The sequence below is a fragment of the Pantoea sp. Fr-CA_6 genome (assembly GCF_024520895.1).
Lineage (GTDB): Bacteria > Pseudomonadota > Gammaproteobacteria > Enterobacterales > Enterobacteriaceae > Pantoea > Pantoea agglomerans.
On record NZ_JALNPO010000008.1, the window covers coordinates 118,558 to 176,228 of the forward strand.

Sequence of the window (57,671 nt, forward strand, 5' to 3'; positions counted from 1 at the left end):
AGAAAGTATAGACCCGTCAGGCGGGTTAGACCTCATTAGTGAGGCCAGCGTTAAGTGTAAAAATGTGAGCTGACGGGCAGAGTCAGGAGGCGGTTTTGCGGCGGCGCTTTTTCTCAGGCAGTAACTGCGTCACCTGGCTTTCAACCCAGCCATCATCAAGACGGGTACGGAGCAGGTCGCCGCTCTGGAGCTGTGCGGTTTTCTTCACCACCTGTCCGGCAGTGTCGGTGGTCACGCTAAAACCGCGCGCCAGCGTCGCCAGCGGGCTGACGCCTTCCAGCTGCGCCACCAACTGACCAAAGTGCTGTTTGCTGGTGCTCAGCTGTTTTGTCATGCTCTGCTGCAGGCGGTAGTGCCAGCTTTGCAGCTGTTTTTGCGCATCGAACAGCCGCTGCTGAGGCTGCTGGGCATTGAGTCGATGCGACAGGCGATCCTGCTGACGCGTGGCGTGACGCAGGCGGGTTTCCATCGCTTCTCCCAGTCGCTGCTGCAGGCGGAACAGGGCGGTCTGCTGACGGGCCAGACGCAGCTGCGGATGCTGCTGTTGCAGACGATGCTCAAGGCGGGAGTAAAGCCGCTGCTGACGTGCCAGGTAGTAATCCATCGCCATCTCCAGCCGCTGTTGCTGTGACTGCAACTGACGCAGTAACTCCAGCTGGTTACGGCTGACAATTTCAGCCGCGGCGGAAGGGGTGGGTGCACGTAAATCGGCAACGAAGTCGGCAATGGTGACATCGGTTTCATGACCCACCGCGCTGACGATGGGAATGCGGCTGGCAAAAATGGCGCGCGCCACGCGTTCATCGTTAAAGCCCCACAAATCTTCCAGCGAACCGCCGCCGCGTCCGACAATTAAGACGTCGCACTCGTTGCGCAGGTTGGCGATTTCAATTGCGCGGACGATAGCCGCTGGCGCATCGACGCCCTGAACTACGGTCGGGTAGATGACCACGGGCAGGGAGGGATCACGGCGATGCAGCACGCGTAACACATCGTGCAGCGCCGCGCCGGTGGAAGAGGTGATTACCCCGACCTGACGCGCCGGTTCCGGCAGCGGTTGCTTATGCTGCGGATCAAACAGTCCTTCGGTGGCCAGTTTTGCTTTCAGCAGTTCAAACTGCTGCTGCAGCAAGCCTTCACCCGCCGGATGCATACTTTCGGCAATCAGCTGATAGTCACCGCGTGGCTCATAGAGAGTGATGTTGGCGCGAACCAGCACCTGCTGACCATGCTGCGGACGAAAGGTAACGCGTCGGTTACTGTTGCGGAACATAGCACAGCGAACCTGAGCGCCATCATCTTTCAGCGTGAAGTACCAGTGACCGGATGCCGGTTGCGTGAAGTTGGAGATCTCGGCGCTGATCCAGACCAAACCCATCTCTTTCTCCAGCAGCTGACGCACTGTCGTATTGAGACGGCTGACGGTAAAAATATTGGCGATGGGTGGCAGCGACATGTGACGAAGATCAAATTCCAAATCAGCAGGTTAATTCATCGATACTACAGGGCTGCCAGTGCGGATCAAGAGTTTTTCGTAAATAATGCTGGAGGCAATCGATTACGGCCTGTATAATGCCGCGGCAATATTTTATCTATTCTCAATCACCCGAGGTGGAGTATTGCCATGTTAAGAATCGCTAAAGAAGCACTCACTTTTGACGACGTTCTGCTCGTCCCTGCACACTCCACCGTCCTGCCGAATACGGCCGATCTCAGCACTCAGCTGACCAAAAATATCCGTTTAAATATTCCTATGCTCTCCGCTGCCATGGACACCGTGACCGAGTCGGGTCTGGCGATTGCGCTGGCACAGGAAGGCGGCCTTGGCTTCATCCATAAAAATATGTCAATCGAACGCCAGGCGGACGAAGTGCGCAAGGTGAAGAAACATGAAAGCGGCGTGGTGACTGAACCACAGACCGTTCTGCCAACCACCCCACTGGCTGACGTCAAAGCGCTGACCGAGCGCAACGGCTTTGCGGGCTATCCGGTAGTTAACCGCGACAACGAACTGGTGGGTATCATCACCGGTCGTGACGTGCGCTTTGTCACTGACCTTTCTCAGCCTGTCTCTGCAGTCATGACCCCGAAAGATCGTCTGGTGACGGTGAAAGAGGGCGAAGCGCGCGATGTGGTGCTGCACAGGATGCATGAAAAGCGCGTTGAGAAAGCGCTGGTGGTGGATGACAGCTTCCATCTGCTGGGCATGATCACCGTTAAAGATTTCCAGAAAGCCGAACGTAAACCTAACGCCTGTAAAGATGAGCAGGGCCGTCTGCGTGTCGGTGCGGCAGTTGGCGCAGGTGCAGGTAACGAAGAGCGTATCGATGCGCTGGTTGCAGCGGGCGTTGACGTGCTGCTGATTGACTCTTCACACGGCCATTCTGAAGGCGTGCTGTCACGTATCCGTGAAACCCGTGCCAAATACCCGGACCTTGAAATCGTCGGCGGCAACGTAGCCACCGGTGCCGGCGCACTGGCGCTGGTTGCGGCAGGTGTCAGCGCCGTTAAAGTGGGTATCGGCCCGGGCTCTATCTGTACTACCCGTATCGTGACCGGCGTTGGTGTTCCGCAGATCACTGCCGTCTCTGACGCAGTCACCGCGCTGGAAGGCACCGGTATTCCGGTGATTGCTGATGGCGGTATCCGTTTCTCCGGTGACATCGCGAAAGCGATCGCCGCCGGTGCGTCCTGTGTCATGGTCGGTTCGATGCTGGCGGGGACCGAAGAGTCACCGGGCGAGATCGAACTCTATCAGGGCCGTTCGTTCAAATCCTATCGCGGTATGGGTTCACTGGGCGCGATGTCTAAAGGCTCTTCTGACCGCTACTTCCAGACCGATAACGCCGCTGACAAACTGGTGCCGGAAGGTATCGAAGGTCGCGTGGCCTATAAAGGCCGTCTGAAAGAGATCGTGCATCAGCAGATGGGCGGCCTGCGCTCGTGCATGGGCCTGACCGGTTGCCCGACCATTGATGACCTGCGCACCAAGGCGGAGTTTGTACGCATCAGCGGCGCCGGCATCAATGAGAGCCACGTGCATGATGTGACCATCACCAAAGAGTCACCGAACTATCGCATGGGTTCATAATCCCGATTTCCCGCCCGGCTTAAGCCGGGCGCTTTTATTGATTAAGTCACCGTTCTGGAAAACCCTCAATGACGACGGAAAATATCCATAAGCATCGCATTCTGATTCTCGATTTCGGCTCACAATATACTCAGCTGGTTGCACGTCGCGTGCGCGAGCTGGGCGTTTACTGTGAACTCTGGGCATGGGATGTCACCGAAGAGCAGATTCGGCAGTTCAATCCAAGCGGCATCATCCTTTCCGGTGGCCCGGAGAGCACCACCGAACTGAACAGCCCGCGTGCGCCTGAATATGTCTTCAGCGCTGGCGTGCCGGTGCTGGGTGTCTGCTACGGTATGCAGACGATGGCGATGCAGCTGGGCGGCACCGTTGCTGGCTCAACCGAGCGCGAGTTTGGTTATGCGCAGGTCGAAGTGACGACGCCAAGCGCCCTGGTTCGCGATATTGAAGATGCGATCAGCGCCGCTGGCAAACCGCTGCTGGATGTCTGGATGAGCCACGGCGACAAAGTCACGGCGATCCCGGCTGACTTCGTGACCGTTGCCAGCACAGAAACCTGTCCGTTCGCCATCATGGCTAACGAAGAGAAGCGTTTCTACGGCGTGCAGTTCCACCCGGAAGTGACCCATACCCGCCAGGGCCTGCGGATGCTTGAGCGCTTCGTTATCGACATCTGTGAATGTGAAGCCCTGTGGACGCCAGCCAAAATCATTGAAGATGCGGTTGAACGCCTGCGTGTGCAGGTCGGCAACGACAAAGTGATCCTCGGCCTGTCAGGTGGTGTTGACTCCTCCGTGACGGCAATGCTGCTGCATCGCGCCATTGGCGACCGTCTGACCTGCGTGTTCGTGGATAACGGCCTGCTGCGCCTGAACGAAGCACAACAGGTTATGGATATGTTTGGCGACCACTTCGGCCTCAACATTATTCACGTTGAAGGCGAAGCGCGCTTCCTCGACGCGCTGGCAGGTGAGAATGAGCCGGAAGCGAAACGTAAAATTATCGGTCGCGTCTTTGTGGAAGTCTTCGACGAAGAAGCGCTGAAGCTGCAGGACGTTAAGTGGCTGGCACAGGGCACCATCTATCCGGATGTGATTGAGTCTGCGGCCTCTGCAACCGGTAAGGCGCACGTCATCAAATCGCATCACAACGTCGGCGGCCTGCCGAAAGAGATGAAGATGGGCCTGGTTGAGCCGCTGCGTGAGCTGTTCAAAGATGAAGTGCGTAAGATTGGTCTGGAGCTGGGCCTGCCTTACGACATGCTCTACCGCCATCCGTTCCCGGGTCCAGGTCTGGGCGTGCGCGTGCTGGGCGAAGTGAAGAAAGAGTATTGCGACCTGCTGCGCCGTGCCGATGCCATCTTCATTGAAGAGCTGCATAAAGCGGATCTCTATAACAAAGTCAGCCAGGCGTTCACCGTCTTCCTGCCGGTACGTTCAGTCGGCGTGATGGGTGATGGCCGTAAATATGACTGGGTTGTTTCGCTGCGTGCGGTGGAAACCATCGACTTTATGACCGCACACTGGGCGCACCTGCCGTATGATTTCCTGGGTCGTGTCTCTAACCGCATCATCAATGAAGTCGACGGCATCTCCCGCGTGGTGTATGACATCAGCGGTAAGCCACCAGCGACGATTGAGTGGGAATAACCTGGCCTCAGCCAGTTAATCCCTGATAAGTCTGCAGCCCGCTCCTCAGCGGGCTTTTTTATTGCTCTGACCGTGCGCAGACTCGCTGTTTTAACCTTTCAGCACATCCAGGTCCGTCGCTGGTGTTTTCCTGTTCACTTTGCCGGAAATTACGCTATCCTCCATGCAGTAAAAGCCCGCAACTGACGTCAGTTGTGTCCCGCTCTTACCCGCCGCTTTCACCGATTGTCTGTATCCCAAAGCCGCCGCTTACTGAAACCGCCTGATGAACAGGCGTTTCGCGATTCTTACGTCACCAGGAATGTTGTCATGCTCTCACTTAAAGTGTTCAGCCTGTTTTTTGTTGCCGTACTACTGTTATCGCTGGGAGCCAGCATCGCGCAGGCGACGCGTCACAGCGATACCACAGAGCAGGGCGGCTGGTGGTCGGCCCGCCGCGATTCGGCCGGGATAGCGCCCGACCCGCGCGCTTTATATAGCCTGGCTATCGTACAGGTCTATGCCGCGCCGACCTATGGCTGGAAAGGGGCGGTGGCGGTGCATCCGTGGATCATCTTCAAGCGCGCCGGTGAAACGCGTTTCACTCGCTACGAAGTGATTAGCTGGGGCAGCGGCGATAAAGTCCGGCGCAACACCAACCTGCCTGATGGCTACTGGTATGGCGCAAAACCGCGGCTGCTGGTGGAACATCGCGGACCGGAAGCAGAAGCGATGATCCCGCAGATTGAAGCCGCCATTAAATCCTATCCGTGGCCGACAACCTACCGCGCCTGGCCTGGACCGAACAGCAACACCTTCCTGGCGCATATTGGCCGCGAAGTACCCGCTTTAAGGCTTGATCTGCCCGCTAATGCGCTGGGTAAAGATTACCGGCCACTGTGGCGTCCGGTCGGGCTGCCGCCATCCGGGCGCGGTGTGCAGGTGTCGATTCTGGGCGTGGCGGGCGTGACGGTGGGTGCAGAAGAGGGATTTGAAGTCAATCTGCTGGGTCTGAACATGGGAGTCGATTTCACACCGTTCCGGCTGCGTCTGCCGTTTATTGGCGGTCTGGGAAATGACAACCTTCAGCAGGATAAGCCCTGACAGTCTGGCCCCGTCAGGGGCCGTTTCACCTCAGCACACGCCAAAGTCACCCTCTTCGTGATAGAGATTGACGCTCTCTGCTTTCACTTCGATCTCTTTTCTCGCCGCATCATCAACGCGTGCACACCATAAGGTGTCGCCTTCGACGCGCAGCACCTGCATTTTCGGGCCGCCGGTTTTAGACTGAACAAAATCCTCTGCTTTAAACATATTGCCTCCGTTGTTAATCGTTTCTGCTGCCAGATGACTTCTGGCGCTGATCGTTTTTTGTGTGACGTTTTCCAGTTTATACCCTGACTGTTTTACTGCGAGAAAAAGTCTGCGCATGCTGAGCCGCACTAAGATAATTTCATCAGGTTGTCAGTTGACAACTTATCAATTCGGCGTCAGGATAGGGAAAAACATGGCAAGGAAGCGGCATCCCAACAAAGAGATCGAAACGGCGTTACGTTACGCCGAATCCCATGGCTGGCTGGTCGTCACGGGAGGCCATCACGCCTGGGGAAAAATGTACTGTCCGAAAAATCTGTTGATGTGCCGATGCGGGGAGTTTTGTCTGACCTGTATCTGGAGCACACCAAAAAACGCACATCAGCATGCCCGCGCGCTGCGACGCGTGGTCGACAACTGTCACTATCTGAAGTCCTGATGCAGCACAAGGAGAAGCATATGGAATATTGTTTCACATTACGGTTCAGCCTGCCGGAAGGGCATGCGCCGGTGGATGAACTGCTGGAAACGCTGGCAGCAGCAGGCTGTGATGATGCGCTAATCGGCCTGGGCATGCCGGGCAGAATTGCACTGGAGTTCACCCGGGAGTCTGACTCTGCAACGGATGTATTGAAGCAGGCAGAAGAGGATGTGCTGCGTGCGATACCGGGGGCCACGCTGGTGGAAGCCGCACCCGATTTTGTGGGATTGACGGATGTTGCGGAGATCATCGGCATGACGCGGCAGAATATGCGTAAGCTGATGCTCAGCCACCGCCCGCCGTTTCCGCTGCCGGTGCATGACGGTAAAACCGCCATCTGGCACTTAGCGGATGTGCTGGAGTGGCTGAGTCAGCGAGGTAACTATACGCTGCCTGCGGCGACCCGAGAGCTGGCACAGGTAACGCGGCAGCGCAATCTTAACGGGTCGCTGCAACGTTACGGTCTGCAAGCCTGACGATTAGTGCGGCAGCAGGAAGATCGTCGCCAGCCCCAGGAAAATAAAGAAGCCGCCGGTGTCAGTAAGGGCGGTGATTAATACGCTGGAGCCGACGGCGGGATCGCGATTCATTTTAGTCATGACCAGCGGCACCAGCACGCCCATCAGCGCGGCCAGCAGCAGATTAAGCGCCATAGCCAGCATCATAACGCCGCCCAGCGCCATATTGTCATACATCATCCAGGTGATGCCGCCCATGATGCCGCCCCAGAACAGGCCGTTGATCAGCGCCACGCCAAGCTCGCGGACGATCAAAAACGAAAAGTTGCCCGGTTCAACCTGATGTAAGGCCAGCGCCCGCACAATCATGGTGATGGTCTGATTACCGGTATTGCCGCCGATACCCGCGACGATCGGCATCAGCGTGGCCAGCGCCACGATTTGCGAAATCGTCCCTTCAAACAGCCCGATAACCCGGGAGGCGACAAAGGCAGTGCAGAGATTAATCGCCAGCCAGGCCCAGCGTTTACGTACCGATTTACGCACCGGCGCAAACACATCCTCTTCCTGACTGATACCCCCCATTTTACGAATGTTGCTTTCGTTTTCGGCATTCACCAGGTCGATGATGTCTTCAATGGTCACGCGGCCAATCAGCTTGCCCCTGGCGTCGGTGACGGCGGCAGAAATGAGGTTATAACGTTCAAAGGCACTGGCAGCGTCTTCGGCCTTATCATTGAGCTGGAAGGTGGTAGGGCGGGCGTTCATCACGTCGCTCACCAGGGTTTTGGGTTTGTTAAGCAGGATGTCCGTCAGCAGCAGCTCGCCCAGCAGCTGATTATCTTTATTGGTGATGAAGAGTTTATCGGTACCGCCCGGCATGCTTTTGCGCTTGCGCAGAAAGCGTTGCACCGTTGCAAGCGTGACATCTTCACGCACCGTCAGGATATTGAAATCCATCACCCGGCCTACGCGGTCACGGTCAAGCTGCACCATATCGAGCATGCGGGCGCGCAGGGCGGGCTCCACCGTTGCCAGCAGGCGTCCGGTCAGGTCACGTGGCAGATAACGCGCCAGCCATACCTGATCGTCGATATCCAGCGGCTGGATAGCGCGCAGGATATCGCGGTCGCTCATCTCTTCGGTGAGGCTGGCCCAGACCGTTTCAGACGCTTCAACCAGCACATGGCCGCGCCGCTCGTTCGGCACCAGCCGCCACAGCGCCTGACGTTCTTCTTCGGGCAGGGCTTCGAGAATATCCGCAAGGTCAGCGGCATGCAGTTGCAGAATGTCCTGCTCCAGCGCGTCACGCTGGGCCGCATTTTCACGTTGCTGTTCAGGATTGAGATCGCCCGATTTCTCCAGCAGGGCATCAACCAGATCGTGCTCGCTGAGCAGCAGCGTCAGAATGCGATGACGTATTTCACTTAAACGTTGAGAGTGAGAGGCAGACACATTGGATCCCTTAAGTCTGAAAGCACCAGCACGAAGTGTAGCGTTTCGCCTGAAAAAGGGATGCAAAAAAGAGTCCAGTTAGCTGGATAACGTTTAAGTTTCAGGTGCGTTTCAGGCGAAATGTCGTTATTGGTTATTCGTTATCGCGTATCGCCTGATGTTATGGCAACCGGTTCAGGAATAGCTTTCTGTTGCTGATGATGCTCGAAGGCAGCAGGCAGGATAAAAATCAGGCGACTAAAAAGAATGATAAAACTAATCAGCAACACAATGCGGGTCATGGTGCCGGTTTTTTGACGTCTTCGGGGAGAAATAGCGCTGTTCACGCGGGGTGGTTCCTGTAATGACCCCATCTGGGGCGACTGCAATATTTAGTCACAGTCGCCTGATGAAATCAATCGCTGTTGAAAAAAACAGCAGATAAAGATCAGTAACTCGCTTTTTGCGCCAGCAGCGTCGCGAACCGACAGGTGATGCGGTTGCCATTTTCATCTGTGCGATGCAGCTGGCCGGGGTGCTCGTTGTACTTCACGATGTGCCAGTTGCGGTAGTAGTGGCTGAGCTCACCTGATTTAAACGCAAAGGAGAAATCAGCCGGGCAGGGCATATCGTCCGTGTTCATCGCCGCCACGATCAGGTTAAAACCGTCTCTGACCGTACAGGCCTGCATGTCGGCAATCAGCTGCGGAATAGTCTGCGGCTGCAGGAACATCATCACCACAGTCGACAGCACAAAGTTGAAGCCGCCATTAAAGCGCGTGTTGTTCAGGTCGCGCTGCTCGGTATGAATGCCGCTGAGATTTTCCTGCGCAATAATCTCCTGCAGGCGCGCCAGGCTTTGCGGATTATGATCCCACGCCGTGACGTCAAAACCTTGCTGATTCAGAAACAGCGTATTGCGTCCCACGCCACAGCCAAGGTCAAGCGCCTTGCCGACGTTGAGCTGGGGCAGCGCCGCAACCACTTCGGAGTGGGGCGGCGTTAAACCATAGGTTTCGGCAAAATAGTTTTCGCCTGAAAGGGGTGCGGTTGGTTGTGTCATATTCATCAATTCAGTTAAACGGGCGCCAGGCACCCGTGTTGTCAGGCTTCTTCTTCGAGGATCAGTTTCCATCCCGTGACGTCATTCCAGTAAACCTGCTCCCGTTCAAGATCGAGCTGAACCAGGTTGTTCTGCGTGAAGTAGCCCGCCGGGAAGGTCAGCGTCCAGTGGCCATCATCGCATTTCAGGGTTAATGCCTCCGGACGCGTGGTGGCCTGTCGCTGATTATTCAACAGGGTACCCAGGCGAAGCAGGAAGATCAGCGGCACAAACTGCTTTTTCTTGAACAGCGTCACGCGCGGCAGCTCATCAAGCTTTATCGCTTTACGATGGAATCTGACCAGCGCCGCCAGCAGCATCTGCTGATCCTGATTGAAGCCCGGCAGGTTGGTGTTTTGCAGAATATAGGCTGAATGGCGTTGCAGGCCGCTGTGATTAATGGTCAGGCCCACTTCGTGCAGCATCGCCGCCCATTTCAACAGCGCGGCCAGTTGTGGATTCGCCAGTTTCTGATTCTGCTCGCGCCACTGCAGATAAAGCTGCTCGGTGGTGTCGAGCACGCGTCGTGCCTGATCGCTGTCGATAGCGTAATGGTTCGCCAGACTCTGTGCAGTACGGCTGCGAATATCCTGATGGCGGAAACGGCCCTCCATCTCATAGAGCACACCTTCACGCAGCGCACCGTCGGAGAGGCGCAATTCGCGAATGGCCAGCGCATCAAATACGCCGCACAGAATCGCCAGCCCGGGTACAAACACGCCTTTACGCTCTTCCGACAGACCCGGCAGGCTGAGTGCAGCAAAGGATTTGTGTTTCATCACCTCGTCATAAAGCTTTTCGAGGCGCTCAGGCGTAATCAGCTTCTCTTTTTCATCCATCGCCAGCAGCACTTCGCAGGCGGCTTTGATGGTGCCGGACGCGCCCAGCGCATATTGCCAGCCATGCAGACGATATTGCCACGCCAGCGTTTCCAGCTTCTGCGCGGCCGCTAAACGGGCGCGACGGAAGTTTTCACGGCTGATTTCACCTTTCGGGAAATAGAGCTGGGCGAAACTGACGCAACCCATGCGTCGGCTCTCAACCAGTTGCGGTTCAAAATCCTCGCCAATGACCAGCTCGGTTGATCCGCCGCCGATATCGATCACCAGCTTGCGGCCTTTCTCCGGCTGGGTATGTTCAACGCCCATAAAGATCAGGCGAGCCTCTTCATGGCCCGAAATCACCTCGATCGGATAGGGGATCACCTCGGCCGCACGTTGCAGGAAGGTTTCGGCGTTGACCGCCTCGCGCAGCGTATGGGTACCGACAATCGTCACGTTGCTCGGACTGAACCCCTGCAGGCGCTCGGCGAACAGGGCCAGGCAGGCTAACCCCCGCTCCATCGCTTCCTCGCTGAGGTTGTGCCGGGCATCCAGTCCGTCAGCCAGATGGACGCGCTGTTTAAGGCGGCCCAGTACCTGCATCGCACCATCGACAACCCGCGCAATCACCATATGGAAACTGTTCGAGCCCAGGTCAATCGCCGCAAACTCCTGGGGTTTTGGCGTACTTTTATGAGAAATTGGCATAGGATTTATTCAGGTTGTTCCAGTTTCTTGATGTAATCATAAATGGCCAGCTGCGATCGCACTTTACGACGATTGCCGCGCTGGACGTAATGGTTACTCAACTCTTTATCGACGATGCGGGCTTTCACCGTATCACTCAACTGAATAGCAATAATGTCGAGTATGCGCTGCCGGATGTGGGGATCGAGTATCGCCACTGCCACTTCGATACGGTAATCAATGTTACGTGTCATCCAGTCAGCGGAGGAGAGGAACACCTTCTTATCGCCGCCATTCTCAAAAATATAGACGCGATCGTGTTCCAGATAACGGTCAACAATACTGATGACACGAATATTTTCACTGATCCCGGGCAAGTCAGGGATTAATGAGCACATTCCGCGCACCAGAAGATTAACCTTCACCCCTACGCTGGAGGCTGTATAAAGCCGATCAACCAGACCTTTGTCCACCAGATTGTTGATTTTCAGAGTAATGCCGCAGGGCTTATTCTGCTGCGCATTAGCAATTTCGGTGTCGATTAGCTCATACAGCATCCGGCGCGAGTTCTGCGGCGAGACCATCAGATGATCGAACGTCACGGGCCGGTAGGGATTCTCAATAAAGTTGAATACCCGACGCACTTCATTGGTGATGCGCGCATCCGCGGTCAGCAACGAGTAGTCCGTATAGAGACGCGCGGTTTTCTCGTTAAAGTTGCCGGTACCGATATGCGCGTAGCGCACAATCTCTTCGCCTTCGCGGCGTGAGATCAGGAACAGCTTGGCGTGGATCTTCAGGCCTGGTGCGGAGAAAATGACATGCACGCCCGCTTCAGTCAGGCGTTTCGCCCAGTAAATATTGGCTTCTTCATCAAAGCGCGCCTGCAGCTCCACCACCACCGTGACTTTTTTACCGTTGTAGGCGGCATGGATCATCGCATCCATGATGCGGGAGTGTTTAGCAACGCGGTAGATGTTGATTTTTATCGCCAGCACGCTGGGGTCGAACGACGCCTGACGCAGCAGCTCCAGCACATGCTCAAAGGTGTGGTACGGGTAGTAGAGCAGCACGTCGCGATTGCGAATCGCATCAAAGCCGTTGCGGAAGCCATCAAAGCCGATGTGGCGAATCTGCGGCAGCGGGCGGTTCACCAGGTTATTTTTGCCGACGTTAGGGAAGCCGATAAAGTCTTTGAAGTTGTGGTAGCGGCCGCCTGGCAGGATGGAGTCCAGGTTTGAGATGGAAAGCTTGTGGCACAGTAGCGACACCATCGTGTCTGGCATATCGCGCTGGTAGACGAAACGCACCGGTTCCGCCGTCAGTCGCTGCTTCAGGCTGGAGGACATCAGCTCCAGCAGGCTCGACTCCATCTCCGTGACCAGGTCGTACTCGGCGTCACGCGTCATTTTCATTGAATAGGCGTTGAGCGCGTCGTAGTCGTAGAAACCTTTAAAAATGTCATCCAGGCAGTAGCGCAGAATGTTATCCAGCAGGATCATTGGCTTACGGCGGCGCGGTGGCTCAGCCGGTAAATTGATGAAACGCGGGACTTTGTCGGACGGAATTTCCAGCAGCGCATACTGAATATTGTCACCGCGAATGATCTCTACCGCCAGATAGGTGTAGTCATCTTTAAGGAATTCGGTCAGATCCGTTTCATGGGTGATCAGAATCGGCGAGATATGCTGACGCAGTTCGTGCTTGAAGTAGTGGCGCAGCCACGCCTGCTGATTGGATGAGAGCTGACGTTCGTTGATCAGGAAGATCTGGTTACGTGCCATCTCCAGCAGCAGATCGTTATATAACGCATCAAACTCCTGATCGGACTTCATTACCCGCTGCTGAATTTTCTTAAACAGATGGCGTGGCGTACTGGCGGAACCCTGCTCTTCACCAATCAGAATGCGGCGTTTGAGGTCTGCGAAACGCACTTTATAGAATTCGTCGAGATTATTGGAGTAGATACCCAGAAAGCGCATCCGCTCAATCAGTGGATTGCTTTTGTCTGCTGCTTCCTGCAAAACCCGTTCATTAAAGGATAACCAGCTTAATTCTTTTTCAATATAAAGCTTTACCTGACCCATTCTCACTCCATTTAGCGGTTGCAGGACTGAAGATCCAGTATCCACCAACATTATGGCGAGAGTATGGCAGCGTTGTCCAACGCCAGGAGTTGTCTTATCAATCGGCTACGGGCAACATAGCGGCTTATTTTGGCCTGCTAGCGGAACCGCATGAGCGCAAACCACATTCCTGTCCAATTCAGCGATCGTAAGCGTCGTGCCGTTGACCGTCTGACACGGCGACTGGTCACCTGCTGTGGCGTGGCGATCCTGCTATTGATGCTGCTGCTCTTCTGCTGGCTGATTGGCGTGGTATTACCGCTGTTTAATGCGCCGGGCCTGCAGATTGCGGCCAGCCAGCAACTCTGGGATCGTGCGCCAGCCTTAGCGATTGGCAATCAGGGGAAGGTCGGCTGGCGCATCAGCGAGCGCGGTGCGGCGCGTTTTATTCCGCTGGATGGTCAGCCTGCGGAACCGGCACTGGCCCTGACCCCGCCGCCCGGGGAGATAGTGCGGAGTGCCGATGAGCAGACGTTACTGCTGAATATGCAGGGTGCGCTGACTCTGATTCAGCCAACCGCCGACCAGCAGTGGCGTTTTCCGCTGGGAGACAAACCGTTTCATCTGCCCGATGGCGCAGTGACGAAGATGGCGCTGGCGACGCGCCATGCGGGTCAGTGGCGTATAGCCGCACTCACTGAGGCCGGACTCCGGGTGCTGACGCTCGGCACCGATCGCCAGGCCTCGGTTATCCCGCTGCCGCAACGCCAGCTGGATCTGCTGGCGCTCTCGCCGTCCGGCGATCTGCTCTACACCACCGAAGGCAATCTGCTGCGGGTCTGGCAACTTGACGATGACCGTGCACTATTGCGCGAAACGCACGCCCTGCCGCAGCGGCCAAAAAGTCTGCATCTGCTGGTGGGCGGCACAAGCCTGCTGATCCAGGATGGCAGCGGCGTCACGCAGTGGTTTGCTATCGCCAGCGAACAGGGGCCGCGCCTGCAGCGCATTCGTACTTTTGCCAACAGCGACGGTGAGACCATTCTGGTGACGGAATCACAACGCCGCGTGTTTGCGACGCTCAGTAAACAGGGGATGCTGCGGCTGTTTGCCAGCAAGCAGGATGGCCCGATACTGCAGCGTCAGCTGGAACCTGGCATTGTGCAGGCGCAGTTTTCGCCACGTGGCGACAGCCTGCTGATTGAACGGGCGGGAAGCTGGCAGACCCTGCGGCTTGATAATCCGTGGCCGGACGTCACCTGGCGCAATTTCTGGCAAAAAATCTGGTATGAAAATTACCCCGGACCGGACTGGATCTGGCAATCGACCGCGGCGGGTGACAGTTATCAGGCCAAGTTCAGCCTGATGCCGATGGTGATGGGTACGCTGAAAGCGGCGAGTTTAGCGCTGCTGTTTGCCACACCGCTGGCGCTGGCGGCGGCGATGTACACCGCCTGGTTTATGGCGCCAGGCCTGCGACGCTGGGTTAAACCGGCAATCGAAATGATGGGCGCGCTGCCGAGCGTAGTGGTGGGGCTGATTGCCGGGATCTGGCTCGCGCCGCATATTGGTCAGGCGCTGGTGGGTGTGCTGCTGCTGCCGCTGACGCTGGCGGGCACGCTGCTGCTGTGCGGCGTGTTCAGCGCGCGTTTACCGCCGCGCTGGCGTCAGCCGGGTCATGAAGTGCTGATTCTGCTGCCGCTGTTGCTGCTGGTCACGCTGCTGTCGCTGTGGCTGCCCACGCTGTTGATACCGGATGCGGGCGACTGGCTGCCGCATTACGAACAGCGCAATCTGCTGGTGGCCGCGCTGGCGATGGGCTTTGCGCTGGTACCGCTGATCTTTACCCTCTCTGAGGATGCGCTGTTCAGCGTGCCTGCTGCACTGGGGCAGGGCTCGCTGGCACTGGGCGCGACGCCGTGGCAAACCCTGACCCGCGTCGTGCTGCCGGGTGCTTCCGCCGGTATTTTTGCCGCCCTGATGATTGGTCTGGGGCGTGCCGTAGGAGAAACCATGATTTTGCTGATGGCGACCGGCAACACGCCGCAAAGTGAAGGTGGCCTGTTCAGCGGCCTGCGCGCGCTGTCCGCCAATATCGCCATTGAGATGCCGGAAGCGGCGGCGGGGAGTGCCCATTATCGCGTGCTGTTTCTTAGCGCCCTGATGCTGCTGCTGTTTACGCTGGTGATCAACACGGTTGCCGAGCTGATCCGTCAGCGGCTGCGCCAGCGCTACAGCCAGCACGAGGAGCAGGCATGAAAGCGATGCAACAGAACGATCGCTGGCGCTGGCTAACCGCCGGTGCCGTAGCCGTCTGCCTGCTGGCCTTTACGCTGCTGATTGGGTTACTGGCCTGGCAGGGCGTGCGCGCTTTCTGGCCGCAGCGCGTCGATCTCTACACGTTTAGCCAGCCTGAAGGGGGCGAGACGCGGCTGCTGGGTGAAACCCTGGAACATCAGCGGCGCTTTCCGGCCCCGGCAGATGAGCAGGGCAACAGCGGCGGACAGGTTAATCGCTATCTGATTAAAACCGGTAACCGTGACTGGGACGCACCCGATTTCCGGGTGGTTTACAGTCGCACGGCGGCGCAGGTCAGCCAGCCAGCGGACATCATGGTGCTGCAGCGCCGCAGCCACGGTCAGGCATACGGCTGGTTTGTCGGCCTGCGTGAGGATAATGAAGAGCTGACTGCGCAGGATCCCGATGCACTGCTGCATCAGCGACTCGGACAGGTGCAGATGCTGGTGCGGCAGGCTAATCAGATTCGCCGGGTCGATATGGCGCGCCTCAACAGCCAGCGTGAGCAGCTTGATGAGCAGGCGGCCACAAACCGTGCTGCCGGGCGCTTTGATCTGCAGGCCGAGTCAGAATATCAGGCCAATCAGGCCGCTTTGCAGCGCCGTTTTAATCAGCTGAGCGAGACACTGGCTTCGCTGCAACAGCAGAGTCAGCGCGATCTGTTAATCCTGCGGGATGTGCATGGCACCGAACATGCGATCCCGCTGACCGAAATCGTTGACAGCTGGAAGCCGAACGCGATGACGCTGACCGGCAAAACGCTGCATTTTCTGCATCAGCTGTGGCGTTTCGTCAGCGATTCACCCGCTGAAGGCGAGAGTGAATCCGGGGCGTTCCCGGCGATCTTTGGCACCGTGCTGATGGTGCTGCTGATGTCGGTGGTCGTGATGCCGCTGGGTGTCATCGCCGCCATCTGGCTGCATGAATATGCCGGACGCAATGCGCTGACCAGACTGGTGCGCATCGCGGTGGTCAATCTGGCAGGCGTTCCTTCAATCGTCTATGGCGTATTTGGTCTGGGCTTCTTTGTCTGGCTGGTGGGCGGCACGATAGACCAGCTCTTCTTCGCCAGCGCGCTGCCCAATCCCACCTTCGGGACACCTGGTTTGCTGTGGGCGTCGCTGACTCTGGCGTTACTAACGCTGCCGGTGGTGATTGTGGCGACCGAAGAGGGACTATCCCGCATTCCCAACAGCCTGCGGCAGGGGTCGCTGGCGCTGGGCGCGACTCAGGCGGAAACCCTGTGGAACGTGGTGCTGCCGATGGCGGTGCCTGCCATGCTGACCGGCCTGATTCTGGCGGTGGCGCGTGCCGCTGGTGAAACCGCGCCGCTGATGCTGGTTGGCGTGGTAAAAATGGTGCCGGAACTGCCCGTCGACGCGGTGTTTCCTTATCTGCATCTGGATCGCAAATTTATGCATCTGGGCTTCCAGATTTACGATCTGGCGTTTCAGAGTCCGAATATTGAAGCTGACCGGCCACTGGTGTTCGCCACCGCGCTGCTGCTGGTGCTGATTATTCTGTCGCTTAATCTGCTGGCGATGGGCCTGCGTCACCGTCTGCGTGAACGCTATCGCCTTATGACTCAATAACAGGCTATGACTATGACGTCCGACACGGATATCGCGCTGACCGTTAACCAGCTGTCGCTGTGGTATGGCGAGCGCCAGGCGCTGCAGGCTATTTCGCTGCAGGTGCCGAAAAACAAGATTACCGCGCTGATTGGTCCCTCCGGCTGTGGCAAATCGACGCTGCTGCGCTGTTTTAATCGCATGAATGATGTGATTGATCATTGCCGGGTCGAGGGTGAGGTGTTGCTGGGATCGCAGCCGATCCTGCGACCTGAGCAGGATCTCTCGGCGCTGCGTCGTCGGGTCGGCATGGTGTTTCAGCGCCCCAATCCTTTTCCAAAATCGATCTATGAAAATGTGGTCTACGGGCTGCGTTTACAGGGTGTACGCGATCGGCGGGTGCTGAACGAAGCCTGTGAACGTGCGCTGCGCGCGGCGGCGCTGTGGAGTGAGGTCAAAGATCAGCTGTCACAGAATGCGCTGACGCTCTCGACCGGACAGCAGCAGCGGCTGGTGATTGCCCGCGCCATTGCGATTGAACCGGAAGTTCTGCTGCTGGATGAGCCGACCTCCGCGCTGGATCCCATCTCCACGCTGGTGATTGAAGAGCTGATGACCACGCTCAAGCAGCATTTCACGCTGGTGCTGGTGACGCACAACATGCAGCAGGCTTCTCGCGTGTCAGATTACACCGCGTTTATGCATCAGGGCGCGTTAGTGGAGTTTGATGAGACTGACCGTATCTTTACCGCGCCAAAACAGCGTCGGACCGAAGATTACATTACGGGGCGCTACGGTTAAGTCAGTAACGGGAGCAGAGCAGGTTGTTATGTCAGACGGCTCAAAGGTTCCCTGAGCCTTTAGCCGGACCGCAAGCACTTCAGGGGAAGCCACGGCTTCCCCTGTCGGGTCAGTCGTTAGCATAACCCTGCGGCGGCAGCGGTTCGCCATCCAGCCAGGCCTTGCCGTCACGCATCGCCAGACGACCCTCAACAAACCAGCCGATTACCATCGGATAGATGGCATGCTCCTGATGCTGCACCCGCTCCGTAATCTCCGCTTCGCTGTCGCCGGGAAAAACCGGGACTTTGGCCTGTAGGATCACCGGACCTCCATCCAGCTCGTCAGTGACGAAATGTACGGAGGTGCCATGTTCGCTATCGCCATTTTCCAGAGCCTGGCGATGCGTATGCAGACCCGGATATTTCGGCAACAGAGAAGGGTGGATATTCAGCAGGCGATCGTGAAAATGGGCCACGAACGCGCTGCTGAGAATGCGCATATATCCTGCCAGCACAATCAGGTCTGGACTGTAGGCTTCGATTTCAGCGATGAGCTGGCGATCGAAGGCTTCGCGGTCAGTGAAGTCGCTGGCGGCAAGCGAGTGGGCAGGAATACCTGCCTCCTGCGCCCGCGTAAGGCCATAAGCGGCGGCGCGGTTGCTGAACACGGCAGCCACGCTGCCGTGAATCCGCCCGCTTGCACAGGCGTCAAGGATGGACTGAAGGTTACTTCCGTTGCCGGAAATCAGTACAACCAGCTTTTTCATCCGTTGATGACCACACGCTCTTCGGCATCAGACGCTTTAATTACGCCGAGCTTCCAGGCTTTCTCGCCCGCAGCCTGCATCAGCGCAATCGCGTTGTCCGCGTCTGCCGGACTCAGGGCGATGATCATGCCGACGCCGCAGTTAAAGGTGCGGTACATCTCGAAACGGCTGACGTTGCCCGCCTGCTGTAACCAGCTGAAGACGGCCGGCCATTGCCAGCTCTTCTCGTCGATGACGGCCTGAGTGTTGTCGGGCAGCACGCGCGGAATATTCTCCCAGAATCCGCCGCCGGTCAGGTGTGCGATAGCGTGCACATCGACCTGCTCAATCAGGCTCAGGATATTTTTCACGTAGATGCGGGTCGGTTCCAGCAGATGATCGGCCAGCGGTTTGCCTTCCAGCTGTTCAGCCAGCGGATCGGTGTTGCTGACTTCCAGAATCTTACGCACCAGCGAATAGCCGTTGGAGTGCGGGCCGCTGGAGCCGAGGGCGATAAGTACGTCGCCATCCTGCACCTTGCTGCCATCAATGATCTCTGACTTTTCCACCACGCCAACACAGAAACCGGCCACATCGTAATCTTCACCGTGATACATGCCTGGCATCTCAGCGGTTTCACCGCCCACCAGCGCACAACCCGACTGCAGACAACCTTCGGCGATGCCGGTGATCACCGCAGAGGCGGTATCCACATCCAGTTTGCCGGTAGCGTAGTAGTCGAGGAAGAAGAGGGGCTCGGCGCCCTGTACTACCAGGTCGTTGACGCACATCGCCACCAGGTCAACACCAATGGCATCGTGACGTTTGAGATCCATTGCCAGACGCAGCTTGGTGCCAACGCCATCGGTGCCGGAGACCAGCACCGGTTCACGGTATTTTTGCGGCAGCGCGCAAAGCGCACCAAAACCGCCCAGTCCACCCATCACTTCCGGGCGACGCGTCTTTTTCACTACGCCTTTAATACGGTCAACCAGAGCGTTACCAGCATCAATATCAACACCGGCGTCTTTGTAACTGAGAGAGGTTTTGTCGGTCACTGCGAGGTCCCCACGCGAGTTGCGGTTGGTGGTTTAAAATAAAGCGCGGCAATTCTATCAGTGCAGGCAAACGTTTGCGAGTCCGGGATTGCGCATCGGGCGATTTTCATTAATCCTCTATTTGTCCCGGTAAAACCCGCGGCTTTGCGCAAGAGCAGGTGGCGCGGAGCGTAAAAGGCGGTATAATCCCGCGATTTTTTTTTAGCTCAACTCATTCCGGGAGAACACCAATGAAGATCGTGGAAGTCAGACACCCGCTGGTCAAACATAAACTGGGCTTGATGCGTGAGCATGATATCAGTACAAAGCGTTTTCGCGAGCTGGCGTCTGAAGTGGGCAGCCTGCTGACCTACGAAGCGACCGCCGATCTGGAAACAGAGCGCGTAACCATTGAGGGCTGGAATGGCCCGGTAGAGATCGATCAGATCAAAGGCAAAAAAATCACGGTGGTGCCGATTCTGCGTGCCGGTCTTGGCATGATGGAAGGGGTGCTGGAGCACGTTCCCAGCGCCCGTATCAGCGTGGTGGGTGTTTACCGTGATGAAGAGACACTGGAGCCGGTTCCCTATTTCCAGAAGCTGGTCTCTAACATCGAAGAGCGCCTGGCGCTGGTCGTCGATCCTATGCTGGCGACTGGCGGTTCCATGATTGCCACCATCGACCTGCTGAAGAAAGCGGGCTGCACCAGCATTAAAGTGCTGGTACTGGTTGCCGCACCAGAAGGGATTGCCGCGCTGGAGAAAGCGCATCCTGACGTTGAGCTTTACACCGCGTCAGTGGATCAGGGACTGAATGAGAAGGGTTACATCATTCCCGGGCTCGGCGATGCCGGGGACAAGATTTTCGGAACCAAATAAATCGCATAGCCGACCAGAGAGTCGGCTTTTTTTTGGCAAAAAAAAGATCCCCGAACGGGTTCGGTGTGGCTGCGAGGCTCACCGGCGTGCCTGCTGCTGTGCCAGAGGCGCGCGCCCTGGGGGATAAATAACACAAGGGGATAAATGATGACTCGTCGCGCCATTGGCGTCAGTGAACGACCGCCGTTACTGCAAACCATTCCACTCAGCCTGCAACACCTGTTCGCCATGTTTGGTGCCACGGTACTGGTACCGATTCTGTTCCACATCAACCCGGCGACGGTGCTGTTATTTAACGGCGTAGGCACGCTGATCTACCTCTTTATCTGTAAAGGCAAAATTCCCGCTTACCTCGGTTCCAGTTTTGCCTTTATCTCGCCGGTACTGCTATTGCTGCCGCTGGGTTATGAGGTCGCGCTGGGCGGATTTATCCTGTGCGGCGTGCTGTTCTGTCTGGTGGCGCTGATTGTCAAACGCGCGGGCACCGGCTGGCTCGATGTGATGTTTCCCCCGGCGGCGATGGGCGCGATTGTCGCCGTCATCGGTCTGGAGCTGGCAGAGGTAGCCGCTAATATGGCGGGTTTGCTGCCCGCGGAAGGCAGTGCGCCCGACAGTACAACCGTGCTGATTTCGCTGGTCACGCTGGCAGTGACGGTATTCGGTTCCGTGCTGTTTCGTGGTTTCCTGGCGATCATCCCGATTCTGGTCGGGGTGGTGGCGGGTTATCTGCTCTCTGCATTTATGGGCATCGTTGACTGGAGCGGCGTGGTCAAAGCACCCTGGTTTGCGCTGCCAACCTTCTATACCCCGCGCTTTGAGTGGGTGGCGATGCTGACGATCCTGCCCGCAGCGCTGGTGGTGATTGCCGAGCATATCGGTCATCTTGTAGTCACCGCCAACATCGTAAAGAAAGATCTGATTCGCGACCCTGGCCTGCATCGTTCGATGTTCGCTAACGGCTTATCAACGGTCATCTCCGGCTTCTTTGGTTCAACGCCTAACACCACCTACGGTGAAAACATCGGTGTGATGGCAATTACCCGCGTCTACAGTACCTGGGTGATTGGCGGCGCGGCGATTCTGGCGATCCTGCTCTCCTGTGTCGGCAAACTGGCGGCGGTGATCCAGGCGATCCCGGTACCGGTAATGGGCGGCGTGTCGCTGCTGCTGTATGGCGTGATCGGCGCATCCGGTATCCGGGTGTTGATCGAATCCAAAGTCGATTACAACAAAGCGCAAAATCTGATCCTGACCTCGGTGATCCTGATCATCGGCGTCAGCGGTGCGAAGGTACATATCGGTGCTGCGGAGCTGAAAGGCATGGCGCTGGCGACAATCGTAGGGGTTGGATTAGCGCTGATCTTCCGTGTGATCTCGCTGTTGCGTCCGGAAGAAGTGGTGCTGGAGGCTGAAGAATCGCGCGAGCCGTGATCGCAGCAAGCCTGACAGGATCGGGGCAGGGACGCCCCATTCATCTCTTTCTGAAAACTGTGTTAGACTTCCCCCGATTTTTTGCTTGTTCTCTTGCTGAGGTGCTTCTGAACACGCCGGCACAATTGTCATTGCCACTCTATTTACCTGACGATGAAACCTTCTCCAGCTTCTGGCCGGGGGAAAACCCGTCGCTGATTGCCGCGCTGAAAGGCGCTCTCAACCAACAACATGGCAGCTATCTCTACTTCTGGTCACGCGAAGGCGGAGGGCGGAGCCATTTGCTGCACGCCGCGTGCGCCGAGATGTCAGCGCGCAGCGAAGCGGTCGGTTACGTTCCGCTGGACAAACGCACCTGGTTTGTACCGGAAGTACTGGAAGGGATGGAGCAGCTGTCACTGGTCTGCATCGATAACATCGAGTGCATTGCAGGCGAGCCTGAATGGGAAATGGCGATCTTCGATCTCTATAACCGTATTCTGGAAACCGGCAATACGCGGCTGTTTATTACCGGCGATCGTCCACCACGCCAGCTTAATCTGCAACTGCCCGATCTCGCCTCGCGGCTGGACTGGGGGCAGATCTATCGCCTGCAGCCTCTCTCCGACGAAGACAAATTACAGGCGCTGCAACTGCGCGCCGGGTTACGCGGATTTGAGCTGCCGGAAGATGTGGGACGCTTCCTGCTGAAGCGACTGGATCGTGAAATGCGCACCCTGTTTGATACGCTGGATCGGCTTGATCGCGCCTCGATCAGCGCCCAGCGTAAACTCACCATTCCGTTTGTGAAAGAGACACTCGGCCTTTAAAACAGGTCGAGCACCGCTTCGGGCGGACGTCCGATCCGCGCCTTGTCGCCATTGATCACTATCGGCCTTTCAATCAGCACCGGATGTTCCACCAGCGCATCCAGCAGTGCACTTTCGCTTTTGTCGCTGAGTGCCAGTTCGCTATAGATCGCCTCTTTAGTCCGCATCAACTGCTGTGCACTCTGCATTCCCAGTTTCTGTAACAGGATTTGCAGCGTCTCGCGATCGGGCGGCGTTTGCAGATAGAGCACCACTTCCGGCTCTATCCCGCGGGCGTTCAGCAGTGCCAGCGTCTCGCGGCTCTTGCTGCAGCGCGGGTTGTGGTAAATCGTCACCATCTCAGACTCTCCTTTATTCGCAGCGTGAATGCTCAACCTTTCTGATATTGCTTAAAGCGCTGTTGTAACTGGCGCAGCTGATCGATACGGGCATCGTAGCGCGCCTGTTTCAGGCTGCCGAGCGGCACCTGTGCGCTGGCGCTGCCAAGCGCGGTGATCGCCTGATCGAGCTGGCCATTCAGCGCCAGACTCTCTGCCCGCGCCGATAACTCTTCATCATTCAGTCCCTGCTGTGCAGACGCCTGGGCCAGCAAATCCCAGCCGTTGGGATCATCTTTATTAGCCCAGGTGTAGCGATTCAGAATGCGGCTGGCATTGGCATACTGTTTCGCTTCAACGTAGGCATTGGCCAGGTTGAGCTGCACCACCGGGCTGTTTTTTGCACTGGTGGCGGCGCTGAGCAGGGCGATCGCCTGTTGTGGCTGATTCAGGCCGATATCGATATCTGACATAAGATCCAGGAACCAGACGTTATTAGGCTGTTTCGCCAGCAGCGGCGTCATAATCCGCTTCGCATCGGCAAAGCTTTTCGCCTGCAAAAACTGTATGGCTTTGCCATATTGTGACGCCAGCTGCTCACGAGAATTGCCGCTGGCATACTGGCTCAGCAGTTCGTCGGTGAGCTGATTACGCCCGGTGGAGTACATGCCCAGTGAACGCACTTTTGCCAGATAGAAATCTTCTGTAGATTGCACCACCACCGGCCGCATCTGGTTAGCGCGGTTGCGGGCATCCGCCAGACGGCTGTCGGGCAGGGGATGCGTCAGCAGAATTTCAGGAGGCTTCGAGGAGAAGCGGCTCTGATCGGCCAGCTTCTGTAAAAAGTTCGGCATCGCCTGGGGATCAAACCCGGCGCGCTGCAGTACCTGAATTCCGATGCGGTCAGCTTCCTGCTCATTACCCTGGGTAAAACTGATTATCCCCTGCTGAGTTCCCGCCAGGGTGCCGGTCAGTGCTGCCATGCCCGCCTGCGGATTGGCCATCGCCAGCAGAATAGAGCCCAGCGCACCGACCCATGTCAGTGGCGCATTGCGCTTCTGATCTTCCATTGCGCGCGCCAGATGGCGCTGGGTAACGTGTGAGATCTCATGCGCCATTACTGACGCCAGCTGGCTTTCATTTTCGGTATAGCGGAACAGCGCTGAGTGCAGCACCACGTTGCCACCAAAAAAGGCAAAGGCGTTGAGCTCATCGTTCTGAATCAGAAAGAAGTGGAACGGGGTTTTCACTGAGTCGGCATGCGACACCAGTCGCTGACCCAGCTGATTAATATACTGATTAAGCAACGGATCGTTGATCAGCGGCGCACTGGCACGCAGCTGGCGCACATAAAAGTCGCCCATCTGCAGTTCCTGATTAATCGACAGCGTCGAACCGGCCGTAGTGCCAATATCGGGAAGTGAATCACTGACATCGGCATAAGCAGGTGACAGAGTAGTGAAAATGAGCGTCGGAAGGAGCGCGGCGATCAGCGTTTTCTTTAACCGGTTCAACATGCCTTAATCCTGTAGAGAGGCCCTGAAAATGGACAGGTGCGCAGCGGGAATGTTCCATTTTTCGCAGATAACGACGGTTCGTGACTATCTTAACCAGAGCATCAAAAGAATGAAATGTCGTTTTCTGGCAAACGACCAACGTAATTTGTGCAAGATCGCCCATTTTGACGAAAAAAACTGAACATCCTGCCAACTTAAACCGCGGTTAAACGAATAAAAACCGGCGGAGTATCGCCGGGTTTGTGAGCGGTTAAGTAATGCCTTATTCATTTATTCCCAATGCGCTTCGGCAGAATAAAGCAGAATCTGCTGCCGCGCAGATTTAGCCTGTGAGCGGATTTTTTTAAAGTTATGTAAATTCACTCAAAAAAACTGACTATGGCATGAGTTTTTCCAGGTCTACTCTGAAAAAATAGCCCTCTCTGAGCCGTGAATCTCCTCTTCGCCATTGATAAATTAAATCGTAGCTCCCGCCTTTATCCTGCTTATTCCAGCTACGCCTGGCTGTTATTTATTGCTGTTAATGTCACAGAAATGGAAAAAAGCACAAAAAGTCAGGTCCATTCTTATTAAGACCTTTTTTTCCTCATAATGAAACTTTTCGATTAATACGGAAGGTGAATAATTTCAGCAGTTATCAGCCGCGCGCTGACCTGAATTTACGCAGGCGAGAATTATGCCTGCGCTGTGATATAGATAGCCGACCTGATTCAGTCCTGAATCTGCCAGCCATTATTTGCCGGAGAGAAGTGTTATGCGTTCAGTTGTTTCATACGCGTTAATCGCCATTATTGGCGGAGTCGTTGGCGCGGCTGTCACACAGAGTGGCGAGATTTATGACAAAGTGACACGCCATTTTGCAACCGAGCCACAGGAAGCCCCGGGATTCTGGAGTACACCGGCGATTGAAGGTTACGGCAAAATTCATTATGAGCCCGACGCTGCGTTTAAACCGGTGGCAGGCCTGAGCAATAAAATTGTTTTTCAGATTACCCGAAGCGATGGCGCGATGACCGCGCCCAATCTGGGACTGGAGCGTGTGGCGCGCGTGGTGAATTTATATATCGCCTCCGGCATTCCGGCCGATCAGCTGAAGTTTGTCGTTTCGGTCACCGGCGATGCGACGCCCGCCATGCTGGATAACGCCCATTTTAAAAAGTTTTATGGCATCGAAAATCCAAACCTGAAGCTGATTAATGAGCTGAATCAGGCGGGAGTGAAAGTCTCGGTCTGCGATCAGTCCGTGGCATTCCATCACTATCCTAATAACTGGATTGATAAATCTGTGGTCCATGCGCTTTCCAGTCCGACCACCGTATCAACCCTGCAAAACCAGGGATACGCGTGGCTGGCAATGTAATTGATGTTTTAAACGATCGGGAGAAGAGTTAATGCGTCCAGCAGCTTTAGTGGTGATGGCAGCCGTAGCGGGATTTATCGGCGGCAATGTTTTACAGTTGCCGGAATTATTCGATAAGGTCAGCGGGAAAATGGCGGATAATAAATCCGAACCTGCTGATTTCTGGAGTACGCCAGCGATTGAAGGCTACGGAAAAATACATTATGTCGATACGCCTGCATTTAAACCCGGCACGACAGCGGGCCTGAGTAATAAAATAGTATTTCAGATCAACCGCAGTGAAGGGGATATTCGTAAGCCGAATCTCGGTCTGGAGCGCGTAGCGCGCGTCACCAACCTCTATTATGCGGCAGGTGTGCCACTCGACCAGCTGAAATTTGTGGTGTCAATTAACGGCGACGCGGTTTCATCAGCGCTGAATAATGACCAGTTCAGCAAAGCCTACGGCGTCGATAACCCGAACCTGAAGCTGATCAGCGAGCTGAAAAAAGCGGGCGTTCAGGTCACTATCTGCGATCAGTCAGTGGCGTTTCATCAGCTTGAGCGCAACTGGATCGACCCGATGGTCACTCACACTATCTCCAGCGGCACCACCGTTGCGACCCTGGAAAACAGCGGTTACGCCTTCCTGATGCTTTAATTCCCCCACAGCGGCGTCACTGCCGCTGTCACCTGCCCGTCAAATTCCTGTGATGCCCCTGTCATAGAACGCCGCTAGTGTTGTCGCAATGAGATCGATCTCATCGACAATAAACGAGGCAGTCATGACCGATTTAATCAGCGTAGCCAGACTGGCAGGGGTCTCCCGCGCAACCGCTGCGCGCGCCTTTTCTGACCCTCATCTGCTAAAACCGGGCACGCTGCAAAAGGTGCTTGCCGCCTCGGAACAGATCGGTTTCCGCCCGAATCATATTGCCCGTCAGCTCCGCACCCAGCACTCCACCACGCTTGGCGTCCTGTTGCCTTCGCTGCTCAATCCGGTTTTTGCCATGCAGTTACAGGCGATGGAGCAGCAGGCTCGTCTGGCGGGATATGGGCTGCTGGTAGCAACCAGTGATTATCAGGCTGAGCGGGAAGCGGCGATTGTCGAACATATGCTGCACCAGCGTGTCGCCGGTCTGGTACTGACGGTGGCAGATGCCGACAGCAGTGCGCTGCTGCCGACACTGGCGGCGGCGAAGATGCCCTTCGTGCTGACCCACAACGTACCGCAACAGCACGAATGGCCCGCGCTGTGCGTAGATAACCGCAAAGCCATTGCCGAAGCGACCGCCCATCTGGTGTCACTGGGCCACCGCCATATCGTGATGGCTGCGGGCCCTATGCAGCAATCTGACCGCGCCCGTCTGCGCTATCTCGGCTACTGCGATGCCATGCAGCAGGCCGGTCTGACGCCACAGGCGATGATTGAGATGCCCAGCCATATCCAGTCCGATTTCCATCCGTTGCTGCCGCTGATTAATGCACCTTCGCCGCTGACGGCGGTGATTTGCAGTAACGATCTGCTGGCTATCAGCCTGCTGGGCGCCGCTGCGCGTGCCGGCGTCAGCGTTCCGAATCAGCTCTCCGTGGTCGGCTTCGATGGCATTGAGCTGGGCGAACAGCTTTCACCTTCACTGGCCAGCGTGGTGCAGCCGATTGCGCTAATGGGCGCGCGCGCCATTGACCTGCTTCTGAATCCCGTCGGCGGTAAAACCCATCTGCTGGCTCATCATTTACGTCTCGGGGAGAGTGTCGCCCCGGCATTTCATGGCTCTTTTTCAGGGAAACATCATGTCACTCACCGTTAACTTCAAACCTATCGCCAGCGCTGCGCTGCTGGCCGGATGCACGCTTGCCTCATCGTGGGCGCAGGCGGCTGAAAATGCTATCTGCTACAACTGCCCGCCAGAGTGGGCCGACTGGGCGACACAGCTCCAGGCGATCGAAAAAACGACGGGCATTCATGTGCCGCAGGACAATAAAAATTCGGGTCAGGCGCTGGCGCAGCTGGTTGCCGAGAAAAGCAATCCGGTCGCCGACGTGGTCTATTATGGCGTCAGCTTCGGCATTCAGGCAGTCAGTGCAGACGTGGTCAGCGCTTACAAACCGGCAAACTGGGATCAGATCCCGGCAGGCATGAAAGATCCTGCTGGCAAGTGGGTGGCGCTGCACTCCGGTACCATGGGCTTTATGGTCAATGTTGATGCGCTGGGTGGCGCGCCGGTGCCGCGTTCCTGGGATGATCTGCTGAAGCCGGAATATAAAGGCATGGTAGGTTATCTTGATCCGGCCAGCGCCTTTGTGGGCTACGTTGCAGCCGTCGCGGTGAACCAGGCGAAAGGCGGCAGTCTTCATGACTTCACCCCGGCCATCAACTGGTTCAAAGCACTGCAACGCAACCAGCCGATTGTGCCTAAGCAGACCGCCTATGCCCGGCTGATTTCAGGCGAAATCCCGATTCTGATCGACTACGACTTCAATGCCTATCGCGCCCGCTACAAAGATCACGCCAATGTGGAATTTGTGATCCCCAGCGAGGGGACGGTCACGGTGCCTTACGTCATCAGCCTGGTGAAAAATGCGCCGCATCCGGCCAACGGTAAGAAAGTGATCGATTTCGTGCTGTCAGATGCCGGTCAGGCGATCTGGGCTAATGCCTGGCTGCGTCCGGTCCGGGCGGGCGCGATGTCACCCGAAGCGAAGAAATATTTTCTGCCTGACAGCGACTATGCGCGCGCTCACACGGTGGATTATCAGCAGATGGCCGATGCGCAGAAGAGCTTCTCCGCCCGTTACCTGAGCGAGATCCGCTGATGTCACTCTCAGAGATCAATCCGTTTGCTGCTGGCGACTCAGTTCGCCACCGCCTTCGGCCGCTGGGGGCAAACTGGCCGTGGATGCTGCTGCCTGCGCTGCTGTTCTTTGCTGCCTTCTGGCTGTTGCCGTTTGCTCGTCTGTTGCAGATCGGTATGACGGAAGATCGTACAACTCACCACAGCGGCTACTGGACGGTAATCAGCCAGCCGCAATATCTGCAAAGCCTGCTGAATACCGTGCTGCTCTCGGCAGCGGTCACACTGGTGACGCTGCTGATTGCTGCGGTGGTGGGCTGCTTTCTGGCACGGCAGCGCTTTACCGGGCGAGGCACGCTGCTGGCGCTGCTGACCTTTCCGCTGGCCTTTCCGGGCGTGGTGGTGGGATTTCTGATGGTCATGCTGGCGGGGCGTCAGGGTGTTCTGGCGCAACTCAGTCTCAGCCTGTTTCATGAGCGCTGGGTCCTTGCTTATTCGCTCAGCGGCTTATTTATTGGCTATCTCTATTTTTCGCTGCCGCGCGCCATCGTGACGCTGGTGGCGGCCAGTGAAAAGCTGGACCGTTCGCTGGAAGAGGCCGCCCGATCGCTGGGTGCCAGCCAGTGGCGCATCATCATTGACGTCATCATTCCTGGGCTGAAACCGGCGCTGCTCTCCTGCGGCGCGCTCTGTTTCGCCACCAGCATGGGCGCCTTTGGCACCGCATTTACCCTTGGCACAGAGCTCGCGGTGCTGCCGCTGACCATTTATGGCGAGTTCACTAATTACGCCAACTTTGCCACCGCAGCGGCGCTTTCGGTGGTGATGGGGGCGGTGGCCTGGCTGGCGCTGATGCTGGCGAACGGACTGGCTGCCCGCCGCAAGGAGACGGTATGAAGCGCCGGGGTTTGTTCTGGCTGCAGGTGGTGATCACCAGCCTCACCGCGCTGTTTATGATTGTGCCGGTTGTGCTCTCGATGCTGGCGGGCGTCACGCAGAACTATTTCACTGGCCTGCGCAGCGGCCTGACGCTGAAATGGGTGGAACAGGTGTGGCAGATGTATGCCGACACCTTCTGGCTGTCGCTGCTGATCGCTCTGAGTTGTCTGGCGGTGACGGTTATCGCTGGCGTGCCAGCCGCCTGGGGCTTACTGAAATCACCGTCACGCTGGGCCAGCCGCATTGAGGAGTGCCTGATGCTGCCAGTCGCATTGCCGGGCCTGGCCACCGCTCTGGGCATCATTCTGCTCTATGGTCAGTTCAGCGCGTTGCGCGACAGCTGGCTCTTCATCCTGATCGGCCATGTGCTCTTTACCTTGCCCTTTATGATCCGACCGGTGCTGTCGGTGATGCAGGCGATTGATCTGCCGCGCCTTGAAGAAGCCGCCGCCAGCCTGGGGGCGGGCTTCTGGCGCCGCTTCTTTACCGTGGTCGTCCCGAACTGCCGCAACGGCATTCTGGCGGGCGCATTTATGGTGATCACCCTGTCGGTGGGGGAGTTCAACATTACCTGGATGCTGCACACGCCACTGACCAAAACCCTGCCGGTCGGTCTGGCCGACAGCTACACCTCGATGCGACTGGAAGTCGGGTCCGCCTATACCCTGATCTTTATTATGATGATTTTACCGCTGCTGCTGTTGCTCAACGCCTGTAATCACTGGCTGGAACGGCAATCTTCGCGGCAGCAGAGAGAGGAAACCGTATGAATGAGGCCGTCAACGTGACGCTGAGCCACTGCTCGCGTCGCTTTAATCAGCAGGTCGCGCTGCATCCGCTCGACCTGCAGGTTCACGCCGGTGAAACACTGGTATTGCTGGGGCCGTCAGGCTGTGGCAAAACCACGCTGCTGCGTATTATCAGCGGTCTGGATAGCAGCGATCCCCCGGGAGAGATCTGGTTTGACAAGCGTAACGTCACCGCGCTGCCGATTGAGAAACGCAACGTTGGCATGGTGTTTCAGAACTACGCGCTGTTCCCGACGCTCAACGTGGCGCAGAACGTCGCCTATGGTCTGAAGGTGCAGGGCGTGCCACGTGCCGAGCGTGATGCGCGGGTCGCGGAAATGCTGGCACTGGTTGACCTGACACATCTGTCCCACCGGGCGATTGATAAATTGTCCGGCGGGCAGAAGCAGCGGGTGGCGCTGGCACGTGCGCTGGCCGCCCGGCCTAAAGTCCTGTTGTTCGATGAGCCGCTGGCGGCGCTTGACGCCAGGCTGCGCGATCGACTGCGGCTGGAGATCGGCGCGCTGCTCAAGCGGCTGGCGATCACTGCGGTTTACGTCACCCACGATCAGCAGGAGGCGATGGCGCTGGGCGATCGCATCGCGGTGATGGAGCAGGGCCGTCTGGTGCAGCTCGATACTCCGCAGGGAATTTATCAGCGCCCGGCCTCCCGCTTTGTAGCGGATTTTGTGGGCGCCGTAAACTGCATTGCGCACGATCCCGACGGTCATCCCCTGCGTTTTTGCCGCCCGGAAGATGTGCTGCTGGCCGACGACACCCGCTATGCCCAGCGCGGTGTGGTGGTGGGCAGTACGTTTCTTGGCGCCTCGCAGCGCTTACTGATCGATATCGGGCTGGATAACCCCATTCAGGTCGAGCGTCATGCCCGCGAAATCTGGCAGGCGGGACAGCGCATCAGCTGGTCGCTGACCCGCCAGGCCGCGCTGGAATTTAGTTGCTAAGGAGTCTGTTGTGTCTGTTCAACCCACAGTCATCGCGCAAATCAGCGATCTGCATATCAAGGCTTTTGGTCGTCTCTCTTATAAACAGGTCGATACCCATGCCGCTTTACTGCAGGTTATCGATACCCTTAACGCGCTGCAGCCGCGCCCCGATGTGGTGGTGATTACCGGCGACCTGGTCGATTTTGGCAGGCCGGAAGAGTATCAGACGCTGCGCGAAGCCCTGCAGCGCCTCCAGTTGCCCTTTTATCTGATGGCGGGCAATCACGACGATCGCGAGGCACTGCGTGCTGCCTTCCCGGATCACACCTACCTGCAGGCGGGGCCGACCCTGAACTGGCAGCTTAGCGTGGGCGGCGTCAGGCTGCTGGCCCTGGACTCCAGCGTACCGCAACAGCCGTGGGGGGAGGTGGATGAGCAGCAGTTGCAATGGCTGGATCAGGCACTGCGCGAGGCCGCGGATCAGCCCACGCTGGTGATGCTGCATCATCCCCCTTTTGCCTGTGGCATTGCGCATATGGATCGGCAACGGTTACGCCAACCTGAGGCACTTGAGGCGATCATTGCCCGCCATCCGCAGGTTGAGCGGGTGCTTTGTGGTCATCTGCATCGCAGCCTGCAGACCCGCTTTGCCGGAACCCTGGCCTGTGTCGCACCCGGCGTGTCGCATCAGGTGGCTCTGGATCTGCACCCGGAGGGGCCGGCACACTTTATTCTGGAGCCGCCCGGCTTTTTGCTCCATTGCTGGCAGCCAATGCAGGGAATGGTCACGCATCAGTGCGCGATTGGCCACTTTTCGGGACCCTGGCCATTTTACGATAGTCAGGGGTTAATCGATTAGTGCCAGCTAAATCTGTATTAAGCGGGGTGATATTTGTCTTAATGCTGCTCAAAAATGCCGACACAGTGTAGACTTAAGCCCGGCTATCAGGGCTTCTGGCACACATTAAAAAAATAATCAGGCATTCACGACATGACACTCTTCTCCGGGGCGGCGACGCCATGTTAAAGCTCTTTCGGCCCAAGGCCGACTTGCGCAATCTGATCGCCCTGCTGGTGATTGTCAGCATTGTTATCACGCTCGCGAATACGCTCTACGCCACCTGGCGGGTGCAGCGCCAGGTGCTGATTGACACCACGCTTGAGGCTAACCGGGCCTATGCCGCCAAGCTGGCTTCAACCAGTGAAATCTTTTTTCAGCTGGCGCAGTCACAGTTGCACTACAGCGCCAATCAGCTAAGCCGTGACTTTAATAATGAAGGACTGCTGAATAGCGAAGTCAATCGTCTGCGTGAGCAGACTACCAGTTTCAACTCGGTTGCTGTGGTGGATGAGCAGGGCGCGATCAAAGCGATCTCGCCCGAATCCCTGACGCTGAAAGGGATGCGTGTCACCAGCGACGCCTCCCGCGAAGCGCTGACGTTGCGGCAGCCGATCATCAGTAAACCGACCCTTTCTGCAGCCAATAATCTGCTGGTGTTTGTCTCCTGGCCAATCTGGAGTCCCGATGGCGACTATCTGGGCTACATCGGCGGCACGATCTATCTGAAGAAAAAAAGCATTCTGAATGCGCTACTGGGTGAACAATTCTACCGTGATGGCACCACGGTCTATGTGCTCGACAGTAATAATGAGGTGTTGTATCACCAGAATCGTCAGCTGATTGGTAAAGTTCTGCCCGCCATCGTCAGTCCGCGTGACGAGCAGACCAATGGCTCGCTGATGCTTGCGGGTGCAGGTGAGTCCACGCAGCTGGCGGGCTATGCCGTCGTCCCGACTACCGGCTGGACGGTGGTGGCGCTGAAGCCGATTAACGTCACGCTGAACCCGCTTTCAGGCCTGTTAATGAAAGTCCTGAAAAACTCGGTGCCGTTCGCGCTGCTGACCCTGCTGGTTGCGTTAGGGCTGGCACGGCTGATTGCCCGACCACTGTTCCAGCTGGCCCGCAAAGCCAGCCGGATGGATGCGCAGGGCGTATCAAAAGAGATTGGCGGCATCAGTGCCTGGTATTTTGAGGCGGCGCAGGTCAAGCGCGCGCTACTCACCGGCATCGGACTGGTGCAGGACAAAATCGGTCGTCTTAGTTCGGAAGCCCAGACCGACCCCCTGACTCAGTTGCTGAATCGCCGTGGTCTTAATGCGGTACTGGAGTACTACCGCACGCTACGCCAGCCTTTCTCGGTGCTGGCGCTGGATATCGATCACTTTAAAAACGTCAACGATAGCTGGGGCCACGATGTGGGTGACCGGGTGATTCAGCAGGTCGCTAGCACGCTGCGTGCCAGCGCCCGTCAGTCTGATGTGGTGTGCCGCAACGGCGGAGAGGAGTTTCTGATGCTGCTGCCGGGAACGGCGCTGGATGAGGCGCAGATTATCGCCGAGCGCGTGCGACTGGGTATTGCAGAAGCCTGGCTCACCGACGTGGGACGCATTACCTTGTCTATCGGCGTCGCGGCCTGGAATGGTTCGCAGGATGTCGGGCTGGAAGGCAGTTTAAAACAGGCGGATGCGGCACTCTATGAGGCGAAAAATGCCGGGCGCAACTGCGTTATCGTGGCCGCCGCGTAATCGCGTTAACTCACAGTGTTTCGCAACGGCAGGATAAAAATGGGTGGGGAAGGGGAAGTTAAGCAGGGCGCGGCGTTAAGGCTACCGCGCCCCTCAACATCAGGCTGACTTGACGTAATCCAGCACCATGTCGTGGTGATTCGAGGTCTTGAAGTTATCAAACACTTTTTCGATCCTGCCCTCAGCATCTATCAGGAAGCTGATGCGATGAATGCCGTCATAGGTTTTCCCCATAAACGTTTTTTCACCCCAGACGCCAAACGCCTGGCAGACTTCATGGTTTTCATCGGAGAGCAGGGTAAAGTTCAGCAGCTCTTTTTCGACAAACTTTGACAGTTTTTCCGGTTTGTCGGTGCTGATGCCCAGCACTTCCACGCCCGCTTTTTTCAACTCATCCATGTTGTCACGCAGACCGCACGCCTGCACGGTGCAGCCTGGTGTCATCGCTTTCGGGTAAAAGTACACCAGAACGCGCTGTCCCTGGAAGTCGGTCAGATTCACGTGTTCGCCGTCCTGATCGGGCAGGCTAAATGCGGGTGCAGTATCTCCGGCTTTCAGTGGATTCATTACATCTCTCCATTTTCTTATTCAGGCTGTGGGTAATACACCATCCGGTCAGAAACGGCCAGAGGGAAAATTACCATCAGGGGGTATTTCACCACATAGCCGATCACCTTTCAGTGGCAGTAATGTGGAGAAATAACTCCGGTTAATTGACCAAAGCTTAGCGTACCGCGCTGACAGATTCGCTGCTGTCGGCATCTGACACACTGTAAAGGCGCAGCGTTCCCTGAGCATTCAGCTCCTGACACAGGGTATTAAACGCCTGCTCAAACGGGGTGCCACTGGTTCGCGTCGGACTGTGAGCGGTCATTTGAATATAGAGCGTAGGTGGCAAATTGTGTTGCGCTGGCGTGATGCGCGACACCAGTTCGGCCACATTCATCTGATGCTTATCGATAAGATCGGTAAAGCGTTCAATAATATGCGGCGAATCAGCCACCTCAACCTGAATGAACGCGGTATCGGGCATCGGCGGACGGAGCCGGGCATTGGTGCGCTTCATGACGATCAGCAGTTCCAGCTCTGCCCCTTTCAGTGGCAGGGTCGATTCAATCAGCGTGATCGCGTTCCAGCTGCCCGACAGCAGCATGATAAAGGTGAACTCATCCCCAAGCATGGCAAGACGGCTATCTTCAATATTGCAACCGCAGCTGCTGACGTGTCGGGTAATGGTGTTGACGATACCCGGACGGTCAACACCGAGCGCGGTGATCACCAGATGATGGGGCTGAGATTGCGGCAAAATGGCTTTTCCTCTGCTTTCGCTAATAACCATAAGGTAAACATAAAAAAAACTGCTGACAAGCGCGGGAATGGCGTGGCTGGCTTGCTTTTCCCTAAGTGTAAAACGTACCATGAAGCACTTGTTTGTCGAGGGGATCGCCAATGTTTACGGGAAGTATTGTTGCACTCGTTACGCCAATGGATGACAGCGGTAATGTCTGCCGGTCGAGTCTGAAAAAACTGATTGATTATCACGTCGCCAGCTGCACCGCGGCGATCGTTTCCGTCGGCACCACAGGCGAATCTGCTACCCTGAGCCATGAAGAACATGGTGATGTGGTGATGCTGACCCTGGAGCTGGCCGATGGCCGTATTCCGGTTATTGCCGGAACCGGGGCAAACGCCACCGCTGAAGGCATCTCTCTGACTAAGCGTTTTGAAAATTCCGGCGTTGTGGGTTGCCTGACCGTGACCCCATATTACAACCGTCCGACGCAGGAAGGGCTGTTCCAGCACTTTAAAGCGATTGCGAATAGCACCAGCCTGCCACAGATGCTGTATAACGTTCCTTCGCGTACCGGTTGTGACATGCTGCCGGAAACCGTTGCCCGCCTGGCCGAAATCAAAAATATTATCGGAATCAAAGAGGCAACCGGGAACTTATCGCGGGTTAGTCAGATCCAAGAGCTGGTTAATGAAGATTTCATTCTGGTGAGTGGCGATGACGCAACTGCGCTGGACTTTATGCAACTGGGCGGTAAAGGCGTTATTTCGGTGACGGCCAACGTGGCTGCGCGCGAAATGGTCGAACTGTGTCAACTCGCACAGCAGGGCAATTTCGTCGAGGCACGCCGCCTGAATCAGCGTCTGATGCATCTGCACCAGACGCTTTTCTGTGAACCCAATCCTATCCCGGTGAAATGGGCTGCGAAACAGCTAGGATTAATCGCTAACGACACGCTGCGTCTGCCAATGACGCCACTGACTGCAGCCGGCCAGCCGAAAGTGGAGCAGGCGCTGGTGAAAGCGGGTTTGCGATAATTTAGGGAGTTTGAATGAATTACTCAGTAAAGCGGTCAACAGTAGCCACAGTGGTGGGGTTTTCTACCCTGATGCTGTTGTCGGCCTGTTCAAGCGATCAGCGTTATAAGCGCCAGGTCAGCGGTGACGAATCTTATCTTGAAGCCAGTCAGTTAAATGAACTGAAAGCGCCTGCCGGAATGATCCTGCCGGTGCAGCGTGGTGATTTCGACGTGCCGCGCACGACCAGTCAGGCACCCACCGGCAAGCAGCTCGACATCCGTCCGCCAGCCCAGCCGCTGGCGCTGATGAACGGCACCCGCGCACAGTTCAGCAACAATACCGGTGCGCTGATGATTGATAACAGCCGCGGTTCAGTCTGGTCGCAGGTCGTCAACGTGGTGCAGTCATACAAATTCCCGATTGCCTCCCGTAATGACGCAGGCCAGCAGCTGACGACGGACTGGGTGCAGTGGAACCGCGCTGATGAAGATCAGCAGTATCGTGGTCGCTACCAGATCAGCGTGCAGTCGCAGAGCTATCAGCAGCAGTTAACCGTTCGTCTGCTGGAGCTGCAGCAGGATGGTAAAACCATTACCTCACCTGTGCAGATCCAGCGTTACACCGCGCAGATGCTGAATGACATCAGCACCGGTATGGACAAGATTGATACGGCGAGTGAAAACGCGGCCTCTGGTCGGGTGAATGGGGCCATTGATGTGCAGAGCGGTGCAGATGATACCGGCCTGCCACTGCTGATCCTGCGTACGCCATACAACGTGGCATGGCAGCGTCTGCCTGATGCAATGAAACGCGTCGGGATGGAAGTGACCGACACGACCCGCTCAACCGGCAGCATGAAGGTGACCTACAAGTCACTGAGCAGCAGCGACTGGGATTCAGTCGGTGCGAAAGATCCGGAATTACCAAACGGTGATTACAAAGTGCAGGTCGGCGATCTCGACAACCGCACCAGTCTGCAATTCATCGACCCGAAAGGGCATGTGCTGACCCAGTCGCAGAACGATGCGCTGGTGGCCGTGTTCCAGGCGGCGCTGAACAAATAAAGTTGCCCCAGGCCGGAGATTCTCCGGCCTTTTTATTTTGTTTTTGGCATAATAGCGCGCGGCGAAGTAAACGATTGCGTCAAGGCAATCGCCGCAGCGGCACTGGCCGCTGAACACCCGTTATTTCAAGTCTGGAGTGAACAAGATGCAAAAGCGAGCTGAGTTGTATCGCGGTAAAGCGAAAACCGTATACAGCACCGATAACCCGGATCTGCTGATACTCGAATTCCGCAACGATACGTCAGCAGGTGATGGCGCCCGAATCGAGCAATTTGATCGCAAGGGAATGGTTAACAACAAGTTTAACCATTTTATCATGACTAAATTGCAGGAAGCGGGTATCCCGACCCAGATGGAAGCGCTGCTGTCAGATACTGAAGCGCTGGTGAAGAAGCTGGAGATGGTGCCGGTAGAGTGCGTGGTACGTAACCGCGCCGCAGGCTCGCTGGTAAAACGTCTGGGCGTGGAAGAGGGCATTGTGCTCAATCCGCCGCTGTTTGATCTTTTCCTGAAAGATGATGCAAAGCATGACCCGATGGTCAATGAATCCTACTGCGAAACCTTTGGCTGGGTCAGCAAACAGAACCTGGCGCGGATGCAGGAGCTGACCTTTAAAGCCAACGAGGTGCTGAGCAAACTGTTCGACGATGCGGGCCTGATTCTGGTCGACTTCAAACTGGAGTTTGGTCTGTTTAACGGCGAAGTGACGCTGGGCGATGAGTTTTCGCCAGACGGTGCGCGCCTGTGGGACAAAGAGACGCTGGATAAAATGGATAAAGACCGTTTTCGCCAGAGCCTCGGCGGCGTGGTGGAAGCCTATGAAGCGGTTGCACAGCGGCTGGGCGTGAAGCTCGACTGAGTTTGCCTGCCGCGCAGAAAGAAAAAGGAGAGCCCCGGCTCTCCTTTTTTCATTTCAGGGTAAAGCTGGTGATTGCTGCTTCACACAACTAAAATCATGCCATCTGAAAAAATGACTGAGGGAACACAGCATGCGCTGGCAAGGGCGTCGCGAAAGCGACAATGTAGAAGACCGTCGCGATCAATCGTCCGGTTTAGGCGGCGGAGGCCGCCAGATTCGTCTGCCGCGCGGTAAAGGCGGTATTGTGCTGCTGATTGTCGTGGCCATCGCGGGTTATTACGGTTACGACCTGACCGCACTGCTGACAGGCGGCGAAGTTGCACCGACCAGCCAGCAGCAACAGCGCAGCGTCAGCGCCAATGATGATGAGGCTGCGAAATTCACGAAGGTGATTCTGGCCACCACGGAAGATACCTGGGGCAAACTGTTCCAGCAGATGAACAAACAGTATGTGCCGCCGAAGCTGGTGATGTATCGCGGCGCAACCCGCACCGGCTGTGGTACCGGACAGTCAGTCATGGGGCCGTTCTACTGTCCTGCCGATCAGACCGTCTACATCGACCTCTCTTTTTATGACGAGATGAAAACCAAACTCGGCGCGGACGGTGACTTCGCCCAGGGCTACGTCGTCGCGCATGAAGTTGGCCACCATGTCCAGAAACTACTGGGCATTGAACCGAAAGTGCGTGAAATGCAGCAGGGTGCCAGCCAGACGCAGGTTAATCAGCTCTCCGTCAAAATGGAACTGCAGGCGGACTGTTTTGCCGGTGTCTGGGGACACTATATGCAGCAGGAAAATATCCTTGAAGCGGGCGATCTGCAGGAAGCGCTGAATGCCGCCGAGGCAATTGGCGATGACCGCCTGCAGCAGAAAGGTCAGGGCCGCGTAGTGCCGGACAGCTTCACCCACGGCACGTCTGAGCAGCGCTACACCTGGTTCAAGCGCGGGTTTGATGGTGGCAATCCAGGACAGTGCAACACCTTCGCCAGCAACTAATGAGTCTGCAGCCTCTTACGCAGCTTATGCAGCAGGCCGGTGTGCGTCGTCTGGCGGTGATCAGCGGCGACCCGGCCTGGTGTTTACTACGGGCTGCGGCGTGGCGTGAAACGCTGACCGGCGACTGGCTGGCGTTGAGCCCGGAACCGCTGTTCTCTGCTTCGGATAATGGGCCGGGTCAGTATAAAACGCCGGTCCTGCACAAACAGCCTGCTGCGGTGCGCACGCTGCTTGGCCGTGAATTTCGTCATGCTCTGTTTGACGCCCGTCAGGGCTTTCATGCCGACGCTTTCGCTGCGCTGGCTGGCACGCTCACCGCCGGTAGCTGGCTGTTACTGCTGGTGCCGCCCTGGGAACAGTGGGCGCAGCAGCCTGACAGCGACAGCCTGCGCTGGGCCGATGTCGCTGAACCCATCGCCACCCCTTATTTTGTTCACCACCTGCAACAGCTGATATTAGCGGATGACCAGGTGCTGCTGGAGCGGCAGCATCAGCCATGCCGGTTTCCGGCGCAGCCGGACTGGCCGCAGTGGCACTGTCAGGCACCGCAGCAGCAGCAGGCGATACTCGATCAGCTGATGAGGCTGCCATCGGGGGTTGCCGTGCTGACCGCGCCCCGCGGACGCGGTAAATCGGCGCTGGCGGGTATGCTGGCGCGATTGAACGGACATTGTCTGGTGACGGCTCCGGCCAAAGCCTCAACGGAGGTGCTGAGCACCTTCGCCGCTGACGCTTTTCACTTTATGGCACCCGATGCGCTGCTGGCGCTGGAGACGCCACCGCAGGCGGAATGGCTGATTGTGGATGAAGCGGCGGCGATCCCGGCACCGCTGCTGCAGGCGCTGGTCAGTCGATATCCCCGCGTATTGCTCACCACCACCGTACAGGGCTACGAAGGAAGCGGGCGCGGGTTTATCCTTAAATTCTGCGCCGGGCTTCCTGATGCATACTATTTTACGCTCGATGAGCCGCTGCGCTGGTCGCGTTTCGATCCGCTGGAGCAGTGGCTGAACCGGGCGCTGCTGTTTGACGATACCGCCGCAACCGCACCCGATTCTCCTGTAACGCCTCATCGTGTTGAGCGCCACGATTTCAGCGCGCTGGAGGCCGCGTATCGTCTGCTGACCAGTGCACACTATCGTACCTCGCCACTTGATCTGCGCCGCCTGCTGGATGCTCCGGGCATGCAGCTGTGGCGGGCCGGCGACGCGTCGGCGTTACAGGGCGCGCTCTGGCTGGTGGAAGAGGGCGGTCTTGAACCTGCACTGGCACAGGCGGTCTGGGCGGGCACCCGGCGACCCCGCGGGAATTTGGTGGCGCAGTCGCTGGCAGCCCACGCTGGTCTGGCTGAGGCGGCGACATTGCGCTCGCTGCGCATCAGCCGTATTGCCGTGGCGGCGGAGCGGCGTCGTCTGGGAACCGGACAGCAGCTGGTTGCGGCAGCGGCCAGTGCGGCAGCCGGATATGACTACCTCTCCGTCAGCTTCGGCTACACTGAATCTCTCTGGGCGTTCTGGCGCGCCTGTGGCTTTAGCCTGGTGCGGATTGGCAGTCAGCGCGAAGCCAGCAGCGGCTGCTACGCGGCGATGGCCATGTTGCCCTGTTCTGCTGCGGGTGAGGCATTGCAGCACCGCGCGGCAGAACAGCTGGCGCGAGACTGGCCGCTGTTGCGCCAGCATATCGCACTGGAACTGCAGTTTGATCAGGTTACTGACGACGGATTGACCGCGCAGGATATTCGTCTGGCGGCGGGTTTTGCCTGGGCGCAGCGGCCACTGGAAGCGAGCCTGCCGGTGTTGCAGCGTCTGGTGCAGGCCAGTTCAGCCTCTTTACCGCTGCTGGCTGCGGCGGTTGCCACACCCACAGCCTTGGGCGAACTGGCCCAGCAGGCTGGAGTGAGCGGGCGCAAAGCGCTAGTCGCAGCGCTGCGTCAGCAGGCGGCAGCGGCCCTCCAGACACTGGGCGTTGATGCAGCCTTGCTGCACCTGCCGTTGAAATAATTCGACCAGCTGGTTCAAATTATCCTCATATGATTTTATGCCAGGCGGCGTAGAGTGAACACAGGAGGTCAACATGACACTGAAATATGTAATCGTTCAACAGCCTGCCACCACAGCACAGCTGTTTCTGCTCTACCATGGCGTTGGCGATAACCCGGATTCAATGGGCGAGATTGGCAACTGGTTTGCCCGAACGTTTCCCGACGCGCTGGTGGTGTCCGTCGGCTCGCCTGGTGCGAGTCGTCAGTGGTTCGGCGAAACCGACCTGCACGATCAGACCGTCCAGCAGCGGGTTGATGCGGCCATGCCGCAGTTTGTTGGGTCTGTGCGTCACTGGCAAAAAAAGAGCGGCGTGCGGCCGGAAGCGACAGCGTTAATCGGCTTTTCGCAGGGCGGCAGTATGGTGCTGGAAGGGGTTAAGGCGCATCCGGATCTGGCGGGCCGCGCGGTGGTGTTTAATGGCCGGTTTATCACCCTGCCGGAGAAGGCCAGTACCCGCACCACCATCCACCTGATCCACGGTGATTATGATGAGCAGGTCCCGCTGCACCATGCGCAGCAGGCGGAGCATCGGCTGACCGCCTGCGGTGGCGATGTTACCCTGGATATCGTTGACGATCTGGCGCACGCCATCGATCACCGCAGCATGGAGCTGGCGCTGAATCATCTGCGTTATACGGTGCCAAAACGCTACTTTGATGAGGCGTTAAGCGGCGCAAAACCGGGTGACGATGACGTTATCGTGATGATGTAAAAAGCCCCTGCGTAGCAGGGGCATTTCAGACTGCTGACAACGCCGAATCGGGGTAATCCCACCGCCACGCATAAATTCAACACGCAGGGAACACGGTCAGAGGAGGAAAGCGTCCCGCGCCAGGGATGGTGCGGGCCGAGCGGCCAGGGAATGGCTTTAGCGACTTTCCGATCTGACCGTGTTCTCTGCGCAAGCTCGATCTTAACGCTGATGAGAGCTGACTTTGTGAAGAACCATAAAAAAGCCCCTGCATAGCAGGGGCTTTTTCGTTTACTTCTTCTTCGGCCAGTTGTCGTCGTCATCCCATTTATCGTTGAAATCACGATGCGGCGGCAGGTCAGGTTTGTTATCCATAAATTTTTTATGATCGATGCGTTTCAGATCTTTATAAACGTTCATCAGCACGCCAACCATCAGCAGGATCACCAGGATCCACCAGTAATCTTTAATAAATTCCATCTGCTGCTCCTTAAAACCGCCGTCAGGCGATCAGTTGTTCCATGATGCGTTGGTACATCCGGCTCAGCATCTGCAGGTCGGAGGCTTTCACACACTCATTGATTTTATGAATGGTGGCATTCACTGGCCCCAGTTCCACCACCTGTGCACCCATCCGGGCAATAAAGCGGCCATCGGAGGTTCCGCCCGTGGTCAGCAGCTGCGGCTTAATTTCATTATAGTGCGCTACAGCTTTCACGACGGCATCAACCAGCTTACCGCGCGTGGTCAGGAAGGGCTGGCCAGAGAGTTTCCACTCAATGGTGTAACGCAACTGGTGACGATCCAGCAGCTCTGCGACCCGCTGACGAATCATCTCATCGGTGAGTTCGGTGCTGAAGCGGAAGTTAAACTGCACAAACAGCTCGCCGGGGATCACATTGTTACTGCCGGTGCCCGCCTGGACGTTGGCAATCTGCATGCTGGTCGCCGGAAAGAACTCATTCCCCTGATCCCACTCGGTCGCAACCAGCTCGTTCAGCGCGGGCATCGCCCGGTGAACCGGGTTATCCGCCAGATGCGGATAGGCGACGTGGCCCTGCACGCCATGCACCATCAGGTTAGCGGTGATTGAGCCGCGACGGCCATTTTTCACCACATCACCCACCACTTCCGTGCTGGAGGGCTCGCCGACCAGGCAATAGTCGAGCCGTTCGCGGCGCGCCATCAGCCGCTCAACCACTTTAACCGTGCCGTTGGCCCCGCTGGCCTCTTCATCAGAGGTAATCATAAAGGCGAGACGGCCTCGGTGATTGGGACGCACCGCAACAAAACGTTCGGCAGCCACCACCATTGCCGCCAGCGATCCTTTCATGTCGGCCGCGCCGCGGCCAAACAGCATGCCGTCGCGGATGGTGGGTTCAAACGGCGGATTAATCCAGCGGCTGGCATCGCCAGGCGGCACCACATCGGTGTGACCTGCAAACGCCAGCGTTTCACCTTCGCCACGGGTGGCCCAGAAATTCAGGGTGTCGTCGATGTTCATCGTTTCAATCTTAAAGCCAATGGCTTCAAGACGGGCGATCAGCAGAGCCTGACATCCGGCATCATCGGGGCTGAGAGAGGGGCGACGAATAAGCTGTTGCGTCAGCTCAATGACCGGGCAAAACATATTATGACTTCTCCTGGATAGCATTCTGATAGGTGGCTTCGCTGAAACCGGCGAGCAGGGAGCCATCCGGGGCGCGCAACAGCGGACGCTTAATCATGGCGGGATGCGCCAGCATCAGCGCTTTGGCGCTGCTGGCATCGGTAACCGCGTCGCGGTCACTCTCAGGCAATTTACGCCAGGTGGTGCCCCGGGTGTTAAGCAGAGCCTGATAACCCAGTGCATCGATAAACTCCTGCAGCAGGACATCGTTCAGGCCATCCGCACGGTAGTCGTGGAAGTGATAGTCAACGCCTGCGTCTGTTAAAAAGCGCCGGGCTTTTTTTATGGTGTCGCAATTTTTAATCCCGAACATCACCCACTGCGTGCTCATTGCCCGATCCTTATTGTCCTGTGAGAAGTGAAAGCTGAAAAAAGCAGCCAAAGTGCGAGTTTACCATAGTGTGATCCGTTGCGGCATCTGCGCAGGCGCGGGAATCGGGCCACAGAGCACGGCAGCAAGGTCATCGTCCGGCATCGGGTAAACGCTATCAATTTCGCAGCTAACCATTACCCTGCTTATCAATAAGAGCTTAGGAATTTCGCCATGTTGATAAAATAGTCTACCGCTGGGTTTAAAATAAATTATTTTCAACGGGGTTAAGGAGTTGCTGAAGTGTGCGTCAGCTTGCAAAACCAGCAACATTCATGTTTTTATGGCGTATGCCGATAGATATAACAGGTGTAAACGTATTCACCTGTATAAAAAAAGAGCGTAACATTGCCAGCACAATAAGAGAGGGCATTATGATTGACACCGAAATGGGAACCTGGAAAGAATTTATCGAAGCGATGTTACGCAACAAGTAACGCGCGAAGAAAAAGCAGGTTAATCCCGCTTGCTGGAATTCTTACCACACACAGAAATAAGGCGGCCACTGATATCAGTGACCGCTTTTTATTTGCGCCTCTACTTAGTCGAGCGGCTTCTCTTTGAGCGGGAAGCGGCGGCGTACCAGCACAAAGAACAGCGGCACAAAAAAGATCGCCAGCAGTGTGGCAGAGATCATTCCGCCCATCACACCGGTTCCCACGGCATGCTGGCTGCCGGAGCCCGCTCCGCTGCTGATCGCCATGGGCAGTACACCAAAGATAAAGGCCAGCGAGGTCATCAGAATCGGCCGCAGGCGCTGACGCGATGCCTCCAGCGTAGATTCCACCAGCTCGCGTCCACGGCTGTTGATCTCATTAGCAAATTCTACAATCAGGATGGCGTTTTTGGCGGATAACCCCACTACCGTCAGCAGGCCAACCTGGAAATAGACGTCATTTTCCAGCCCACGCATCCAGGTGGCGATTAGCGCCCCGACCACGCCCAGCGGCACTACCAGCATCACCGAGAACGGGATCGACCAGCTTTCATACAGCGCGGCAAGGCAGAGAAAGACCACCAGCAGCGAAATCGCATAAAGTGCCGGCGCCTGCGAACCGGAGAGCCGCTCCTGATAAGAGGCACCGGTCCACTGGAACCCGACGCCCAGGGGCAGGGCATTAACCAGTTTTTCCATCTCATCCATCGCCGTGCCGCTGCTGACGCCACTGGCCGCTTCGCCGACAATCTCCAGCGATGAATAGCCGTTGTAGCGTTCAAGACGTGGGGAACCGGTCTCCCAGCGGCTGGTGGCAAACGCGGAGAAGGGCACCATTTTGCCGCTGCTGTTGCGCACGTACCATTTATTGATGTCGTCTGGCAGCATGCGGAATTCAGCGGCAGCCTGCACATAGACCTTCTTCACCCGGCCACGATCCAGGAAGTCATTCACGTAGCTGGAGCCCCACGCGGTGGTCAGGGTGTCGTTGATGGTATCCAGCGACACGCCCAGCGCCTGCGCTTTACGTGCATCAACATCGATCTGCAGCTGCGGGCTGTCATCCAGTCCATTGTGCCGTACCCGCGACAGCGCGTTGTCATTGCCCGCCATCTCCAGCAGTTTGTCACGCATCGCCATCAGTTGGGTATGACCGACGCCCGCGTGATCCTGCAGTTGCAGGTCAAAGCCGGAGCTGCTGCCCATGCCGGTGATGGCTGGCGGGCTGCTGGCAATCACCCGGCCCTCTTTGATCTTCTGAAATGCCTTCGTCGCGCGCTCGATAATCGCGAACGAGGTGCGATCGGCACCGGGCCGCGCTTCCCAGTCTTTAAGCCGCACAAACAGACGCGCCACGTTTTGTCCATTGCCGCCCGGACCTGCGCCGATGGTGGAGAAGACCGACAGCACGTTGGCCTTCTCCTCGGTGAGATAATAGTTTTCAACTTTGGCGACGACGCTGGCAGTTTGCTCAAGCGTCGCGCCTGCCGGAAGCTGAACCTGCGTCAGGAATACGCCGCGATCTTCCAGCGGCAGAAACGACGTCGGCAGACGCAGAAACAGAAAGGCCATCAGGCCGATGATGCCGAGATAGAGCAGCAGCCAGCGACCGCCCTTGCGCAGGATACCCGCGACCCCGCGCTCGTAGCGGTCAGCATTGCGATTAAAGTGACGATTGAACCAGCCGAAGAAGCCGCGACGCTCAGGCTGCTCGCCCTGTGAAACGGGTTTGAGCAGCGTGGCACAGAGCGCCGGTGTCAGGATCATCGCCACCAGCACCGACAGCACCATCGCCGACACAATGGTAATTGAGAACTGACGGTAGATGGCGCCGACGGTGCCGCCGAAAAACGCCATCGGCACAAACACCGCAGAGAGCACCAGCGCGATACCCACCAGCGCGCCCTGAATCTGGCCCATCGATTTTCGGGTGGCGGCACGCGGCGAGAGTCCCTCTTCATGCATGATACGTTCAACGTTTTCCACCACCACTATGGCATCATCCACCAGCAGCCCGATTGCCAGCACCATGGCAAACATGGTCAGGGTATTGATGCTGAACCCGCAGGCATAGAGCACGCTGAAGGTGCCGAACAGCACCACCGGCACCGCAATAGTAGGAATTAAGGTGGCACGGAAGTTCTGCATAAACAGGTACATCACGCCAAATACCAGCACAATCGCCTCCAGCAGCGTCTTCACCACATCGGTGATTGACGCTTTAACGAAAGGGGAGGTTTCATAGGCGATTTTTGCTTCCAGACCGTGCGGGAAGTAGTGGGACAGCTCCTCAATGCGCGCCCGCACCAGCTTATCGGTGTTCATCTCGTTGGCACCGGATGCCAGCTTCACCCCCAGGCCTGACGCGGGCTGGCCATTGTAACGACTCAGATAATCATACTTCTCAGCGCCCAGCGCCACGCTGGCGACATCGCCCAGCGTCACCACCGAACCATCGGGATTGTTCTTCAGGGTAATCGCCCGGAACTGCTCAGGGGTCTGCAGCATCGACTGGGCGTTGACCGTAGCGTTAAGCGCCTGTTTCTCTACCGACGGCAGGCCACCCACCTGACCCACGGCAACCTGGGTGTTCTGCGACTGGATCGCACTGACCACATCTTCCGTGGTCAGCGAATAGGCGATCAGTTTATTGGGATCGAGCCAGATACGCATCGCATATTGCGAGCCGTAAGCGTCAACCTGGCCGACGCCATCAATACGGCTTAGCGGATCCTGAATATTACTGGCGACATAGTCTGAAATATCCTGCTTATCCATGCTGCCGTCGGTTGAAACGAATGCCACCATCAGAATATTACTGTCACCGGTTTTATTGACGGTCACACCCTGCGACTGCACCGCCTGTGGCAATTTGCGCAGTGCGGATTGCAGCTGGTTCTGTACCTGCTGACGGGCTTCATCGGGATTGGTCCCGGCGGTAAAGGTGAGGGTGATCTGTGCCTGGCCGGTGTTGCTGCTGTTAGAGGACATGTACATCAGATTATCGATGCCGGTCATGTTCTGCTCGATCACCTGGGTAACGGTGTTTTCCAGCGTCTGGGCGGATGCGCCCGGATAGTTAGCGGTGATGCGCACGTTGGGCGGTGCCAGATCGGGGTACTGTTCAATAGGCAGCGAAATAATCGAAAGCGTGCCACACAGGCACAGCAGAATCGCCAGAACCCAGGCAAAGATAGGGCGGTCGATAAAGAAATTCGACATTAAATCGACACTCCTCACTACTTTTATCGTTGGTCAGGCCTACCAGCAACGGGCGCTCTGGCAGGAAACTCGGCGGGTCTTTGCCATGATTCTCCGCCGCCGTTTACTCTACGTGCGGCAGCGGGGGAAATCGTGGAGAAATTGAGGAGAAAATGTAAATTCGTTGGCTATTTGCGGCTTTCAAGCCACATCACCGTGGCGGCGACGCGTGAGCGGACATCCAGTTTCCGCAGCAGGTTACGAATGTGCACTTTTACCGTCTCTTCAGAGATATGCAGAATAGCGGCAACCTCTTTATTCGACAGGCCACGCGCCACCTCCTGCAGCACATCCCGTTCGCGCTCGGTGAGCTGACGCAGAGGATCGGCACTGTGCTGGCGATTAGCCAGATAGCGGGTGACGCCCTCGCTGAAGACCTTTTCGCCCCGTGATGCCTGCAGGATATGCCCCAGCAGGACCTCCGGCTCGCTGTCCTTGAGCAGATAGCCGTCAGCACCGGCATCCACCATGGCAAAAATATCGCTGCGGGCGTCAGAAACGGTCAGCACCAGAATGCGCGAACTGATCCCTTCATGGCGCAGCGCCTTCAGCGTATCCAGTCCGGACATGCCTTTCATATTCAGGTCGAGCAGAATGATGTCCGGTTCCTGATGGCGGGCCTCCGCCAGCGCTTCAGTGCCGTTGCTGGCTTCGGCGATCACCTCCAGCCGGGGATCCAGCGCCAGCAGCTGACGGACACCGCGGCGCATCAGCGGGTGGTCATCCACAATCATCAATGTTAATGCGGGCTGTTGCATATTTTCTCCGTTGCATTGGTTTCAGACTGCGGCAGATCAGACGGTATTGTTCAGGGACAACACCCTGTTCTGTATCGAATAGTCCGCGGTCGCAAACCGATAGATTATTTTAATGAATTAAGACCCGATCTGGCCTGCTATTCCAGCGGGCGCGCCGGTTGCGGTGGAAAGCGTAACTCCACCCTGGTACCCCGCGGCTGTGCGTGGAGGGTCAGATGGCCACTCAGGCGCTGAGCGCGCTCCGCCATAATAGTCAGGCCGTAATGGCCCGGCGGTTCGTCAGTGCTGTTCATCCCCACGCCATCATCCGTAATCGTCAGTAAGTGCTCACCTTTTTCACTGTGCTGATAATCCACCCGGATAACCTGCGCACTGGCGTGACGAATCGCATTCAGCAGCGCCTCACGGACGATCTGCAACACATGCACCTGCTGTTGTGCTTCCAGACTCTGCAGGCCGGTCTGATAGTTAAAGTGTATCTCTGCGCTACTCTTCTCCTGCAGCGAGGCGATCATCGCCTGCATGGCCGCCACCAGATCCGCCTGCTCAATGGTCAGACGGAAAGTGGTCAGCAGCTCACGCAGCTGACGATAGGCCTCGGCCAGCGCCTGATCGAAGTCCGCGATAATGGTATGGGCGGCGCTATCGTCTTTATCAACGGCGCGGCGCAGCAGGGTCAGCTGAATGCGTAAAAACGAGAGCGACTGCGCCAGCGAGTCATGTAATTCCCGGGCAATGGTCGTGCGCTCTTCAATCAGCAGCATCTGCTGATACTGCTGCTGTGCCTGCCAGATCCAGATAGCCCGTCCCAGCATCGCCGCCAGGCTGCGCATCAGTTCATCCGGAGGCGAGGCACCAGCTGTCTGCCAGCGCAGCTCGCCAATCTGCTGCTCGTCCTGCTGTAACGGCAGACGTTGCCACTGACCGGCAGCCTGATCATCACCGGCGCGAAACTGAAACTGGTCACTGTCGAGCCGGATCGCCGTCAGTTTCTCGCGCGTCAGTACATTGGTTAACACGGCTTCAAACAGTGCCGGATGCAGCGGGCTGGCGGTCAGCATTTGTGAGCTGTCATAGAGTAGCGACAGCGTGCGATTCGCCTGGGTTAAATCTTCTGTTTTGGCGCGCACCGTGCTTTCCAGCAGCTGGTAGTGCGAATGCAGCCGTGCCGCCATGCCGCTGAAGACGTGCGACAGCACCCGCAGTTCATTCTGCTGCTCAACGTGCAGCGGCGGAAAAGCAAAGTTGCCGCTCTCAACATAGCGACTGGCGGTGACAAGCGCATTAAGCGGGCGCACCACCTGCAGTCGGGTAAAGCGAATCGTCATCAGTGCCAGCGCCACAATCGCAATGACCCCCACCAGGCTGCTGGCGGCCACCAGATGCATTTTCAACTCGGTATAGCGTTGCAGACCCAGCACAAAGCGATCGATTTCACCGACGTAGATCGGCACCTGCTGCTGATAAGCCACGGTATCGCCCTGTTGCAACTGTTGCTGCAGCGAGGGCCAGGCGGCACGCAGCCGTTGATAGCGAACACTTACTTCACGGGGTACCCAGGGCCGATCAAGTTTCTGCAGCACCGGGGCATCCAGCGTTTGCTGATAGCGCGCCAGATGATGAGCCAGATTTTGCGGCTGACGGCTGGCATCCCAGGCCATGCGATAGCTCTGCATGCGCAGTGAACCCGCCAGATTGATCGCCTCCGCGTCGCGCTGGCTGCTCAGGAGCGTGACTAATGCCAGACCGGTGGTGAGCAGCGACAGCAGGACAATGGCGCTGAGCGCCTGAGCGATGCTTTGAGTTACGGAACGTTTAACAATCACATGAATGGCCCTGTTGAGAGTGCGGGAATTATAAGAGCGCATTAACGTAACGCAAATGATCCATTCCCTGTTTATCGCACAGGACGTTACACATCGCACATAAAATGACCGCAACTGACAGTTCCCAGGACGTGCTGCTGTTCAACGCTTAAAAAAGGGACAGGTTTACATCGTCCCGATGTTGCTTTTCATTGCAGCGCTAATAATTCATCCAGTCATCAACTCAACCCCGATCACAGATTAAGGAGCATCCAATGAAAAAGCTGAATGCTGTCCTGGCGGGCGCATTACTGGCTACCGCCTCATTTGCCACTTTCGCCGCCGCGCCGGTCGATCAGTCGCAGGCGCAGAGTATGCAGAGCATTGGTAGCGTTTCGGTTTCCGGTGTTCGCGGCTCGCTGGACGATGCGAGTCGCCAGCTGTCGCAAAAAGCGGAAGAGATGGGCGCCAGCCATTACCGCGTTATCGGTGTCGATAACCCAGGCGACTCCAGCCTGTGGAGCGGCACCGCAGAGATTTATCGCTAACCCAACCCTCCTGTTTCCATCCCTGTAGCTTTTACCGGCCTGAAAATGGCCGGTTTTTTTGTTTTTGTGCATCAGGATGGATTCTTACAAATCAGCCTGTGCATCTGCCCGGTATATTTTGCTTCGTTCTTGCAGAACGGGTAGGATTCATCGCCGTAAATTCCCGCGCTGCCTGGCACTCACTCACAGGCAAACGCACAGAGGAAAATACCCCATTTCACAGGGCATTACGCCTGAAATGGGGGCGACGACTGATAGTCAGGACAAACAGGAATGCTATGAAATCTAAAAACAAAACCCCAGGCGAGATGCGCGCTGCGAAACGACGCTGGCTCAACTCTCATGACGCCGGCTACCAGAAGGCGATGGGTAACCGTCACGTACAGATGATTGCGATCGGCGGTGCCATCGGTACCGGTTTGTTCCTGGGCGCAGGTGGCCGTTTGCAGGCTGCTGGCCCCGCCTTAGCCATCATCTATCTGGTGTGTGGCATCTTCTCCTTCTTTATTCTGCGTGCGCTGGGCGAACTGGTGTTACACCGTCCCAGCAGCGGCAGCTTCGTCTCCTACGCCCGTGAATTCCTGGGTGAGAAAGCCTCCTACGTGGCGGGCTGGATGTACTTCGTCAACTGGGCAATGACCGGCATCGTCGATATCACCGCCGTCGCGCTCTACATGCACTACTGGGGCGCGTTTGGTGATGTGCCACAGTGGGTGTTCGCCCTGGGCGCGCTGGCGATTGTCGGCACCATGAACATGATCGGCGTAAAGTGGTTTGCCGAGATGGAGTTCTGGTTCGCGCTGGTGAAAGTGCTGGCGATAGTGATCTTCCTGGTGGTGGGCGTGGTATTCCTTGGCACCGGCAAACCGCTGGATGGCAACAGTACCGGCTTCCATCTGATCACCGATAACGGTGGCATGTTCCCGCACGGCTTACTGCCTGCGCTGGTGCTGATTCAGGGTGTGGTGTTCGCCTTTGCCTCTATCGAACTGGTAGGTACGGCGGCCGGCGAATGTAAAGACCCGAAAACCATGCTGCCGAAAGCGATCAATAGCGTGATCTGGCGTATCGGCCTGTTCTACGTTGGCTCCGTGGTCCTGCTGGTGCTGCTGCTGCCGTGGAACGCCTATCAGGCGGGTCAGAGTCCGTTTGTTACCTTCTTCTCGAAGCTGGGCGTGCCTTACGTTGGCAGCATCATGAATATCGTGGTGCTGAGTGCCGCGCTCTCCAGCCTGAACTCGGGCCTCTACTCAACCGGGCGTATTCTGCGCTCCATGTCGATGGGTGGCTCTGCACCGAAATTCATGTCTAAGATGAACGGTCAGCAGGTGCCTTATGCCGGTATTCTGGTGACCATCGCCGTCTATGTGATTGGTGTGGTGCTTAACTACTATGTGCCTTCTCAGGTGTTTGAGATCGTCCTGAACGTCGCCTCGCTGGGGATTATCTCCTCCTGGGCCTTTATCGTGGTTTGTCAGCTGCGTCTGCGCAAAGCCATTAAAGAGGGCAAGGCGGATGATGTCAGCTTCAAGCTGCCAGGCGCGCCGTTTACCTCATGGCTGACGCTGCTGTTCCTGTTCAGCGTGCTGGTGCTGATGGCGTTTGACTACCCGAACGGGACTTACACCATCGCCTCCATTCCGCTGATCGCGGTATTGCTGGTGCTGGGATGGTTTGGCGTGCGTAAGCGTGTTCACGCCATAGCTGAGACCGAACAGGATCATCACGAAGAGGAGCCTCAGCCGACCCGACTGGCTGACGACACCTCGCGCTGATAAGCACTGCAGCAATCAGGCCAGCCTTCGGGCTGGCTTTTTTTTGGCGTAAATCGCCTCATTCACCGCGAGAATTAGGATAGTTTTCCCGCAAGCTTGCCCCTATGATGAAAGGCTCCCTTTATGCGGTAGCGGAGTCCTCATGTCGTTTAAGATCAACATCATCAAAGATAAGCTCCTGTCCGAAAACTGGTTTGTGCTGCGTAACTACACCTATGAGATCACCGATCGTCGTGGCGAGGTTATCCGCCATAAACGTGAAGTCTACGATCGCGGAAACGGGGCGACCATCCTGCTCTATAACCGTGAAAAGAACAGCGTGGTCCTGACGCGCCAGTTCCGTATCGCTACTTACGTCAACGGTAACGAGGGCGGCATGTTAATTGAAGCCTGTGCCGGCTTGCTGGACGACGACTCTCCGGAAGATTGCATTCGCAAAGAGGCGATTGAAGAGACCGGTTATGCGGTGGGCGAGGTGGAGAAACTCTATGCCTGCTATATGTCGCCGGGCGGCGTCACTGAATTGATCCACTTTTTCGCAGCGGAATATAATGAATCGCTGCGCGACAATGCGGGCGGCGGTGTTGAAGATGAGTCGATCGACGTGCTGGAACTGCCTTTCCCTGATGCACTGGCAATGGTCGCCGATGGCCGCATTCGCGACGGCAAAACCGTCATGCTGTTGCAGCATGCGCAGATTGCTGGCTGGCTGATACCATAAAAAATCATGCAGTTAGCCTGTTGCAGCGTGACGGCGTTGAGCGTGGAAAGTGAAGCATAATCCACTTTTCATGCACGCTTTTTAAGCAGTTAACTGCGCTTTTTGCACAGGTTCACAGAATGGGAACCCTGGCAGGCCCGTTGATGCGCTATCCTCTCCACTCTGGGTATTCGGGGATCGATTTTCTTAATGTCGTATTGGATGAAATCGCTGTGGCTGTTGCCGTCTCTGTGGGTTGCCTGTGTTCAGGCGGAACCGTTGCAAAAGTCATTCAACGACTGGCAAATCACCTGCAACAATGAAGCCTTTTGTGTGGCGCGCAATATTCCGGGCGACAAAGGGTTAGTGATGACGATTTCGCGGCATGCGGGCGTCAACGATCGCCCCTTGCTGCGAATCGACTACGGCAGTGCCTACAGTGGCGCGCTGCCTGGCGGTTCGCTTCAGGATAACCTGCTACTGGATCAGCGCCGTCTGAAACCCGACCTCAAACACTGGACGGTTGAACCGCACCATCTCGCCACCAGCAATGCCATCGCAATTGATGAGTTTCTTGATCTGGTGATGGAGGCGAAAACCCTTCAGCTCACTTTCGATCCCAATGCGCTGATCTCCCTGCGCGGTATGAAGGCCGCGCTGTTGCTGATGGATGACACCCAGGGGCGGGTCAACAGCATGAGCGCATGGGTTAAACGTGGCGATCGCGCCAGCTGGGATGTTCCGCCGCCGCCTGCGCTGCCGCCACTGCCGCCTGCTGTCGAGCCACCCGCGGCATTGACGCGCGATGAGACCAGCGGATTAATTGATTACGGCACCTGGCGGGTCAATACCGACTCCTGCTCACTCGATCCACTGCGCCGTGAAGTCAGCGTGGCGCCACTCACCGATCAGCGCGCGCTGCTGCTGGTGAGTTGTGAAATGGGGGCTTATAACGTGATCGATCTGGCGTTTGAAGTGACGCGCAGCCAGCCGTATGTCGCGCGCGGCATCACCTTAACTCTGCCGTTTACCCCACCAGGTGCCAGTGACCGACAGCTTGAGCTGATTAACGCCGAATATGATGCGGCCAGCGGCCAGCTCTACACCTTTGGTAAAGGACGTGGGTTGGGTGACTGCGGCAGTGCCACACGCTGGCAGTTTGATGGCACGCGTTTTGTGTTAGCGGAGTATGCGGAAGAGTCGACCTGTGACGCCTGGCACAGCAGTGATGACTGGCCAACCCTGTGGGTCAGCCAGTCTGACGGTGGCGTACAGCAGCGTTAACGAATCGCCTGCACCATCATCGGTGAGCCAAGCTGATTGCCGACCAGTTCGGCCAGCATATTATTCACGCCGTCGCTCATTGGCGTAAAGCGGGTCAGCGGCGAGCGGGTCACCACCACAAATACCCCCACGTTATGCTGCGGCACCATCGCCATATAGGTGATGAAACCGCCGCCGCCGCCGGTTTTCTGAATAATGCCAGGGCGACCATTTTTCGGCCCCATAAAGACCCAGCCCATCCCCAGCGCATCCGCTTTACCCGGCACATCCATGCCTTCTACTTTGCTCAGCTGATCGCGACGATAGATCAGCGTCTGCAGTCGATCGATCTGCGGCGTGCGGTGGTTAACCGAAGAGTTAAGGAACTGCTGCATCCAGCGGCCCATATCATCCGGCGTGGAGTAAACGCCGCCGCTGCCAATCGCCGCCAGGGTGTTATTGCACGGACTGGCTCCTTTTTCCGCCACCATCAGGCGTCCGCACTGCTCTGGCGACGGCGTAAACGTCGTGTCCTTCATGCCGAGCGGTCGGGTAATCAGCTGCTGAAACAGTGCCGGATAGGGTTTGCCGGTGGCGCGCGACAGCGCATCACCCAGCAGATCGTAGCCCAGGTTGGAGTAGGCGGCACTGCTGCCTGGCGCCGCTTTGAGGTTAGCGCGCGACAGCCACGCCCAGCGTTCACCACGGGTCGGCCAGACAAATACCGGACGCTGCGCTTTGCCGCCTGGCTGTTCGCGCGGCAGTCCGCTGGTGTGGGTCGAGAGATTGATCAGGCGAATGGGCTGACCATTGTAGGTGGGCACGCGTGAACCCGGCGGCGCATATTTACTCAGGGGATCGTCGAGGCGGATCTGTCCGCGCTCAGCCAGCTTCACCATCACTTCACTGGTCATCAGCTTACTCAGCGAGGCGATGCGAATCAGCGAATCTTTCTGCGGACGGACATTGTTGCCGGGACGGGTTTCACCAAAGCTGGCGAACACCCGCTGATTGCCATCAATCGCTACCAGTGCCATGCCGGTTGCACCGCTGCCGTAAAAGATATGTTCCGCATAGCGATCAACAATCTGAGAGGCCAGCAGTGGATCGGGCGCGACCTGCGCCATGCTTTTTAATGGAAGCAGTGAAACCATCAGGGCCAGTAAATAGGGTGTGCGCATGTTCAACGGAAGTGGCTTCGCTATAAAATCGGAGGAAATCTGCCTTCACTCATCGGGATGCATCAGGACAGAACCGCGTTATCCCGGCAGAACAACAGCAGGAACAGACGGACAGCCAGCGCACAGGCAGCATTAAGTATGACGGCTCTATAGTAATGAGTTTGCGCAGGGCGGGAAGAGGGGAATAGAGTTTTTTTTATGTATCAGGCTATAAGTGGAAATGGCCCTTCCCGGTGAGCCGGGAAGGGCATAAGCATTAAACTGGCTTGAGTAATGCTTCAGCGTGGCTGACGATATTCTCAACCGTGAAGCCAAACTCCGGGAACAACTGACTGGCCGGGGCCGATTCACCAAAGGTGGTCATACCGACAATCGCACCGTCCAGACCGACATACTTGAACCAGTAGTCAGCAATACCCGCTTCTACCGCCACACGCGCTTTCACGCCGCTCGGCAGTACGGATTCGCGGTAAGCGGCATCCTGCGCATCAAACAGGTCAGTAGAAGGCAGTGAAACCACCCGAACCTTGTGACCGCCTGAAGTGAGCTTATCCGCTGCACCCAGGGTGATCTCAATCTCTGAACCGGTCGCGATCAGAATCACTTCTGGTATGCCGTCGCAATCCTTCAGCACGTAGCCGCCGCGTTTGATGTTTTCGATCTGCTCCGGGGTACGTTCCGGCTGCAGCAGATTCTGACGCGAGAGGATCAGCGCTGTCGGACCGTGATGACGTTCGACGGCGGCTTTCCACGCTACAGCCGTTTCGACCTGATCGCACGGACGCCATACGCTCATATTTGGCGTCAGACGCAGGCTGGCGATCTGCTCTACCGGCTGGTGCGTCGGGCCATCTTCGCCCAGACCGATGGAGTCATGGGTGTAGACCAGAATCTGTCGTGCCTTCATCAGCGCAGCCATACGCGCGGCGTTACGCGCATATTCTACAAACATCAGGAAGGTTGCGGTGTAGGGAACGAAACCGCCATGGTGCGCGATACCGTTACCAATCGCCGTCATACCAAATTCACGCACGCCGTAGTGAATATAGTTACCGGCCGGATCCTCTTTGATCGATTTAGAACCTGACCAGATGGTGAGGTTACTCGGTGCCAGGTCAGCAGAACCGCCGAGGAACTCCGGCAGCATTTTGCCGTAGGCTTCCAGCGAGTTTTGTGACGCTTTACGGCTGGCGATTTTCTGCGGGTTAGCCTGCAACTCCTGAATGAACCGGGTCGCTTCGGTTTCCCAGTTGGCGGGCATTTCGCCATTCATCCGGCGCTCATACTCTTTCGCCAGCTCTGGATGGGCTTCTTTGTAAGCCGCAAATTTTGCATCCCAGGCTTTTTCACGTTCAGCACCCGCCGCTTTGGCATCCCACTGCTGGTAGATTTCAGCCGGGATCTCAAACGCCGGATAGTTCCAGCCGAGCTGTTTGCGGGTCAGGGCAACTTCTGCCTCACCCAGCGCCGCGCCGTGCGACTCCTCTTTACCGGCTTTGTTCGGCGAACCGAAACCGATAATGGTGCGGCAGATAATCAGTGAAGGCTTATCGGTGACGCTCTGCGCCTCTTTGATCGCCTCACGAATGGCATCAGCGTCATGGCCGTCGATATCGCCAATCACATGCCAGTTGTAGGACTCAAAGCGTTTATGGGTGTCGTCAGTAAACCAGCCTTCGGTCTCGCCATCGATCGAGATACCGTTATGGTCATAGAAGCCGATCAGTTTGCCGAGACCCAGGGTCCCCGCCAGTGAACAGACTTCGTGCGAGATGCCTTCCATCAGACAGCCATCGCCCATAAACACATAGGTGTGGTGATCGACAATCTCATGATCCGGACGGTTAAACTGCGCGGCCAGCGTGCGTTCTGCAATGGCTAAGCCCACGGCGTTAGCCAGTCCCTGACCCAGCGGGCCAGTGGTGGTTTCAACGCCTGGGGTGTAGCCGATTTCCGGGTGACCTGGCGTTTTAGAGTGCAGCTGACGGAAATTTTTCAGCTCTTCAATCGGCAGGTCATAACCGCTCAGGTGCAGCAGGCTATAAAGCAGCATCGAGCCGTGGCCGTTGGAGAGGATAAAGCG

At 56.9% G+C, this 57,671-nt stretch carries 52 protein-coding genes (1 of these 52 running past the window's edge); 31 read left to right on the top strand and 21 right to left on the bottom strand.

Features of this window, described 5'->3' with window-relative positions; all coding sequences use genetic code 11:
* Positions 1–82: 82 nt before the first annotated feature.
* Positions 83–1,456: an exodeoxyribonuclease VII large subunit gene (gene xseA, locus NR201_RS15505; protein WP_111534410.1), complete on the bottom strand. Its 1,374-nt coding sequence runs from the start codon at positions 1,454–1,456 to the stop codon at positions 83–85.
* A 168-nt stretch (positions 1,457–1,624) separates the two neighbouring features.
* Between xseA and guaB the strand changes: the two genes are divergently transcribed.
* The 3 genes from guaB to NR201_RS15520 all read left to right on the top strand — a co-directional run bounded on the left by guaB (position 1,625) and on the right by NR201_RS15520 (position 5,823).
* On the top strand, positions 1,625–3,091 hold the full coding sequence (gene guaB, locus NR201_RS15510; protein WP_010671324.1) for an IMP dehydrogenase: 1,467 nt from the start codon (positions 1,625–1,627) through the stop codon (positions 3,089–3,091).
* A 68-nt stretch (positions 3,092–3,159) separates the two neighbouring features.
* The gene (guaA, locus tag NR201_RS15515; RefSeq protein ID WP_010671325.1) at positions 3,160–4,740 is read left to right on the top strand and encodes a glutamine-hydrolyzing GMP synthase; all 1,581 of its coding nucleotides are present in this window, start codon (positions 3,160–3,162) and stop codon (positions 4,738–4,740) included.
* A gap of 309 nt (positions 4,741–5,049) precedes the next feature.
* Positions 5,050–5,823, top strand: coding sequence for a DUF3750 domain-containing protein (locus NR201_RS15520; RefSeq protein WP_256849945.1), 774 nt, complete (start codon positions 5,050–5,052; stop codon positions 5,821–5,823).
* Between the two features lie 30 nt (positions 5,824–5,853).
* Here the strand turns inward: NR201_RS15520 and NR201_RS15525 are convergent, their stop codons facing one another.
* Positions 5,854–6,033, bottom strand: coding sequence for a hypothetical protein (locus NR201_RS15525; RefSeq protein WP_029519437.1), 180 nt, complete (start codon positions 6,031–6,033; stop codon positions 5,854–5,856).
* Between the two features lie 193 nt (positions 6,034–6,226).
* Here NR201_RS15525 and NR201_RS15530 point away from each other — a divergent pair, with 193 nt between their 5' ends.
* Positions 6,227–6,472, top strand: a complete 246-nt coding sequence (locus NR201_RS15530; protein WP_010671328.1) for a hypothetical protein — start codon at positions 6,227–6,229, stop codon at positions 6,470–6,472.
* 20 nt (positions 6,473–6,492) lie between these two features.
* Positions 6,493–6,990: an AlpA family transcriptional regulator gene (locus NR201_RS15535; protein WP_022624132.1), complete on the top strand. Its 498-nt coding sequence runs from the start codon at positions 6,493–6,495 to the stop codon at positions 6,988–6,990.
* A gap of 3 nt (positions 6,991–6,993) precedes the next feature.
* Here the strand turns inward: NR201_RS15535 and mgtE are convergent, their stop codons facing one another.
* The 5 genes from mgtE to ppk1 form a co-directional block, all read right to left on the bottom strand.
* Positions 6,994–8,427, bottom strand: coding sequence for a magnesium transporter (gene mgtE, locus NR201_RS15540; RefSeq protein ID WP_033758614.1), 1,434 nt, complete (start codon positions 8,425–8,427; stop codon positions 6,994–6,996).
* Between the two features lie 140 nt (positions 8,428–8,567).
* Positions 8,568–8,753, bottom strand: coding sequence for a YfgG family protein (locus NR201_RS15545; protein ID WP_010671331.1), 186 nt, complete (start codon positions 8,751–8,753; stop codon positions 8,568–8,570).
* Between the two features lie 101 nt (positions 8,754–8,854).
* Positions 8,855–9,469, bottom strand: coding sequence for a tellurite resistance methyltransferase TehB (tehB, locus tag NR201_RS15550; RefSeq protein WP_256849946.1), 615 nt, complete (start codon positions 9,467–9,469; stop codon positions 8,855–8,857).
* Positions 9,470–9,510: 41 nt separating this feature from the next.
* On the bottom strand, positions 9,511–11,037 hold the full coding sequence (ppx, locus tag NR201_RS15555; protein ID WP_033769697.1) for an exopolyphosphatase: 1,527 nt from the start codon (positions 11,035–11,037) through the stop codon (positions 9,511–9,513).
* Positions 11,038–11,042: 5 nt separating this feature from the next.
* Positions 11,043–13,103: a polyphosphate kinase 1 gene (gene ppk1 / locus NR201_RS15560; RefSeq protein ID WP_010260075.1), complete on the bottom strand. Its 2,061-nt coding sequence runs from the start codon at positions 13,101–13,103 to the stop codon at positions 11,043–11,045.
* Between the two features lie 150 nt (positions 13,104–13,253).
* Here ppk1 and NR201_RS15565 point away from each other — a divergent pair, with 150 nt between their 5' ends.
* The 3 genes from NR201_RS15565 to pstB are packed head-to-tail and all read left to right on the top strand — an operon-like array spanning position 13,254 to position 17,752.
* On the top strand, positions 13,254–15,341 hold the full coding sequence (locus tag NR201_RS15565) for an ABC transporter permease subunit (protein ID WP_256849947.1): 2,088 nt from the start codon (positions 13,254–13,256) through the stop codon (positions 15,339–15,341).
* Entirely contained in the window at positions 15,338–16,972 is a 1,635-nt protein-coding gene (gene pstA, locus NR201_RS15570) for a phosphate ABC transporter permease PstA (protein ID WP_060680726.1), read from the top strand. The genes NR201_RS15565 and pstA overlap by 4 nt, the downstream gene beginning before the upstream one ends.
* A gap of 12 nt (positions 16,973–16,984) precedes the next feature.
* Positions 16,985–17,752, top strand: coding sequence for a phosphate ABC transporter ATP-binding protein PstB (pstB, locus tag NR201_RS15575; protein ID WP_010260068.1), 768 nt, complete (start codon positions 16,985–16,987; stop codon positions 17,750–17,752).
* 109 nt (positions 17,753–17,861) lie between these two features.
* Here the strand turns inward: pstB and purN are convergent, their stop codons facing one another.
* A complete protein-coding gene (gene purN / locus NR201_RS15580; protein WP_033788088.1) occupies positions 17,862–18,500 on the bottom strand; it encodes a phosphoribosylglycinamide formyltransferase in 639 nt (212 codons plus the stop codon).
* Positions 18,497–19,537 (bottom strand): phosphoribosylformylglycinamidine cyclo-ligase, encoded by a 1,041-nt coding sequence (gene purM / locus NR201_RS15585; RefSeq protein ID WP_010671337.1) that lies wholly within the window; start codon positions 19,535–19,537, stop codon positions 18,497–18,499. The genes purN and purM overlap by 4 nt, the downstream gene beginning before the upstream one ends.
* Before the next feature lie 230 nt (positions 19,538–19,767).
* Here purM and upp point away from each other — a divergent pair, with 230 nt between their 5' ends.
* From upp to hda, 3 genes are all read left to right on the top strand, one after another.
* A complete protein-coding gene (gene upp / locus NR201_RS15590; protein WP_009088774.1) occupies positions 19,768–20,394 on the top strand; it encodes a uracil phosphoribosyltransferase in 627 nt (208 codons plus the stop codon).
* Positions 20,395–20,541: 147 nt separating this feature from the next.
* Positions 20,542–21,825, top strand: coding sequence for a uracil permease (gene uraA, locus NR201_RS15595; protein WP_256849957.1), 1,284 nt, complete (start codon positions 20,542–20,544; stop codon positions 21,823–21,825).
* Positions 21,826–21,932: 107 nt separating this feature from the next.
* A complete protein-coding gene (hda, locus tag NR201_RS15600) occupies positions 21,933–22,634 on the top strand; it encodes a DnaA inactivator Hda (protein WP_195719715.1) in 702 nt (233 codons plus the stop codon).
* Here the strand turns inward: hda and arsC are convergent.
* Together arsC and NR201_RS15610 are read right to left on the bottom strand one after the other, a co-directional pair.
* Positions 22,631–22,972 (bottom strand): arsenate reductase (glutaredoxin), encoded by a 342-nt coding sequence (gene arsC, locus NR201_RS15605; protein ID WP_086906249.1) that lies wholly within the window; start codon positions 22,970–22,972, stop codon positions 22,631–22,633. The two genes, hda and arsC, sit on opposite strands and share 4 nt — an antisense overlap.
* A 32-nt stretch (positions 22,973–23,004) precedes the next feature.
* Positions 23,005–24,468: a M48 family metallopeptidase gene (locus tag NR201_RS15610; protein WP_010260049.1), complete on the bottom strand. Its 1,464-nt coding sequence runs from the start codon at positions 24,466–24,468 to the stop codon at positions 23,005–23,007.
* 754 nt (positions 24,469–25,222) lie between these two features.
* Here NR201_RS15610 and NR201_RS15615 point away from each other — a divergent pair.
* The 9 genes from NR201_RS15615 (at position 25,223) to NR201_RS15655 (ending at position 33,859) form a co-directional block, all read left to right on the top strand.
* Positions 25,223–25,828, top strand: coding sequence for a DsrE family protein (locus tag NR201_RS15615; protein ID WP_010671340.1), 606 nt, complete (start codon positions 25,223–25,225; stop codon positions 25,826–25,828).
* Positions 25,829–25,859: 31 nt separating this feature from the next.
* Positions 25,860–26,468, top strand: a complete 609-nt coding sequence (locus NR201_RS15620; RefSeq protein WP_010671341.1) for a DsrE family protein — start codon at positions 25,860–25,862, stop codon at positions 26,466–26,468.
* Between the two features lie 124 nt (positions 26,469–26,592).
* Positions 26,593–27,618 (top strand): LacI family DNA-binding transcriptional regulator, encoded by a 1,026-nt coding sequence (locus NR201_RS15625; RefSeq protein WP_132499590.1) that lies wholly within the window; start codon positions 26,593–26,595, stop codon positions 27,616–27,618.
* Positions 27,602–28,624 carry an ABC transporter substrate-binding protein gene (locus tag NR201_RS15630; protein WP_033769710.1) on the top strand — a complete coding sequence of 341 codons (1,023 nt, stop codon included), beginning with the start codon at positions 27,602–27,604 and terminating at the stop codon, positions 28,622–28,624. The genes NR201_RS15625 and NR201_RS15630 overlap by 17 nt, the downstream gene beginning before the upstream one ends.
* On the top strand, positions 28,624–29,499 hold the full coding sequence (locus NR201_RS15635) for an ABC transporter permease (RefSeq protein WP_191914178.1): 876 nt from the start codon (positions 28,624–28,626) through the stop codon (positions 29,497–29,499). The genes NR201_RS15630 and NR201_RS15635 overlap by 1 nt, the downstream gene beginning before the upstream one ends.
* Positions 29,496–30,311 (top strand): ABC transporter permease, encoded by an 816-nt coding sequence (locus NR201_RS15640; protein WP_022624145.1) that lies wholly within the window; start codon positions 29,496–29,498, stop codon positions 30,309–30,311. The genes NR201_RS15635 and NR201_RS15640 overlap by 4 nt, the downstream gene beginning before the upstream one ends.
* A complete protein-coding gene (locus NR201_RS15645) occupies positions 30,308–31,291 on the top strand; it encodes an ABC transporter ATP-binding protein (RefSeq protein ID WP_256844687.1) in 984 nt (327 codons plus the stop codon). The genes NR201_RS15640 and NR201_RS15645 overlap by 4 nt, the downstream gene beginning before the upstream one ends.
* Before the next feature lie 10 nt (positions 31,292–31,301).
* Entirely contained in the window at positions 31,302–32,132 is an 831-nt protein-coding gene (locus NR201_RS15650) for a phosphodiesterase (RefSeq protein WP_256849948.1), read from the top strand.
* A 161-nt stretch (positions 32,133–32,293) separates the two neighbouring features.
* Positions 32,294–33,859 carry a sensor domain-containing diguanylate cyclase gene (locus tag NR201_RS15655; protein WP_010260020.1) on the top strand — a complete coding sequence of 522 codons (1,566 nt, stop codon included), beginning with the start codon at positions 32,294–32,296 and terminating at the stop codon, positions 33,857–33,859.
* Positions 33,860–33,958: 99 nt separating this feature from the next.
* Here NR201_RS15655 and bcp read toward each other — a convergent pair whose 3' ends face one another.
* Positions 33,959–34,426 (bottom strand): thioredoxin-dependent thiol peroxidase, encoded by a 468-nt coding sequence (gene bcp, locus NR201_RS15660; RefSeq protein ID WP_010260016.1) that lies wholly within the window; start codon positions 34,424–34,426, stop codon positions 33,959–33,961.
* Positions 34,427–34,583: 157 nt separating this feature from the next.
* Positions 34,584–35,165: a glycine cleavage system transcriptional repressor gene (locus NR201_RS15665; protein WP_010260011.1), complete on the bottom strand. Its 582-nt coding sequence runs from the start codon at positions 35,163–35,165 to the stop codon at positions 34,584–34,586.
* Positions 35,166–35,308: 143 nt separating this feature from the next.
* On the opposite strand from NR201_RS15665, the gene dapA reads away from it, so the two are divergent.
* The 6 genes from dapA (at position 35,309) to ypfH (ending at position 41,843) form a co-directional block, all read left to right on the top strand.
* Positions 35,309–36,187 carry a 4-hydroxy-tetrahydrodipicolinate synthase gene (gene dapA / locus NR201_RS15670; RefSeq protein WP_256849949.1) on the top strand — a complete coding sequence of 293 codons (879 nt, stop codon included), beginning with the start codon at positions 35,309–35,311 and terminating at the stop codon, positions 36,185–36,187.
* A 14-nt stretch (positions 36,188–36,201) separates the two neighbouring features.
* The gene (gene bamC, locus NR201_RS15675; RefSeq protein WP_256849950.1) at positions 36,202–37,233 is read left to right on the top strand and encodes an outer membrane protein assembly factor BamC; all 1,032 of its coding nucleotides are present in this window, start codon (positions 36,202–36,204) and stop codon (positions 37,231–37,233) included.
* A 145-nt stretch (positions 37,234–37,378) separates the two neighbouring features.
* The gene (gene purC / locus NR201_RS15680; protein ID WP_010260002.1) at positions 37,379–38,092 is read left to right on the top strand and encodes a phosphoribosylaminoimidazolesuccinocarboxamide synthase; all 714 of its coding nucleotides are present in this window, start codon (positions 37,379–37,381) and stop codon (positions 38,090–38,092) included.
* Positions 38,093–38,222: 130 nt separating this feature from the next.
* Entirely contained in the window at positions 38,223–39,089 is an 867-nt protein-coding gene (locus NR201_RS15685) for a neutral zinc metallopeptidase (RefSeq protein ID WP_033778684.1), read from the top strand.
* Positions 39,089–41,089 (top strand): tRNA(Met) cytidine acetyltransferase TmcA, encoded by a 2,001-nt coding sequence (locus NR201_RS15690; protein WP_256849951.1) that lies wholly within the window; start codon positions 39,089–39,091, stop codon positions 41,087–41,089. Before NR201_RS15685 ends, NR201_RS15690 begins: the two co-directional genes overlap by 1 nt.
* A 73-nt stretch (positions 41,090–41,162) precedes the next feature.
* On the top strand, positions 41,163–41,843 hold the full coding sequence (ypfH, locus tag NR201_RS15695; protein WP_163638014.1) for an esterase: 681 nt from the start codon (positions 41,163–41,165) through the stop codon (positions 41,841–41,843).
* Positions 41,844–42,113: 270 nt separating this feature from the next.
* On the opposite strand, the gene NR201_RS15700 is transcribed toward ypfH, so the two are convergent.
* From NR201_RS15700 to NR201_RS15710, 3 genes are read right to left on the bottom strand one after another with little or no spacing between them, the layout of a single operon-like run.
* A complete protein-coding gene (locus NR201_RS15700; protein ID WP_003848800.1) occupies positions 42,114–42,302 on the bottom strand; it encodes a YpfN family protein in 189 nt (62 codons plus the stop codon).
* A 22-nt stretch (positions 42,303–42,324) separates the two neighbouring features.
* Positions 42,325–43,452: a succinyl-diaminopimelate desuccinylase gene (gene dapE, locus NR201_RS15705; protein WP_010671351.1), complete on the bottom strand. Its 1,128-nt coding sequence runs from the start codon at positions 43,450–43,452 to the stop codon at positions 42,325–42,327.
* A 1-nt stretch (position 43,453) separates the two neighbouring features.
* Complete coding sequence (locus NR201_RS15710) at positions 43,454–43,822, bottom strand: ArsC family reductase (protein ID WP_052271800.1); 369 nt, start codon at positions 43,820–43,822, stop codon at positions 43,454–43,456.
* Between the two features lie 284 nt (positions 43,823–44,106).
* Here NR201_RS15710 and NR201_RS15715 point away from each other — a divergent pair, with 284 nt between their 5' ends.
* Positions 44,107–44,298 carry a hypothetical protein gene (locus NR201_RS15715; protein ID WP_010259981.1) on the top strand — a complete coding sequence of 64 codons (192 nt, stop codon included), beginning with the start codon at positions 44,107–44,109 and terminating at the stop codon, positions 44,296–44,298.
* A 104-nt stretch (positions 44,299–44,402) separates the two neighbouring features.
* Here the strand turns inward: NR201_RS15715 and acrD are convergent, their stop codons facing one another.
* The 3 genes from acrD to narQ all read right to left on the bottom strand — a co-directional run bounded on the left by acrD (position 44,403) and on the right by narQ (position 50,142).
* A complete protein-coding gene (gene acrD / locus NR201_RS15720) occupies positions 44,403–47,519 on the bottom strand; it encodes a multidrug efflux RND transporter permease AcrD (RefSeq protein WP_033758593.1) in 3,117 nt (1,038 codons plus the stop codon).
* A gap of 167 nt (positions 47,520–47,686) precedes the next feature.
* Positions 47,687–48,316 carry a response regulator gene (locus tag NR201_RS15725; RefSeq protein ID WP_033758590.1) on the bottom strand — a complete coding sequence of 210 codons (630 nt, stop codon included), beginning with the start codon at positions 48,314–48,316 and terminating at the stop codon, positions 47,687–47,689.
* Positions 48,317–48,453: 137 nt separating this feature from the next.
* A complete protein-coding gene (gene narQ, locus NR201_RS15730; RefSeq protein ID WP_256849952.1) occupies positions 48,454–50,142 on the bottom strand; it encodes a nitrate/nitrite two-component system sensor histidine kinase NarQ in 1,689 nt (562 codons plus the stop codon).
* 254 nt (positions 50,143–50,396) lie between these two features.
* Between narQ and NR201_RS15735 the strand changes: the two genes are divergently transcribed.
* From NR201_RS15735 to NR201_RS15750, 4 genes are all read left to right on the top strand, one after another.
* Entirely contained in the window at positions 50,397–50,669 is a 273-nt protein-coding gene (locus NR201_RS15735) for a DUF1471 domain-containing protein (RefSeq protein ID WP_256849953.1), read from the top strand.
* 278 nt (positions 50,670–50,947) lie between these two features.
* A complete protein-coding gene (gene ansP / locus NR201_RS15740) occupies positions 50,948–52,444 on the top strand; it encodes an L-asparagine permease (protein ID WP_010259970.1) in 1,497 nt (498 codons plus the stop codon).
* Between the two features lie 142 nt (positions 52,445–52,586).
* Complete coding sequence (gene nudK / locus NR201_RS15745; protein WP_010259968.1) at positions 52,587–53,165, top strand: GDP-mannose pyrophosphatase NudK; 579 nt, start codon at positions 52,587–52,589, stop codon at positions 53,163–53,165.
* Positions 53,166–53,354: 189 nt separating this feature from the next.
* On the top strand, positions 53,355–54,428 hold the full coding sequence (locus tag NR201_RS15750; RefSeq protein WP_010259965.1) for a DUF1176 domain-containing protein: 1,074 nt from the start codon (positions 53,355–53,357) through the stop codon (positions 54,426–54,428).
* Here NR201_RS15750 and ampH read toward each other — a convergent pair.
* Together ampH and tkt are read right to left on the bottom strand one after the other, a co-directional pair.
* Entirely contained in the window at positions 54,425–55,588 is a 1,164-nt protein-coding gene (ampH, locus tag NR201_RS15755) for a D-alanyl-D-alanine-carboxypeptidase/endopeptidase AmpH (RefSeq protein ID WP_010259962.1), read from the bottom strand. The two genes, NR201_RS15750 and ampH, sit on opposite strands and share 4 nt — an antisense overlap.
* 256 nt (positions 55,589–55,844) lie before the next feature.
* Positions 55,845–57,671, bottom strand: partial view of a transketolase gene (tkt, locus tag NR201_RS15760; protein ID WP_158131460.1) — the 3' portion only. Its footprint extends 174 nt past the window's final position; 1,827 of the gene's 2,001 nt are visible here — the last part of the coding sequence; its start codon lies off the right edge, out of view — the gene reads right to left on this strand; its stop codon occupies positions 55,845–55,847.

Excerpts from the sequence above, each read along its gene's own strand:
- xseA (WP_111534410.1), bottom strand. The coding sequence starts at position 1,456 with ATGTCGCTGCCACCCATCGCCAATATTTTTACCGTCAGCCGTCTCAAT.
- guaB (WP_010671324.1), top strand. The coding sequence starts at position 1,625 with ATGTTAAGAATCGCTAAAGAAGCACTCACTTTTGACGACGTTCTGCTC.
- guaA (WP_010671325.1), top strand. The coding sequence starts at position 3,160 with ATGACGACGGAAAATATCCATAAGCATCGCATTCTGATTCTCGATTTC.
- NR201_RS15520 (WP_256849945.1), top strand. The coding sequence starts at position 5,050 with ATGCTCTCACTTAAAGTGTTCAGCCTGTTTTTTGTTGCCGTACTACTG.
- NR201_RS15525 (WP_029519437.1), bottom strand. The coding sequence starts at position 6,033 with ATGTTTAAAGCAGAGGATTTTGTTCAGTCTAAAACCGGCGGCCCGAAA.
- NR201_RS15530 (WP_010671328.1), top strand. The coding sequence starts at position 6,227 with ATGGCAAGGAAGCGGCATCCCAACAAAGAGATCGAAACGGCGTTACGT.
- NR201_RS15535 (WP_022624132.1), top strand. The coding sequence starts at position 6,493 with ATGGAATATTGTTTCACATTACGGTTCAGCCTGCCGGAAGGGCATGCG.
- tehB (WP_256849946.1), bottom strand. The coding sequence starts at position 9,469 with ATGACACAACCAACCGCACCCCTTTCAGGCGAAAACTATTTTGCCGAA.
- ppx (WP_033769697.1), bottom strand. The coding sequence starts at position 11,037 with ATGCCAATTTCTCATAAAAGTACGCCAAAACCCCAGGAGTTTGCGGCG.
- ppk1 (WP_010260075.1), bottom strand. The coding sequence starts at position 13,103 with ATGGGTCAGGTAAAGCTTTATATTGAAAAAGAATTAAGCTGGTTATCC.
- NR201_RS15565 (WP_256849947.1), top strand. The coding sequence starts at position 13,254 with ATGAGCGCAAACCACATTCCTGTCCAATTCAGCGATCGTAAGCGTCGT.
- pstA (WP_060680726.1), top strand. The coding sequence starts at position 15,338 with ATGAAAGCGATGCAACAGAACGATCGCTGGCGCTGGCTAACCGCCGGT.
- pstB (WP_010260068.1), top strand. The coding sequence starts at position 16,985 with ATGACGTCCGACACGGATATCGCGCTGACCGTTAACCAGCTGTCGCTG.
- purN (WP_033788088.1), bottom strand. The coding sequence starts at position 18,500 with ATGAAAAAGCTGGTTGTACTGATTTCCGGCAACGGAAGTAACCTTCAG.
- upp (WP_009088774.1), top strand. The coding sequence starts at position 19,768 with ATGAAGATCGTGGAAGTCAGACACCCGCTGGTCAAACATAAACTGGGC.
- uraA (WP_256849957.1), top strand. The coding sequence starts at position 20,542 with ATGACTCGTCGCGCCATTGGCGTCAGTGAACGACCGCCGTTACTGCAA.
- arsC (WP_086906249.1), bottom strand. The coding sequence starts at position 22,972 with ATGGTGACGATTTACCACAACCCGCGCTGCAGCAAGAGCCGCGAGACG.
- NR201_RS15610 (WP_010260049.1), bottom strand. The coding sequence starts at position 24,468 with ATGTTGAACCGGTTAAAGAAAACGCTGATCGCCGCGCTCCTTCCGACG.
- NR201_RS15615 (WP_010671340.1), top strand. The coding sequence starts at position 25,223 with ATGCGTTCAGTTGTTTCATACGCGTTAATCGCCATTATTGGCGGAGTC.
- NR201_RS15620 (WP_010671341.1), top strand. The coding sequence starts at position 25,860 with ATGCGTCCAGCAGCTTTAGTGGTGATGGCAGCCGTAGCGGGATTTATC.
- NR201_RS15625 (WP_132499590.1), top strand. The coding sequence starts at position 26,593 with ATGACCGATTTAATCAGCGTAGCCAGACTGGCAGGGGTCTCCCGCGCA.
- NR201_RS15630 (WP_033769710.1), top strand. The coding sequence starts at position 27,602 with ATGTCACTCACCGTTAACTTCAAACCTATCGCCAGCGCTGCGCTGCTG.
- NR201_RS15635 (WP_191914178.1), top strand. The coding sequence starts at position 28,624 with ATGTCACTCTCAGAGATCAATCCGTTTGCTGCTGGCGACTCAGTTCGC.
- NR201_RS15640 (WP_022624145.1), top strand. The coding sequence starts at position 29,496 with ATGAAGCGCCGGGGTTTGTTCTGGCTGCAGGTGGTGATCACCAGCCTC.
- NR201_RS15645 (WP_256844687.1), top strand. The coding sequence starts at position 30,308 with ATGAATGAGGCCGTCAACGTGACGCTGAGCCACTGCTCGCGTCGCTTT.
- NR201_RS15655 (WP_010260020.1), top strand. The coding sequence starts at position 32,294 with ATGTTAAAGCTCTTTCGGCCCAAGGCCGACTTGCGCAATCTGATCGCC.
- bcp (WP_010260016.1), bottom strand. The coding sequence starts at position 34,426 with ATGAATCCACTGAAAGCCGGAGATACTGCACCCGCATTTAGCCTGCCC.
- dapA (WP_256849949.1), top strand. The coding sequence starts at position 35,309 with ATGTTTACGGGAAGTATTGTTGCACTCGTTACGCCAATGGATGACAGC.
- bamC (WP_256849950.1), top strand. The coding sequence starts at position 36,202 with ATGAATTACTCAGTAAAGCGGTCAACAGTAGCCACAGTGGTGGGGTTT.
- purC (WP_010260002.1), top strand. The coding sequence starts at position 37,379 with ATGCAAAAGCGAGCTGAGTTGTATCGCGGTAAAGCGAAAACCGTATAC.
- NR201_RS15685 (WP_033778684.1), top strand. The coding sequence starts at position 38,223 with ATGCGCTGGCAAGGGCGTCGCGAAAGCGACAATGTAGAAGACCGTCGC.
- NR201_RS15690 (WP_256849951.1), top strand. The coding sequence starts at position 39,089 with ATGAGTCTGCAGCCTCTTACGCAGCTTATGCAGCAGGCCGGTGTGCGT.
- ypfH (WP_163638014.1), top strand. The coding sequence starts at position 41,163 with ATGACACTGAAATATGTAATCGTTCAACAGCCTGCCACCACAGCACAG.
- NR201_RS15700 (WP_003848800.1), bottom strand. The coding sequence starts at position 42,302 with ATGGAATTTATTAAAGATTACTGGTGGATCCTGGTGATCCTGCTGATG.
- dapE (WP_010671351.1), bottom strand. The coding sequence starts at position 43,452 with ATGTTTTGCCCGGTCATTGAGCTGACGCAACAGCTTATTCGTCGCCCC.
- NR201_RS15710 (WP_052271800.1), bottom strand. The coding sequence starts at position 43,822 with ATGAGCACGCAGTGGGTGATGTTCGGGATTAAAAATTGCGACACCATA.
- acrD (WP_033758593.1), bottom strand. The coding sequence starts at position 47,519 with ATGTCGAATTTCTTTATCGACCGCCCTATCTTTGCCTGGGTTCTGGCG.
- NR201_RS15725 (WP_033758590.1), bottom strand. The coding sequence starts at position 48,316 with ATGCAACAGCCCGCATTAACATTGATGATTGTGGATGACCACCCGCTG.
- NR201_RS15735 (WP_256849953.1), top strand. The coding sequence starts at position 50,397 with ATGAAAAAGCTGAATGCTGTCCTGGCGGGCGCATTACTGGCTACCGCC.
- ansP (WP_010259970.1), top strand. The coding sequence starts at position 50,948 with ATGAAATCTAAAAACAAAACCCCAGGCGAGATGCGCGCTGCGAAACGA.
- nudK (WP_010259968.1), top strand. The coding sequence starts at position 52,587 with ATGTCGTTTAAGATCAACATCATCAAAGATAAGCTCCTGTCCGAAAAC.
- NR201_RS15750 (WP_010259965.1), top strand. The coding sequence starts at position 53,355 with ATGTCGTATTGGATGAAATCGCTGTGGCTGTTGCCGTCTCTGTGGGTT.
- ampH (WP_010259962.1), bottom strand. The coding sequence starts at position 55,588 with ATGCGCACACCCTATTTACTGGCCCTGATGGTTTCACTGCTTCCATTA.